This window comes from Chryseobacterium pennipullorum, from assembly GCF_003384725.1.
Taxonomy (GTDB): domain Bacteria; phylum Bacteroidota; class Bacteroidia; order Flavobacteriales; family Weeksellaceae; genus Chryseobacterium; species Chryseobacterium pennipullorum.
This window is the reverse complement of the sequence record NZ_QNVV01000028.1, coordinates 1-48208: the sequence shown is the minus strand read 5'-3', so window position 1 is coordinate 48208 and position 48208 is coordinate 1. Positions and strand designations below refer to the sequence as shown.

Here is a 48208-nt window from a genome sequence, read left to right as displayed (position 1 = left end):
ATGTCATAGCCGAGTAGTACTAATTACCCGTAGATTTATAGCCTGATATGGCGCACGAAAGTGCAGCAAGGTTAGCTCTTTGTGAAAGTTTTTATCGATAAACCAGATAAAAGAACCAAGAGTCAAGAACCAAGATACTAAAGTCTTGCATCTTGAATCTGAGCTCTCTTTATCTTATATACCTTCTTTAGGGTGGTTTTAGCGGTGGGGCTCACCTGTTCCCATTCCGAACACAGAAGTTAAGCCCACCAGCGCCGATGGTACTGCTAACGCGGGAGAGTAGGCCGCCGCCAGTTTTTATTTTATTTTTAAAAATCCTTTATCGTCAAGATAAAGGATTTTTTTTTTGGCTTTATACTTAAGGCAACTACCAATCCACCAACTACTCAACCAGCAACGAAACAACCAACCAGCAACCAATAAACCAGCAACGAAACAACCAGCAACAAAGATCATAAACCACAGATCTCACAGATTTACACAGATGAATTGTTTATAGCCAGAACAGCTGATATACTATACTGTTATTTTTGAATAAGGATCAATAAAATATTTACTTCAAGGTTGTTGTGTGGAATGCTTCAGAATAGCCGAATTGTTTTGGTTGGTCTATATAATTGGCAAAACTCTGGAATAGCTCCGACAGATTTTTATACGTTTAATCCTGCTTTTTAAGTTATAAAAATCTTATTTAATCTCAGAACTTATTGATTATTATTGCGATATGTTTTTGTTTTATTGTTTTTTATATAATTTTTTATGTTGAGTCATTGAATACTGTTAAAATATTATATTTGCAATAAATCACATTATATATATGAATAGAACACTACTTAAGATAGGACTTCTCCCATCTTTATTTTTTTGCTTCAATGAATTGTCTGCGCAGAATACGGATTCTACCAAGACAGCTAAGATTGATGAAATTGTTGTGACGGCGTATGGGGTGAAGAAAGAAAAAAAGACCCTGGGATATTCATTTCAGGATGTCAAAGGTCAGGCTCTTGTGGATGCTAAAGAAACAAATGTAACGAATGCTCTTGTTGGTAAGGTTGCCGGGCTCCAGGTTCTGAAAGGAGGATTTGGGCCTGCGTCTTCGTCGAGGATTAATTTGAGAGGTTTCAACTCCCTCAGAGGGGATAGCCAACCTCTTATCGTTGTAGATGGGGTTCCGTTAAGTAATGGTATGGGAGTTAAAGCGAAGCAGAACAATGGTAATTTTAATAATGATTTCTGGAATCCTGATTTGGATATGGGAAATGGGCTGAATGATATTAATGCTGATGATATCGAAAGTATGTCAGTCCTGAAGGGAGGGGCAGCTTCTGCATTATATGGTGCCAGAGGAGGAAATGGTGTGATTTTGATTACCACTAAAACCGGTAAGAGAAAAGGAGGCCTGGGAATCAATTATTCTACCAGCTTAGGTTTCGAAACTATTTTTATGAAGCCCGATCTGCAAAAGAGTTTTGGACTGGGACTTAATGGTATTGCCAATCCTTCGAATAGTGATAATACAAGTTCCTGGGGACCCTCGCTTTCAGAATCCGGTATGGAGCGATACGACAACCTGAACAATTTTTTCAGAACAGGAGTTAATTCTCAACATACTCTGAATTTCCAGACAAACTTAGGGGAAGGAACAAGCTTATATACATCGGGAACTTATCTAAATGATAACAGCCTCATCCCGAATTCCAGATTTGAAAGATTCAATTTTATGGCTAAAATGAATTCAACTTTTGGAGCCCAGAAAAGATGGACATCTGAAGTAAAGGTTCAGTATATCAGTAGTAAAGCGAAGAACCGGCCTTCAGGAGGAAGAGGAGATGGAAATTACTATTCTAATATTCTCTTGATGCCCCAGAATATAAACATCCGGGATTATCGTGAGGGGCAGACCCAGAATAATGTAAAATCAAACTGGATTTCCCCCAATGGAATCAATCCTTACTGGTCTGCTTATAATAGCCTTAATGCAGATAAAAAAGACAGGGTTCTGTTGAATGCCTATCTTAAATATCAGTTCAATGACTGGCTAAGTGCAGATGTTAGACTGGGAACTGATTTTTACGCCTTGAATGCAGATGCAAAAGTATGGACCGGGTCATCACGAAGAAATGCATATGCAACCAGCAATGAAAAATTTTATGAGAACAATTACATCGCAAGTCTTACAGCGAAGCGAGATAATTTATTTGGAAAATGGGGCGGCTCGGTTTCGGTGTATGGCCAAATGATGGAATCCAGAACCAATGCACTTTATTTCAGTACTCAGAATCTTATTGTTCCTAATGTTTTTAGTGTAAACAACACGAGTGATCTTGCGGGTATGGCCAATAACGAAGTAGACCTGCGGAAAAAAATTAATTCGGTTTTTGCTGCTGTGGAAATTAATTATGATGGATATTGGTTTATCAATGCCACTGCAAGAAACGATTGGTCTTCTACCTTAGACATTGTCAACAGGTCTTATTATTATCCTTCTGTAAGCACCTCTTTGGTGGTAACGGAAATGTTGAATAAACTAAATGGGTCAACTTCCAAAGTCCTCACTTTTGCAAAGCTCCGTGCGGCATATGCGGTAACGGGAGGTTCATTAGATCCTTACGAATTGTACAATACCTACAAACTTTCTGCAGATCCTACCGGACATGTTATTTTGGGACGGGAAAAAGTTCTATTTGATCAAAATTTGCAGGCAGAAATGTTGAAAACTTTTGAAGTAGGAGTCGATCTCAAGTTTTTTAACCGACTATCTTTAGATGTAAGCTACTTCAATAATAATGCAACAAAGCAATTGATTAGTTTGCCAATGAATCCACTTTCTGGTTATGAGTCAAGGAAAATTAATGCTGGGAAAATTCATAACAGTGGAATCGAAGTTGTTTTGAACAGCGATATTTTCAGAAAAGAAAACTTTAACTGGAATATTAATGCAAATTTTTCCAGGTTAAATAGTGAAGTTAAGGAGCTTGATGGTTCAATCTCAAAATATCCCCTGGGAGGCTATGATAATGTTGCATTTTTTGCAGAAGTAGGGAAGCCGTATGGTACGATCTACGGGACGAAATTCTTAAGAGTAGAGGATCCGAATAGTGCTGATTTTGGAAAACTAATTGTAGGAGAGAATGGATTGCCTCAGGCAACTCCGGATCAGTATTATTTAGGAGACCAGACACCAAGGGCATTATTTGGGCTTACCAATAGCTTCAGTTATAAAAATATCGGGCTTTCTTTTCAGATTGATGGACGTATAGGCGGGAAGTTTTACTCATCCACCCAGTCAGCTTTACAGAAAGTGGGGCTTGCTGCAGATACTGCGCCGGGAGGAAGACGTGATAATTTTGTGCTTGACGCTGTAGTGAGTCAGAGCGGGGGAGGATATATCGCCAATACCAAGGAAGTTACACAACAGGATTACTGGGCAGCGGTAACGGCAGGAAATCTTGGAATAACAGAGCAGAACGTATATGATGCCACCAATATCAGATTAAGAAATATTCAGTTATCTTATAGTTTTCCGAAGAGCCTGTTCCAAAAATTTGCGTTGCAGAGTGCTAAGGTCGCGTTCACGGCTAATAATGTATGGATGTTTTACAGTAAGGCAAAAGGTATTGATCCGGAATCTGTATTTGCGATCAATTCCAATGCTGTGGGATTTGAAAACCTTTCATTCCCTACTACCAGATCCTATTTATTCACTATTACGTTAGGTTTTTAAAATGTATAATAATAAAATCATGAAAAAATATATCATTTCTTTCCTGGCACTGGCCACAGTTCTTAGTTCTTGCAATGACTTCGAAGACATTAATAAAAATCCTTTCGCAGTAGATATCGATAAAGCTGAACCTGAATATTTTCTTAACAACTCTATCCTGGGAGCACAGCAGGATCCTAATATTGCTGAGCGTGTTTTTGTTCTGTATTGGAAAACCGCAGCAAGACAACATCTGACTACAGGAATTGCCGGAGGTACCTATGACGATTCCTGGACCGTGGAATACTGGAAGGGTATTTCAGAATGGCTGAACAATGCGAACGCGGCAATAGAAATAGCCAATGAAAAGAAAGCGATAGGGCAGGGCAAGCCCTACTACGATAATCTTATTCAGGTCTCCAGAATCTGGAGAGCCTACCTGATGAGTGAATTTTCTGATAACTTTGGACCGCAACCTCTACAGGCTTTTAAAGGGATGAATCCGGGGTTTAATTCTGAAAAAGAAGTGTATTATTTTATTTTGCACGAGCTGAAGGATGCCGTTGCCAAAATGAATGTCAATCAGGCGGTACCCGATAACCCTAATGCTTATGATATGGTGTATGGTTTTAACTGGGGTAAGTGGGTAAAATATGCCAATTCTATGAGAATGAGAGTGGCAATGAGAATCTCAGAAGTAGATCCCGTAAAAGCCAAGGCTGAATTTGAGGAGGCAGCCGGCTCTAATATGCTGATCAGTACCAGTGATGATAATTTTAAAGTAAAAGAAGATAAAGGCTGGAATCCCCTGTCAGGAGTAATGTCCAGAGAATGGAATTCCCAGATCTTGTCGGCAACCCTTAATAATATGTACATCGGTTTAGGCGGAGTCAAATCTACTGACCAGTTACCTGCTGCACAACATACCGCAGTGAAGCCATCCGACTATATTGGAATCAGGTATGATGAACAATTCTCCACAATGACCAATGATCCAAGTGCGGGGTACTGGCTGGACGGTCTGCCCAACAAAATAGATCCGAGAGCATACAAAACTTTTTATATTCCGGGGGATCTTACCAATCCGATTTATTCACTGTACCCAACCTATACCAATCAGGCTACAACCAATTATGGTGACCTTACCTTTGCCAACGGATCCAAAGTGACCATCAATACCGTAAATACGTGGAATACGACTACCATAGGAAACTGGGGAGTGAAAGGACAGAGAAACGGGTTAAGAGGGGTAATAGGGTGTATGCCTGCCCTGGGAAAGCAATACAGAGAAGGCAACAATTTTAGAATTTTCTTTGCCAGCTGGGAAACCTATTTCCTGATGGCAGAAGCAGCGCTGAAAGGCTGGGCTGTTCCTATGGGGGATGAAGCCGCCTATAACAAAGGAATACAGGATAGCTTTACCTATAACGGGGTGTCCCAGTTTTACGGTCAGTATATCATGTCAACAGATTATAACAGAGATGGAACCTCCGTATCCTATTCCCATACGGCAGAACCGGGAACGAGTCATAGCATGAATTATAAAGATCCGGTAAGCGGAAACGTAATGACAGTAGATATTAAATATCCCGTTAATACAATCTATAAAAACGGATCTTTTAAAAATGATAAATTAACGAAGATTATCACGCAGAAGTATATCGCCAATATGCCTTGGCTTCCGCTGGAATCATGGAGCGATCACAGAAGGTTGGGATTGCCGTTTTTTGAAAATCCTGCAATAGAAACACCATTGGTTAATCTCCCTAATCTGACTTCCGGAAATTATATGACCAATTCTATTCTGAACTTCCCTCAGAGATTAAGGTATCCAAGTACATTCCGAAATACAGATCAGGTCGGGTATGATAAAGCAGTCCAGTTGCTGGGCGGCTCCGATGCCGTACTGACGCCTCTTTGGTGGGCCAAACATTAATTTAGCCAAATTTTAAAAGAATCCTTTTCCTGCATTTGAAAAGGATTCTTTTTTGAATATAATGGCAAATTCACCGTCATCATCTTCAATGATTCGCTGCATCAATTGGCAACGATCGTGAAAACCACCCGGGCTCCATAGCTGTTGGCAGGGATTGTCACAGAAACACCTGATACCTGCAGCAGTAAAACAATATCTGCAAAAGTAACACTGTTACCAAGTCCTAAAAGCCCGCTAAAAGTGAATGTTACAAATGTTACATCGGATGTTTCCGGTATTGGAATGTAGTTAGCTCCTCCATTGATATTAGCTGTACAAAGAAGACATACACCGTTTATCGTTGTGGTTCCGCCAGTTCTTTTTGCAGACAGAATCATAGAACTGTTCCAGGGATTGGATGTGTAATGCATGGTCATTTTTGCTCCTGAGCTTGAAAGAAGATTGAGAAAAGATCCTGGTAATGTTCCGGATAGTTTTATTTGATTAGCACCAGTATTGGCTGTATTATCATAAGTCCCGGTATAATTATTTCCGGCTTCAGTAATAGAAGGGATGCTGGCTGCCCAGTTGCCGGAGACGTTTACTACCTGTGCTTCCATAAAGTTACTGATGAATAAAAGAATAATATACAGATATCTTTTTAGGCTCATTTCTTTGCGAGAGTGGTTATTCATGTTCATATTTCAGTTTTTACTCTGTGATGGTATAGACAATGGTAAGTGTTGTATTGGAGCGTGCAGATAGAGCTGTATAGGTGCTGGGAACGAGGGAAATAGTAAGACGATGTCCGTTATTCGACCCGTTACCGGTATAAGCCCCTCCGATACCACTAATAATGGTAACAGGTGTATTGGTAAGAGTAACCTGTGCTGAAGGTACTCCTAAAGTACCTCCTCCTGCCCCGGACGCCGCCGCCTGCAGTCTGATATTCACTCCCTGAATAAGTGTGCCACTAATCGCTGCTGTAATTTTCCTGGTAAGTCCTCCCGAAGCAATTGCAGAAGTATAGTTAATCCACTTTGAGGTATTAGGAGTTGGATTACCAATAGGATTTCCAGCTTCAGTAGGTGCTGTAAAGTTTAATGTAATATTTCCTGTAGGCTCTACATCCATTAAAGTCACAACAGGTAACGTAAAAGTAACATTCGCCTGAGAATACAAAAAGCCGGAAAAAATAAAAGATGCAAATATTAGGGAGCGTTTCAAAATCATTTCTTACTTTTTATTTGATTATATCCTACTTTTAGGGATTCTTGCTGATACTTAATTTCGATCTGTTGTTTAACGATCTGGATGTTAAGTTTTTTTGTTTCTGAAGGCTTTAAAGTAAACTGAAACTTGTCTGTTGAAATTTTATACCGTTTATTAAGTCCATTCCTATACAGCTTAATTGTCCAGTCTCCCGGTCGCAGATAAGTAAAATCAAAACCTTCTCCTACAAAGCAGATTTTACGAAAAGTCTGATCGTTACTAACCGCTTCTACAACGATACTTTCCCTTTTGTTTTTTCCTTTAGCTTGTAATATTTCAGGATCCGTCTGATTTTTTTCTTCTGTCTCAGAAAGTTGGATATATCCCTGTATATTCGCTGCGGTAGTGAGTCCGAAATTAAAAATGTTTTCTTTATTATTGAGAGGCAGCGCTGCTGGAAGAATAACAGTCGGAATATCATTGATCGCTATCGTAGAACGGTCTATTTCCAGGAAATAATTTCCAGGAATAACATTTTTAAATATATAATTTCCCTCTTTATCTGTCACGGATAAATAGCTTCCAAGCATCAATCTTACTCCCTCTGTTCTTTTTATCCCAAGATTACTAATATTCCCTGATAAAGAAATATACTCTGCAACTTTCTGCACCGGAATTTGAGGCCGCCAGGTATAGCGAAGTGAAAATATAAAATCTTTATTGCCTATCTCGCCCCTTTGTAACGAATATCTGCCTGAGAGATCTAGCTCATTTCCGGGAAAGAGCTGTTGGTGGAATAACAACTCAAACAGATTTCTGTCTTTGAAATATTCTTCAGGAATATAATTATTCTGATAAAAGATACTTAAGCTCGTCTTATCAGAAAACTTGCTGAAAACCCTTGCTCCGTAATAAAGCTGTTTTTGGTTTTGCATTTGATATCGGGAAGTAATGGCATAGCTTCCAAAGAGATTAAAAGAGGTTCTGAATTTTTCAAATGAGAGATTGGCCGAATAAAAGCTGGAATTGCCATTAAATCCGGTTAGATAATTGTCTGTTTTTCCAATTTGTCCCTCAAGATTGATTTGAAATTTTCCGATTTGCTGGTTCAGGCTTACCCTGAAAAAACGTTCATAATAATCAAATTGTCTGGGCATTAGACGATCCTGATATTTCTGATAGCCGTTATTAAGCATAATAAGGCCAGTAGGCAGATATTGATACTGTATTCCATAATGGAAGTATTGCCTGTAGGGGGCAGCCAGGAATAGAGTATCCCGTTCAAAATTTTTAGCATCCTGCGTATAAGTAGCCAATACACTGATTTTTTTTGATAACCGGTATTGAATATTCCCGTTAAAAGTATTGGTGTTGGTAAAATATCCTGCATATTCAGGACTCGCCTTCATGTACATTAAACTACCATTTAATCTTGCAAAACTGGCTTCGGCCTGGACTAAATAAGCTGTTCCTTCAGTTTTCTTGGTCGTACTGTAAGCAAATTCCCCGGAAAGGGTGATGTTTTTAGAAACCCTGAACTTTCCTTTAGCATAAGGAAGATGAGCTTCTGAGTCTAATCTTACATCCGTATAACGTATGGTTCCCTTTCGGGGAGTCTTATAAAGATATCCGCCGGAAATTTCAGACTCCTTGCCAATTCTGAAGGATGAATAGACATTAAACTCATCCTTGATATCCCGGAAAAACCTGGGATGATTATAAAATCCCCCTAGGCTTACCCTGCTAAAATCGTACCGTACCTCTGCTCCGCGGCCATAGCGCGCAAACTCTGTCAGATATGAGGATGAATAGGTTTTATCACCAAGATGAACAAATAAATTCTCCCGTTTATAATTGATGAAATACTCTTCATATTGGGTAAAAGTATTGAACTCTGCCGGATTTTTTGTAACGGCGTGAAATTCTACCTGGTTTTTATGGTCTTTATCAAGCGTACCCTTCCCATAAATCTCACCCTGGAACCCATCGTTATACACGCCCATATTCTGCATTCCGATAAATGATAACGAAAAGGCCACCGGAAGTCTGTGATAAATATCGTTTTCCGACGGCTTTATCGATATGACCTGTGTACTCACATACGCACTTTGATTTTCCGAAGGGTGATTTTGTGGGTATACCGAAAGATTTAGGTTCTGGAATTCATTTTGTGCCAGTTCAGAATTTGTCGGTTTATGGATATTGATTATTTTCGATTCATTTGGTGCCAGAGCCAATACGGCATCATGATCAACCACACCATTTTTACTTTCCAGAATGGTATTTTCGGTTACATTTCCATTATTTTTTAAAAGGAAGGAAGCCCGGATCGTTTCCCCTGCTCTTACGAATTCCGGAAATTCCAGAACCGTAAGGGAAAGTTTCCGGTTACCGGCAACTGTAATCTTTGAGGTTTTTGTTAAACCTGTCCCGCTATGCCGGTCGGTCATGTGAAGTGTTACCATATAGGACCCCTGTGATGTTTCTGTGGCTACCCGTAAAGGAACAAGATATACCGAAGTCTCATAGGGTGCAATCCGGAATTCTCCTTCCATTAGTATGGGCGTAATCAGAGGACTTGATGTGCTCACGGAGACCTCATATACTTTGTTTTCAGACGAATTATTTTCCAGGGTGAAAGGTATAGAAGTAGACATTCCCGGCATAAGGCTATCTCTTTTGCTGTTCAGCCGGTCTGACTGCTGCTGAGAAAAAGCCAATAGCGGGAATAATAATACAATTATAAATGTCCAGGTTCTAATCATTTTTTACTTCTAGTTCCACATTGAGCGCAAAAGCGTTCTCGTCTTCGTCCGTAGCTATTATTGTAGCCTTGTACTGAGCGGGTGGTACTTTACTGATATCAATGTAAAATGTCTTGGAGGTAGAAGGCAGTAATCCCATCGTTAAACTTGAAAAAGTACCTACTTTTGCTCCTGTTGTACGGTTATAAACCTCAAGAGATGCTGTCGGCTTGCAATAAAGATTTCCGTTGTTGGCTATCGCAATTCTTGCGGTGCGTTTCCCATCCTCCTTTTCTACTTTTACGCTTTCAAACTTAAGGTCTGGTTTAGCCTTTTCCGTATCATAATTTGTGATGATCTGAATCGCGTATCGTATGACAGAAGTAATATTTACTCCTGGCTTATTGTCGCTGGGTTTTATATCTTCTACCGGTTCCACAATAACCACACTCCAGTAGCTGCCTGGATCTTTGACGTGGTCCGGGATCGCGATTTCGTAAAATACCTCTGTTTTTTCCCTGCCTTTCAGGGTTACTAAATTCGTATTAAACTTTATCCAGTCACCATTACTTCTTTTATGGCTGTGCAGCGCCGTGTAATGCGTTGTCCCATCAGCAGTATACGAGAAGTCCTGCAAAAATAATTTGATACTTTGAGGCTGGCTGCCCGTATTTTCAATCGCAATTTTCCCTTTATATACTTTTCCGTTTTCTACTGTATAGGAATGCGTAAGTCCGTTGAGAATCACAATGCCGGCATGTAAAAAGCTAAACTGTAAAATCAGGGTGATTAAAAGAAGAATACGTTTTATCATCATGTAAAATTTGGATTTAATCAATATTCATACAAAAAGCAGGAAGAAACTGGGACGCAATTTCTTCTTGTTTTTTTGAATCAGAAAATAGTATATTATTTAAGTTCTAGTTGTCTGATATGGTGTAGGTAACGGTAGCTTGGGTAGTTGGTGTTGCTTGTAAATCTGCATAAGCTGCCACTCCCCCAGGACCACTTCCTGCAGCCAGAGCATACGTAAGATTATGTCCGTTATTAGCACCATTACCGGTGTAAGCACTTCCAATCCCTGATACAATCGTCTGACCGGCTGCACTTAAAGTCAATAAGCCTGCTGACAATCCCAAAGTACCTCCTCCTGAACCGGTAGCTGCAGCAGCTGTCACATTGATATCCACTCCCGGAATAGGGGCATTAAGACTTACAGTAACATTACGGGTTGGTTCTGTTTCTGACTTGATCGAGGAATAATTGAGCCATAGAGTACTGTTGGCAGTGGCTGGAATAACGGGATTTCCCGCTTCTGTAGGAGCTGTAAATCCAAGAGTAAGGTTTTTGGTGGCAGCAGGTTCTATATCAACCAGTGCAACTTCAGGAATAGAAATTGTGATGGTGTGACTGTCCGTTTTGGTATCCTGTGCACTCAGATTTCCGGATACGGCAACTGCAAATAACGACAATGCAAGAGTAAGGTTTAATTTTTTCATGATATTGATAATTAGTTAAGTGAATATAATAAAATTCAACATATCATGGAAAAAATATACGATATTTTTTATATTGTCATTTATTTGGAGGTCATATTTTATTATAGTTGATGAAAATACTATAAAGAATCAGGCATTTTGATCAAAAAATCCTGTAGTTTCTTCTACAGGATTTGATAGATGATTTTATGCCCAGTGTGGATCAGAAACCGAAACCTTTCCTGTTTCTATTCTCCCTGCGAAGTGCCATTCAAGGCCTTCTGTTAAGATTTTCAGATCGTACCATCCTTTATTTTTATGCAGATCAACAATTATCTTTTCATCAGCTTTTTGTAGAGTTATTCCCTTTTTAGATTTTTCATAGAGGTTTTCCAGGGCAAATGTAACATTCTCTGCCTTGTGTTTCCTGAAAATAAGCTCCACCTGATTTTTTGAATTATTATTGACCAAAATGACATCAAGATGAGGACTAACATTGCCTTTGAACTTCCGAAAAAAACCATTGGGACCAAAAATTTCATAATCGTAGGCTCCGGAATGAACAGAATGTGATAGTTCCTGTTTTGCGTAAAGCGCATACGAAAAATGATAATTGCTATTGCTGAATTGTGTTCTGTCATACATCAGCAACGGAACTCCATTCTCCTTCAGGTTGGTCATGATGATCTTCCCGTTTTCAAGATTCACATGAAAGTTATAAGGAAGCGGATGGGAAGGTTTTACCCCCCTTTCCTGAATTTCGAGAAGACCTGGATTCAGTTGATTTTCAGAATACCATTTCAATGCAGGGACAGGTTTGTTTTTTGCGGCATTAATGGTTTGCGTATAGTCTTTCTGATTCAGATACTTCATGTGGGGAGCCCCAGTGCCCGATGAACTGAATGCTGAAGTAAGGTCACCGCAAACAGCTCTCCGCCAGTCGCTGATAGCGTCTACATGTACATCCTTATTGAATTTTTTCATGATAAACTTCTCCAGAAACTGCAATACAGAGGTGTGATCTGAAACTTCAGAATTCACAAAGCCTCCTTTCGTCCAAGGGGAAGCAATAATCATAGGAACCCTGTATCCCAGTCCTACCGTTCCTTCTACTTTTTCATAATCCTTTAACACCGTTTTGGACATGTATTCCTGAGACCTGTCTACATATTCCACTCCTTCTTTGCCGTTCATATCAACCGGCTGGTTTGGGTTTACAGGCGGTGCAAAAGGAAGAACGTGATCGAAATATCCGTCATTCTCATCATAATTGATAATGAAGATTGTTTTTTTCCACATTTCAGGATCCTTGGTCAGAATATTTAAAACTTCAGAAATATACCAGGCTCCATACCACGGAGATCCGGGGTGGTCAGAAAAATGTTCGGGAGCTACCAACCAGGAGACCAGAGGCAGTTTTTTCTCTTCTACATCCTGGCGGAACCGGGACAATACATCGCCTTCAGGAACAACCAGCCGCTCGCCGTTTTCATCTTTCCCGATCTCAAGATTCCAGTAATCAGGGTCGTGAGAATTGGTGGTAAAAGCTTTCTCGTGGAGATTTTTCTCTGTCTGGGAAAGCTTTGAATAGTTGTCGGGATGATATTTTACCTGATCCTCCTGGAGCTCAGAAATGAGCGCGTTGAGCCTTTCTTTACGGTCGGGATTTTTTATAATTTCCTGTTTCAGGCGGTCAATAATCCGGGGGATATTTTCATAATACCCTTTTGAAAACTTTACATTAAAGCGGGAGAACCACTCGATAGGGTTATCGGTAAAATTGCTGAGCCATGCTTCCTGTTCACCAGACATTCCTTTGGGAAGACTGATCTCATTCTGATAGATGCGCCATGAAATCTGCTGCTCTTCCAAAATTTCGGGAAAGCTTTTCCATTTTGCCTGGCGGGCCGTATCGTAGTCAATGTTTTCATTCACCACATTAGCCTTCACCTTCCCACTTTGCTGTGCTCTTAACGTTCCGGACCAAAGGAAAAGCCTGTTTGGCGTAGTTCCCGTCAGTGAAGAGCAAAAATACTGGTCAAATATTGTAAATGCATCTGCCAGTTGATAGTAAAAGGGAAGGTCCTCACGGTTGTAATATCCCAATGTGAGAGGAATGTCTTTATATTCTTTGTTTCCCGAAGCTTTCGCCTGGAGCCACTGGTCGTATTTACCCTTGTTCAGTGCTTTTTGCTGGTCGGCCCATGAATGTGGGAGGGAACTCATCCACGTTGATTTCGTATTTCGTAAATCCAGGCGGGCGGGTGAAGCATATTTTCCGGTAGTTTCTTTTTGAAAAAAAACTGAGTGCCCATCCTCCTTGATAAACGCCCGCTGGTCCAGAAACCCTCTCACCCCTTTCAATGAGCCGAAAGCGTGATCAAACGAACGGTTTTCCTGCATCAGAATCACCACATGCTCGGCATCATAAAAAGTAGACCGGGCTGCCGGCTCTATCGCTAATGCCTTTAAGATAGAGGGATGAAGAACACTGGAAGTTCCCAGCCCAGCCAGTAAAATACTTGATTTTTCTAAAAATTCTCTTCTGTTCATATTCAATCGTGATAAGAAAGCAACTGCAAATTAACAGGATTTTCCTGCGCTTTTTTTGTTTCTATATAAAAATAGGCAGATTTTACTGTAACCACCAAGGTTTGGAATTGATATTGTCATTTCCTCCATACTGAGCGGTAAGAGCCGCTTTTAGATTATTGCTGTTATAGTTATATTCCGACTGAGGATATCTGAACCTGAACGGAGCCGTTACTCCTGCCTTTAAAGGATAGTTCGGATATCCGGTTCTTAAATAATCATAATAGGAAGTCCATTGTGCCTGATGGAACATGGTCATATACTTTTGAGTCATAATTTTTTCCAGCTGAGTCTGTAAAGAAGCCGAATTATTATAGACCACCATAGGTGATGCCAGATATTGGTTGACATCAAAACCTGAGAAATATTGTCCTGGATTCTTTACATAAGTCTGATAAAAACTGAAACTGGCTTTGATGGCATTGTCGTAGTGTGTTTTTGCTGATCCGGAAATCCATCCTCTCGCAGCCGCTTCAGCCAGAATAAACTCCAGTTCAGAATAGCTTAACACAGAAGCTGGCTCATTCGTTGGGTCTTTGTAGAAACGGTCATTTACTTTAGAGATGTTTTTTGCTGTAATCAAGGCCGCATTATCAGAATAGGAAGAGATAGGGTTTCCACCGTTATAACCGCTGAAATCGGTGATGGCTTTACCGGCTTCCTTGGCTCCTGTAGTCTGAGCCGCAAAAGTAAATAGACGTGGATCCTTTCTTTCTTTAAACAGATTGATGAAATAATCCGCCATATATAAACTTGATCCGTATCCGCTGTTGTTGAACATTGAATACCTGCTGTCGGCAGCATCAGCGAATTTAAGCTCACCATTGTCAGCAACACTGCTCATCAGGGGCTGGCTTCCTGCAACAGAGGCGAATTCTGAAGCAAGAGTATAGCTGCCTACCGTATTTTTTTTAGATAAGGTGATTAAAACCTTAAGACGGAAAGAATTGATCAGCTTTTTCCATTTTGAGGCATCACCATTGTAGATAATATCTCCTTCAATTTTATCATTGTTATTAATGAGATCATTAGCTTCTTTCAGTTCTGATAAAATTCCGGCCATTGCTGTTTCCTGGCTATCATACTTTGGTTGTGTAATGCCGGACTCGCCTTTCACTGCTTCAGAATAAGGGATGCTTCCTACTTTAAGGCTTACATTAAAGAAATGATACGCTCTGAAAAACTTACCGATAGCCACATAATTCTTATTACCGATTTTCTCAGCTTCCTGCATCATTTTTACCGTATTCAAAATCCCTTTACTATAAGGTTCAAAGGAAGCTTCATTCCATTTCATATACTGGTAGGTATTTTCGCCATCGGTACCGATCAGCATTCGCGAAGCATACATATTATCACCATTTACCTGGAAGGTATACTTTGAAACAAAAGTCAGAAGATATTTGGGATCAATACTGGCCTGATCATTGGGGTTTTCATTGATGGTGTCAAGATTGGATTCACACGAAGCTAATGTCAGTATTCCTGCAGCCATTACAGAATAGATAAGCTGTTTGGCTACTTTTCCTAGTAATCCTTTGCTTTGAAATATATTATTTTTCATTGTTTGAAATTGATGTACTTTTAGTTAAAACTTAAGATTAAATCCGATTCCGAACCATCTGCTGGATGGATCCTGGATATCATTCGTGATGTCTCCCTCTCTACCCGTTCTAATCTGGAAATCCGGATCCGAGTAAAGGTTCTTCGATTTTTTCCACATGGCCAGGTTATAAGCAGAAATGTTGGCGGTAAAGTTTTTGATCATCCCCTTTGGGTTAAGCAGATATGAGAAATCATATTCCAGAATAACAGATCTCAGCTTAATGAAAGTCCTGTCGAAAACATTGGCAAATTCTTCGCTTTCGCTTTGTGTTACCCGGGCCTGATATGGATAGTTCTGTGCCCAGTCCTGGAAGCTTATCGCTTTGGTATGAGGTGTATAGGTTCCTGTTGCCGGGTTATAGTTCACTCCATCCGGTACAAAATAATACGTTCCCGGATTGGCGTATTCCTGATCCCTGTAAGCAACGGAATTCGGATGTTTTCCGCCCCACCACATCTTTTCAACAACCTGCGACCTCATGACACCACCGATGCTTCCGTCTATTCCGATATTTAATGACAGTTTTTTGTATTTGAAAGTGTTATTAAAACCGAAAGTCCAGTCAGGATTAAAATGTCCGAGGTTACTTGGTGCATTGGCTTTAGTCGGCATTCCCGAATTGGCATCCAGGATTACTTTTCCATCCGGAGATTTTTGCCATTCATAATCATAATAGCTGTCCATTCTTTCTCCCAGCTTGATGTTATTATAATTGGGCATATTTTCATAAATGGAAGTCAGCTTTTGCTCATAAGTGCTCCAGTTGATCAGGGTTTTCCATGTAAAGTCGGAGGTTTTTACCGGAACAAGGCCAAGGGAAATTTCAAATCCTTTTGTTGTATACTCGTTACCATTGACGTATTGTAAAATGAATCCTGATGACTCAGCACTTGGAAACTGCAGGATGTTGTTATAATCCAGTGTTCTGAAGTAGGTGGCATCCAATGTAATTCTATTGTTCAAAAAGCCTGCACTTAGTCCCAGCTCATAGGATTTTGTCTGTTCAGGCTTTAAGGAATTTTCAACATTCAGAGTGGTCGGATAATAAAAAGTAGGGTTACCATTGAATGCAATTCCTTTATTATTGAGGTAATAGTTTCTGATAGAATAGGGCTGGAAGTCATATGCTACTTTTGCCCACGAAGCTGAAAGCTTCAGAATATTAATGGATTCGGGCATCTTAACAAGATTGGAAATGACGGCGCTTACCGATGCAGAAGGATAGAAGTAAGACCTGTTGGCTTTTGGTAAGGTGGAAGACCAGTCATTACGCCCGGAAATGTTGATGAAAAAAGCATTGTACAAGCCAATATCAATTGTTGAATAGGCACTGTAGATTAATTTTTCCTTCAGATAGGTATAATTTTTAAGAGCTCCGATGGAGTTCTCGAAAGAGTACAGTTCCGGGACTTTTAATCCATCGGTAGACCTTTCATTTTTATTGTTTTTATAGTAAAAGGCAGAACCACCGGCATTGATCGTAAAGTCAAAGTTTTCTGAAATCTTTTTCTTGTAAGTTGCCAATACATCATAGTTGAGGTTCCATGTTTTTTCATCTTTCAGAATATACCCTCCACTTCTTGGCGCATTGTAGTTGAAATAAGAATACGGACTCAGTACTTCCGTTTTACTGTGGTTTTCAACGAGAGAAATTTTCCCTTTTACGGAGAAATCCTTGGTCGCTTTGTATTCTAAGCCTGTTTGTGCATTGATGATATTGGTTGTATTCTGGTTTTTATAATATTCTGCACCAAACCATGGGTTGTTGTACCAGGCATAGTTCCAGTTGGCCTGTGCTCTTCCTTCTTTCCCGGGAATCCACATATGGTTTCTCAGTGCATTTCCGTCTACATCACCTCCCATCCAGATGAGTATGGTATACATATGGCCACTGGGGTTGTATTCATAATTGGGAACATTGGGGGTAAAAGTCTGGTTGAAATTGAACTTTGTATCAAAAACGAATTTATCGCTGATATGATTTTCAGAAGAAAAGTTGATCCCATATCGCTGTAGATACGAATTGGGAACCCGGTCATCATAATTCATGAAGTTCCCCGAAAACCGGTATACATCCTTATTATTCCTGTAGCTGATGGCAAAATTGTTATTATTGATAACCGCAGGCTTTAGAAAGATATTTAAATTATCATGATACTTCCAGTCGATCGGAACTCTTTCAAATCGTGACTTATCATCATACTGTGTACCCGTTACCGCTCCATACCATGGAATAACCTGCCCACTTACTTTATCCCTGATGGGACTGTTCCATTGTGCAAGCTTCAAACCCGGAACAAATTTTGGTCCCCAGATCATATCTCCGTCATTTACGCCTCCATCAGCCCCATCCCAAAATTCATACTTTCCATGCGAGCCGTTTCCATATTCTGTTTGTGTCTTCGGAAGGTTTGTAAACCCTCCTGTAATCATCGTGTTCTGTGAGAATTCTACAGAAAACCCTTTCTTCCGCGCATTTTTTGTGGTAATCAGAATGGCTCCGTATCGTCCTCTTGATCCATAGAGAGCAGAAGCAGTGGCTCCTTTCAGGACGTTGATATTTTCTATATTATTGGGATCCAGATTCTGGAATACTTCCTTTTCTACAATAACTCCGTCAATCACAAACACCAGATTCGAGTTGCCTCTTAAGGTAAACTGGGGAGCCTGCTGCATTCCTGTAGGGTTGGATACGTTCAGTCCCGCGACCTGTCCTGAGAAAAGATTTCCTATACTTGGTGTCGTAATGGTTTCAAACTGTTTGGTTCCCACCTCCTGGGTAGAATATCCGATTTTTTCTTTCTTTTTGGCAATTCCCAAAGCGGTAATCACTACGCCTTCAATCTGTTTTTCCTGATTCTTTTTTAAAACTACCGAATACTGTTTTTTTGAAGAAACCTCAACAGTGTAAATAGAAAAATCAGGGGCAAAGAATTCAAGAATATCCTTTGGGTTTGCAGAGATGATAAAATAGCCATTTTCATCGGTAGTTGCTGTTTTACCTGTGTTCTTATCAGTGATATTTACACCCGAAATACTCATGCCGTTTTCAGATTTTACAGTACCGGAGACATCAGTTTCCTGAGCTGTAAAATAAAGAGGAAGTAAAAGAACTGCAAAAGTTGCTAGAGTTTTCTTCATTTTTTTGAAGGCAAATTTAGCAGGGTAGTATTACCAGAATTTTAATGATGTATTAAAATAAAAATACGATTTAAAGATTTTTTAACAGAAATAATTAACACAATGGTAAAGTAAAAAATAAGTTCTGTATAGGTGTTTTTGGTTTATTTTATGGGCTGGAAGCTGCAAGTTTTTTAGGGCTGTAATTTACTTTTAATCTTCTGTGCTAGTCTTCATTAGAGCGGGTCGCACAATAGAAAACTTCCTGTTTCCAACTCCATGCCTTCCTGCTTTTTTTAAAACCTGCTCAGAATCCCCCAATGGATTTTTATATCATTGAACTTAAATGGATTTCCAAATTCATTACCATTGGAGAGCTGGAAACTCATCAGCCCGATCGGAATAAAGAAATTAAATCCGAGTCCCACGCTATAGAGTTTAGGTTTTACATTCAGGGACTTATTATTGAGCTGCCCGTATTGTCCGAAGACATCAAAAAAGGCCTGACTGCCTATCAGATACCGGTATTCTAAACTGCCATAATAATAAAAATCGGCAGCAAGGGAATTCTCATTGAATCCCCGCATAGAGTTCCAGCCGCCGAAGCGGTAGAGTTCATTGGCAGAAAATTCTACTTTAGAATCCATCATAGCACCTTCACCTTTGATATTCAGGAAGTGGTTTCCGGAAATATTGTAATTATGTTCGCCAAAGAAGTAAAACTGGTTCTGGGTTGCTTTTGTATTTCCTTTTGTATAGGTAGTGGTCAGAAAATCATATCCTGCATTGATCCTTGTTTTATAAAGGAACAGATCAATATCTGTGGGTTCGGTCATCTCAAACCAGATCCCGATCCCTTTTTTGTTATAATCTTTTCCCTGAACATATAAAGAATCAATGATGGTAGACGTTTCCAAAGTTGCCCGTAGCCCAATTTTATTCCGGTTATTGATATGATAATAAAAGGCAGGAAGGAATTTGACGTTGGCAAAAGTAGAGTCCTGGCGGTATATGTTCACTTTGGTATTCAGTCCCACATTCGACTTAAAAAGATAGGGAATATCAACCTGAAGGTCGAATGTCTGTCCTTTATCCGGGTTTCTCTGCCAATACAGATTGATTGCTTCGAAACCATTGAACATATTTCTGAAGTTCACATTCATTGTACCGTTTAAGGTAAACTTATCGGTTTTATCATTTCCAAACCCTATAACACCGTCAAAAGTATTTGTTTTTTTCTTCTCCAGAAAGAGGTAGATATTGGTGGAATCCTTGGTGAATAAAGTCTGGGGCTGGCGTTCTAGGGTTACAAATGGATGGCTCTGAAAATTCTTATTGATGGCAAGGAGATTCTTTTCATCGTAATTTTTTCCTTTAAATTCTTTTTCAAGATTTTTAATGAATCTTTTGGGAACCTTATCATAGCCTTTCACTACAAAACCGTCGATGGTTCTTTTATCATTTTTATTGATATCCAGTTCTACGACGGGAAATCCGTTTTTCTGTCCCTTAAATTTAGATTTGATCCTGCTGAAGGAATACCCTTCATCAATATAACTTTTGTTGATGCTTTTCTTCGTGGAATCCAGGTTTTTGGTAAAAAAAGCTTTTGATGTTTTTAATTTCTGAACAATGGCATCCGAAAGATCCACATAGGTTTCGTTGTAATTCTTTCCTTTATCATAGAATATTTCCGTACTGTCTCCCTTTACTTTTACCTCTTTCAGCTGTGTGAAAAAATAATTATTCTGGGCCAGAGAATCCAGAAATTTCACAGCAGAAACAGAATCCTTGACTTTTTTCTTCACTTTTGTTTCCGTATCAATAAGCCAATACTGCTTTTTCTGCGCTTGGGTAAAAACGCAGAACAGCACAAAAAATATTTTCAGAAACAGTTTCAATCCCAAATGTCTGTAAACCGCAGATGGATCATTGTTGTAATCAACCTTTTTAAGATTAAAGTTAAAGTATTGTTTAACCTCTCCTGTGGTTTAAAAATTAAAATAATTAATAACTTTTTATAAAACTGAAACTAGCTCAGTTTATTATATTTTTTCATTAAATTCTCGTAAGTCCCCTGCGGAAGAATCCATTTCAAAGGAACGCCGATCTTCTGTCCGAATTTACCAAAATAATAATGAGCTTTCCACTTATTTTTTGCTAAGAGCTGTTCAATATATTCTGCCACCTCAAAAGGCTCTGTTCCGTCGCCCACGTGGGAATTCATCAAAGCATATACTTTATCGAAGACACTTTTGTAAGGCTGGGAAACCTGAGTCATCACCCTGTTTTCAGCAATATTGGTTTTGATATCTCCCAAATGAAGAGAGCATACATCAATATTCCAAGGATAAACCTCATATCTCATCGCTTCAGTTACTTTATCCAGCGCTGATTTTGAGGCTGAGTAAAATCCACGAAAAGGCAATCCCATTTCACTTCCAATGCTTGAAACATTAATGATTTTTCCAAATTTATGTTCACGCATAGTAGGCATTACAGCGCTCATCATCTGAACGGAGCCAACCAGATTCAGGTTAAATAATTTTAGAATATCCTCTTTTGTAGAATCTTCCACAGCACCTACCATTCCCATTCCGGCATTGTTGACAAGAACATCAATTCTGGTCTCTGTCCGTAATACTTCCGTGATGGAGTTTTGAACCGCAGCATTGTCGGTGATATCCGTAGGGATTGATTTGAAATACTGGCTCTCCGTATGCTTTCTGCTTAAACCATATACTTTGTGTCCTTTTTTACCAAAATATTCGGCCAGCACAAATCCGATTCCTGATGAGGTTCCTGTGATGATAATGGTCATGTAATCTGTATAATTTTAATTTCAGCAAATGTAAAAAAAGAATAATGAACTCTGTTATTTATTATATCTGAAAATAATTCAATCCGATTCTGCTTAATTGAAGCGTTTTCGGTAGGGAATCATTCTAAACTTAAAAGAAAATTAACATGAAATAAAAGGACGGATAAAGAAGGAATGATTACTTTATTGTTTATCACATTGAATCACAGTTTGTTGTATTCTTGTGGTGAATTATTTTGTTCGAACATAATGGAGGTTTCTTAATAAAAACATAAGAAAATCTTAATGAAGTCCAGGGAGGAGCTGTTCTAATTTTGCATCTAATTAAAAAGGATGTCATGAATGTATTTAAAGTCCCGGTTTCAGTAACTTATCTCACGGGCCGGGTATTACTTATTGGTGCAATATCAGCATCGCCATTGTTCCTCTCTCAAAAAAAAGACAGTATAAAAGAAAAATCCATCGATGAGGTTATCGTCGTGGGTTATGGAACACAGAAAAAAAGTAAGGTGTCCGGTGCTGTAGCAGAAGCTTCATTGGACAAGCTGAGTTCAAGATCTTTGTCCGGAATAGGAGAAGTGCTTCAGGGAAAAGCTCCCGGGGTTACGGTGGTGAACGAAGGCGGAGATCCCAACGGTTCTCCTAAAGTGAATATCCGCGGTCTGGGAGGGGTAAATGGAGAAACTCCTCTTTACGTTGTAGATGGAGTGGTTTTTAACGGAACGCCTAATATTAATCCTAATGATATTCAGGATATTTCTGTTCTTAAAGATGCTTCGGCAGCAATTTACGGAGCTAGATCTTCCGGAGGGGTGATTCTGATCACCACAAAGAGAGGTAAAAAAGGAACTTTAACGGTAGATTTTGATGTTAAATATGGTATTAACCAGGCATGGCGCTTAAAAGAATCTTTAAATGCTGCAGAATTTCAGGATGTCATGCGCCAGGCCTATGACAATGCCGGAAAGCTGAACAGCCTTCCACTAGCCTTCAATGCGGATAAATATTCTGACGGAAGAATTACCAGAACCAACTGGATGGATGAGATTTTCCGTACAGGAACTATTCAGGAATATAATGTGAACCTTGGGGGTGGAAATGAAAAATCAAGATTCTTTGTCGGTATGAACCACAGAAATCTCGAAGGGATTCTACTAAATACCCAGGCAAAGCGATATAATTTCAGAGTGAATTCTGAGCATAAGGTGAAAGACTGGCTGACGATTGGAGAGAATATGTACTACAATTACTCTGACGGAAATACTGCGAATACAAAAAATGGCTATACAGGAGCCCTGGTAGCTGCGATGTATTATCCGCCGAACGTTTCTGTCTATACCCCGACAGGAGCTTATTCCGGATTGCCCACTGACGTGGCGGGAGGATATGGAGATATGATCAATCCGGTTGCTTATCTTAAAAGAATCAGTATTCAGAACCCTACCCATGAGATTTTAATCAATCCTTACATAGAAGTGGCTTTGGCCAAAGATCTGAAATTCCGTTCCAACTTTTCCCAGACCTTTAAGTTGGGGAATATTAAGGAATTTACGTCACGAGTGCTGGAAGTGGGAAAGATATTTGATACGAATAATCTGGAATACCAGTCTAATACGGTTGCAACTTCTCTTGCCGAGCAGCTCCTTACCTACAAATTTACATGGGGTAAACATCATTTTGACGCTCTTGCCGGATTTACTTTTCAGAAAACAACCGAGGAAGGTTTCAGAGCAAAAGCTTTTGACTTCAGAAGTGAAGCAGAAGCCTTCAGATATCTTCAAAATGCCGCAGATACCAATAAAGAAGTATACAGCTATAAATACAAACAAGCCCTGATATCTTATCTCGCAAGGGTCAACTATGACTATGCCGGAAAATACATGATCAGTTTACTGGGAAGAAGAGATGGGACGTCTTTGGTTTCTAAACAAAATCAATTTGCCAATTATTATTCTGTGTCGGGGGCATGGGTGGTTTCCAAAGAGAATTTTCTAAACGAAATTTCCTGGCTTTCAAATCTGAAACTGAGAGGGAGCTACGGAATTTTAGGAAACCTCGGTGGAATTTCCTATCAGGCAGTGAATCCATTGATGGTACGGGACAATAATATTATTTTCGGCCAGGATCCTTCACAGAATATTGCGTATTATGCGACAACAAAGCCCAATTCGGATCTGAAATGGGGTAAATCTGAGCAAACCAATTTTGGGGTAGACGCTTCCTTTCTGCATAACAGCCTTTCCTTACAATTTGATTATTTCGTCAAAAATTCAACAGATCAGATCTTCAATGTCAATCTTTCAAGTACCGAAACTTATATCGACCGTTATGTAAATGCCGGGTTGTTTCAGGATAAAGGATTTGAGGTAGGAATCAATTATAACAGTAAAAAGACAGGTGATTTTACCTATTCAGTGGGGGCTACTTTTAGTCAACTGAAAAATACGGTTAAGCAATTAGCCGGTGTGGATGAGATCTTTGTCAACAGTAATAATGTACGAGGTGTATTGAAGCCTACCCGTATCAAAGTGGGTGAATCCCTGTACTCATATTATGGGTACAAAACCGACGGAATTTTCCAGAATCAGGCGGAAATTGATAATTATAAAGATGCCAATGGTAATCTTATTCAGCCCAATGCCAAACCGGGAGATATTAAGTTCCTGAAGAAGGATGGAAATACTGGAACCTTAAATAATAATGATTTCGTAAATCTGGGAAATCCATATCCTAAATTCTCTTATGGATTATCCTACAACATGACATGGAAGAATTTTGATCTTAATCTCTTTTTCCAGGGAGTATATGGAAACAAAATATTCAACGGATTGAAATTTATTTCATTAAATCCGGGAGGAACCGGACAGAACTATAATATGGACCGGGATATCCTGAATGCCTGGACGCCTCAGAATACGAATACCAATATTCCGAAACTGATGCAGGGAGACCCTGGCGGTAATTATTCAAAAGTATCGGATTTCTATGTAGAAGACGGTTCTTACCTGAGACTGAAAAATTTAACAGTAGGATATTCATTGCCACAGGAACTTTACAAGAAACTTGATGTGAATAAAATCAGAGTGTATGTGACAACCAATAACCTGTTTACGATGACCAAATATACCGGCTTTGATCCTGAAGTGGGAATGGAAACGTATGGTGTGGATACCGGCAGATATCCTCAGGCCCGTTCATTTATTTTCGGACTGGAAGTCGGGTTTTAATCTAACATAAATTTAAAAGTAAAAAGATGAAAATTTTCAATAGAATACTATTAATAACAGGGCTGTCTGCATTATTGCTGTCCTGTACCAATGAGCTGGATATCCAACCGGAAGGAACACCAACGGAAGCCAGTTTCTGGAAAACCGAAAATGACCTGATTACGGGAGCTAATGCAATGTATAAGCCGCTTTCAGACAGTGAATTTTATGGGCGGGGATTTTTCTGGTTTATTAATGCCAGTGATGATATGGTAACAGGAAGATCAAAAAGTGAAGCGGATAATGCGAAGAATTTTAGCAGCAATTATATCGCTGCCGGAGATTTGGAAACCCAATGGAATAAGAGATATACGGTGATTGGGGTAGCCAATCGTGTGATCCGTAATGTTGATAATATCCAGGCTGCGCAGGCTGTTAAAAACAAATACTTAGGGGAAGCCCTGTTTATGAGCAGCAGGATGTATTTTGAACTGGCATACAGTTATGGAAATGAAAAAGCCGGTGTTCCAATTATAGACCGGACTAAAGAACCGGACGGCCCGGCTCCCAGAGCAGCCAATGTCATGGAAAATTACAAGTATATTGTTAATGATCTGAAAAAAGCGGCTGACTTATTACCAAGCCAGGCTGAACTTCCGGCTAAAGACTATGGCAGACCTCATAAGGCCGCAGCATGGGCGCTTCTGGCAAAAGTATATCTATTCATGAAAGACTGGCAAAATGCTTCTTTTTGGGCGAATGAGGTAATGACTAAGGGAAACAGAAATCTGCTGAACAATTATGCAGATGTCTTCAAAGCTGAAAACAATTACAGCTCAGAGTATATTTGGTCAGTCCCGAGCACTCCTAAATTTAATTCGGTGGGAAGTATTCTTCCAGGTGTAATGCTGGAAAACAAAGGCTGGGGAGAATATAACGGATGGGGATACTTCCAGCCTACAAAAGAATTATATGATGAGTACGAAACCGGAGATCTTAGAAGGGCCACAACAATTCTGAAGTTAGGAGATAAATTCACTTTTAACGGGACGGAAAGAACGTATGCATCTTCCAACTCGTTAACAGGATACCAGTTCAATAAATATATGGATGCTTTCAGATATCCATTGAGCAGTGGTCATGTGAGTGCCAACGGAGATTATCCCTGTACAGATCTTGCTGTTCCTATTATGCGTTATGCTGAGGTGATTCTTATCAAAGCTGAAGCCCTGCTAATGTCAGGAGGAAACGCTGATCAGGAACTCAATATGATCAGAACCCGTGCAGGTCTTGCTCCCAAAACCGGATGTACAATGGCTGACCTGAAGCATGAAAGACGTTGTGAGCTGGCTGGTGAATGGGCAGACCGTCACAGAGACCTTGTACGATGGGGCGATGCTCAGGCTGCTTATGCAAAACCTTTACATGGCATTAACGGACAGGTAGTATGGGCGGCAAGAAACTTCAACCCTTCTGTACATAATGTTTGGGCAGTGCCACAAGCAGAGATTGTAAACAGCTATGGAATCATTAAACAAAATGAAGGTTGGTAAATAGTCAACCGGATATATAATCCTCTATATCATCGCAGAATCTATGTGATGATATAGTTTTTTACAGGGGTATGAATCATTTGCCACAAATTATCAAACCTTTAAAGACAATAAAAAAGAGTAGAATGAAATTATCAAAAATATTGGCGGTACTGGCCTTAGCTATTTGTACTGAAAATAAGGCACAGAATTATTTAAACTACAATGTGGGGAATGCACACTCCCACAATGATTATATGCAGGAAATTCCTTTCTGGCAGGCATATTATGCTAATTTTGGATCTATTGAAGCGGATGTTTTCCTCGTACAGGGTAAACTTTGGGTAGCCCATACGGAAAAGGAACTTTCACCGGAGAGAACATTAGAAAGTCTTTATCTTGATAATATTTCAAAGCAGATTAAACAGAACAAGGGAAGCATATACCCTGATACGGGTAAGAAGCTCCAACTCCTGATCGATATTAAGCAGGATTATAAAACATCTTTAGCTGCACTGATCACTGCTTTAAAGAAGTATCCTGAGATTACTGGAAATCCAGGAATTAAAATCGTGATAACAGGAGGAAGGCCTCAGCCGGATGACTTTAAAAATTATCCCAGCTATTTGTATTTTGATGGAGATCTTGATAAAATATATACAGCTGACCAGCTGAAAAGGATCGGAATGTTCAGTGCAGATTTGCCGGGATTGGTACAATGGAACGGAAAAGGAATTCCAAGAGACGAAGAAACCGGGAAAATAAAAGCGGCTGTTGAGAAGGCACATACTCAGCAGAAGCCCATGCGTTTTTACGGAGCACCGGATTTTCCCAATGCCTGGGTGAATCTGATGGATATGGGAGTAGATTATATCAATACAGATCATATTCCGGATCTTAAAAAATTCATGAATACAATACCAAGGAATTTCTATAAGAACCCGAAGGAATATACGACTTACAGGCCAACCTATAAGACCGATGGGATGAGCAAAAAAGTGAAAAATGTGATTCTGTTGATTCCGGATGGTACCTCTCTACCACAATATTATGCAGCTTTTACAGCCAATAAAGGAAAGCTTAATGTTTTTAACATGAAAGCAACCGGCCTGTCAAAGACGAATTCTTCCAATGCTTATATTACAGACTCAGCACCGGGATCCACGGCCTTTGCAACGGGAGTAAAAACCAAAAATACATTTGTAGGAGTCGATGATTCCGGAAAAGCTTTAGCACAGATTCCTGATATTATTGCTGCTAAAGGGATGGCTTCAGGATTAATTTCTACAGGAGATGTTACAGATGCCACGCCTGCGGACTTCTATGCACACTCAGACAATAGGAACAGTTCGGAACGTATTTTGAAAGACTTTGCCACTTCTAAAACAAAAATTCTAATCGGAGGTCCCACAAGCGGGTTGACTCCGGAAACTGAACAAAAATTGAAAGAAGCCAAAATAGAGATTTTCCACGATCTGAAATCGGCAGCAAAAATAAACAATCGTACCCTGATCATTGATCCCTTAGCTTCACAAAGAATAAGCAGCGGAAGAGGAAACTGGCTGGGCGATGCTTTTGACCTCACACTGAATGATCTTAAATCTAATAAAAAGGGATTTTTTATGATGGTAGAAGCTTCGCAAACCGATGGAGGGGGACACAGTAATAATATTGAACAACTGGTTACTGAATTGCTGGATTTCGATCAAGTGGTAGGAAAAGCAATGAAGTTTGCAGATGAAAACAAAGAAACGCTGGTTGTGGTTGTCGGAGATCATGAAACAGGAGGATTAACCCTTCTTGACGGAAGCCTTAAAGAAGGCTGGGTATTTGGACACTTTAGTACGAATGACCATACTTCAATCCCTTCAAGTGTTTTCGCATATGGCCCAAACTCTAAAGAATTTACCGGATTGTTTGAGAACACAGAAATATTTAACAAAATACTTGCTGCTTACGGCATAAAGAGGTAATCTTTGTGTACCTTAATATCATTGATAAAAAATGCAGCGCTCAATCTGAGGGCTGCATTTTTATTTGTTTGAACCATAAAAGGAAGAAGAAAATTTTAAACTGATAATAATGTGATCAGGATCTCATATAAAGTTTACAAAACTGAAAATCTCTAGATTCAACACAGAATTTAAATGTTTAAAAATTGTGACTTAGATGGTGCTTCTTATCATGCATAATCATCAGAGAGAATATCAGATGAGTTGATCAGCCGAATCTCCAATAAAAAAACGGTCTCCATATGAAGACCGTTTTTTTAATATCCAGTAAGTGATTAACTTAGAAATTAGTCTTCACAATCAGTTCAGATAATTCTGCGTTCACAAAATCAACAGGCATTACCCCAAAAGTCCCTTTGGTGTTATTTTGGAAGAACGTTTTAAGCCTTGGGTTAATATTGTTGGAAACTGTAGGAATGCTTGGAATTCCAAATATTCCTGGTTTATAACCGCTGGTGAAATTGATAAAGAGTCTGTTGCTGCTGTCGTTTCTGGCTTCATTCAGCAAGCCGGAAATTCCGTTCCACTTATCGTCATTATTGGTTACTTTATAATAATCCTGAACTTTTAATGCTGCCCCCGCATTGTTAATTTCAAACGTCGTATTATCTGCCCATGAAGTTGCGTTGATTCCTTTTGCGGTTTCCGCTGAAAATCTCCTCAATAGTTTGATTTTTCCTCTCAGCTCTCCAAGTGTGGGAACATTTGTCCCAAGGTTCCACTTTAATGGATTCTTCTGAACATAAGAATCGAAGGTCTTTTCAAAAGTTCTGCTGTTATTCGACGGATCATGTTCTTCCTTTACAGACATGATAATCGTTTCCGACGGATGACTTTCCAAAAAAGCATAACAGGCAGTAAGCACATCATCAAAATTCAGATTTTGGTAGATCGCTCCGTGATGAATCGTAAAAGAATTATCAATGTGTCTGCAGCGGATGTCCAGAAAGCGGACACCGGCATTCAGCTGTTCAGCTATACTAAGATCCTGTGTTTTTGCTGTACCACTTACTACAGGGGCATCTTTTCGTGCTCCGGAATCGTGCGTTCCCGGAATTGAGATTTTTGAGATAGAGATATTATCCTGAAGGCCGGACATCCAGCTGTTCATTTCAATCGGAAGTAAGGATGCCTTGGCATTCGATTGTAAAGAGTAGGGCAGTCTTGCCTCATCAGAATCCCGTTCCATACTATTGTCATTTGAGCAGGAAAAGAATACAGCAGATGTCACGACACCAAGTGTAATGGACGTAAAACGCCTCATGTTTAATTTGAACATAGTTTATATTTTTAATGTAGCCTAAAAATAAGAATATATCAAATAATGAGGAGTTAATTTAATTTTAAGAGATGATTAAGTTGTTGAGAATAGGGGGTGGAGGTTAGAAGGTGGAAGAGGAGAATTTCTGTCATAAAAAACTCATGCTTTCAATAAATCTCCAATAAAAGAGGCTAATAGCGATATTCGGTTGAACAGTGCTTCCATCCTCTCTCTTCCAGCTTCCATCCTAAATTAATTCGTCACTACGCTGGCAAGATCTTTCCAGAACATTGGGTAAGACTTTTCAACAACATTTTCCTCTTCGATATTAAGTTCTTTTATCAGGCAGAAGGGAGCAAAACTCATTGCCATTCTGTGGTCCTGGTATGTTTTGATAGAAATATTTTCTTCAGGTTCGCCAAAGCTGAGCGACCTGATCGTTACATCTGTGATTTCAGTTTCAGTACCCAGTTTTTTCAGTTCATTAAATAAAGCCAGAAGCCTGTCCGTTTCCTTTACTCTTAAGGTTCCCAATCCTGAGATTTCAAAAGGAATTTGCAAAGCAGCAGCCGTCACGCATAACGTTTGGGCAATGTCCGGGCAATTGTTCATGTCCAGGACGATTTTTTCAGGATAAGTAAAATCCTTTTGGGGCTCCAATGTGATCTTATGTTCAGCTTCTGAGAATGTGGTCTTAACTCCAAAGAAATCCTCATAAATTTTTGCGATTGCAGAATCTCCCTGAGTAGATTCTTTATAAAAGCTTTTCAGGTGAATAGTTTCTCTTCCTAAGGCACAGATCGAATAGAAATAGGAGGCTGAGCTCCAGTCACTTTCCACTTCATAAGCTGCTGTTGAAGATTGTTCGCCAGGGTTGAAAGGTTCTACCTGAATTGTATTTCCTTCAAAACTGTTTTTGATTCCAAATTTTGTTAAAATATCAAGTGTCATTTCAATGTAGGATCTGGAAGTAACCTCACCCACAAGATGAATGTGCAGCCCATTTTCAAGCTTCCCAGCTATCAGTAGAAGAGAAGTAATAAACTGGCTGGATATATTGGCTGGGACATTTACCGAAGTCTGAGTGATCTTTTTCCCCGTAATTTTTAAAGGAGGAAATCCTTCATTTTCCAGGTACTCGATGTCTACTCCAAGATCTTTCAGCGCATTGACCAAGTTTTTAATTGGTCTTTCCTTCATTCTTTTTGATCCGGTAAGAACGGTTGTTTTTCCTGGCTCGATAGAATAATAGGAAGTAAGAAAACGCATGGCAGTTCCTGCATGATGAATATCTACACTCTCTGTATTTTCGGATAATGCTTTTTTCAGTAATTGTGTATCCTGAGAATTAGACAAATTCCCTATTTTTATATTGCTAAACAGGCTTTCCAGAATCAATAAACGATTCGAAATACTCTTCGAACCGCTGATCTGAACTGTTTTGTTTCCTTCTAATTTTGATTTTTCTAACTTCATTGTTTCTTAAAATATCAGATACTGGATATCAGATTTCAGACTATCATTGTCTGCTATCATCAACTTACTCTCTGTTTCAATTTTTATTGTTCATATGAGATCTGGGATTTTAGAGCTTAGGCAACGGATTAAGAAAAGTCTGATGCCTGATGTCTGAAATCTCTACTTCAATTTTTCATTATTCTGATGGCGTTCCCTGTCGCGGTCAGTTTTGATCTTCATCTTTTTATCAAAGGCTTCCTGTAGATTCACGCCGGTTTGATTGGCCAAACATAAGGTTACAAAAAGTACATCTGCCAGTTCCTCTCCCAGGTCTTTGTTTTTATCACTTTCTTTTTCGCTTTGCTCGCCATATCTGCGGGCAATGATCCTCGCGACTTCACCTACTTCCTCTGTGAGCATTGCCATATTGGTCAGTTCATTAAAATATCGGACACCAATGGTTTTGATCCACTCATCAACCTGCTGCTGTAGTTGTGTAATTTCCATTATTGATAAGCTCCGATAGTTGGGTTGGTTGTTCGGGATACGTTCACAATATCAAAAGGTACACTTCCAGCGACAGAAACATTTCCTTTTCCTTTTGCCGGAGAGGTGTCTTTTACCCTTAGATTCATTTTAGCCATAAAATAATTGACAAAAAGTGGCTCTTCATTCTTAAAACTCTGTAATACATTGGTATTGTTGTCAAAAGTAAAGCCCGCTTCTGAAGTTCCCGAATACTTCAGCAGACAGTTTTGAATAAGGTACTCGAACTGCTGCCCCGGAGTTGCTTCAAAATGAACAGCATTATCCCGGTCAGAATACACGATGCTGTTTCTAAGACTGAACAGCTGTAAAGCTCCCTGCTCCGTCTGCCCCGCTTCATTTTTCCATTCATTCGTCACAAAAATTCCTTTTCTGTCCATGGCACTCATTGTCCTGGAGTAGTTGGCAATGGTAGCATGGGTATATGTGTGTTTTCCTCCTCTGAAGATACCTATACAGGACAATCCGGAATTGTTCATCACCAGATTGCTGGCATCAACAGTAGAGCCTACTGCGTGGATACCATATTCAAAAAACGTATGGATGAATGAATTATTGATTGTTGCTTTGGCCTGTTTCATATCCAAGCCTCTTGTTCCTCCGAATAATCTTGCGTGGTTCATATTCAGGGTAGAGCTGGCTTCCATCCTGATAGAATTCCAGTTTTTAGGAATTGTATCATAATAAGGGTCGTTTCTGTCACCGCGGAGGATCACCTGTTCATTCTGGGTTCCGTTGATGTTCAAAACGGCTCCTGAGGAAACTTTCATTCCACTGTTTTTGTGGAAGTATACTTTTGTTCCCGGATCAATATCCAGTGTTACACTTGGATTGATGGTAAGGTCGCCGTAAATGATCTTAGCTTTATTATTACTCCAATTGGTGGAACTGGAAATGATATTCGGGTTGGTAGGAGTCTGAATATAGAATTCTGCATCCTGAACCACAGAAAATAAATTCACATGCTGCTGTCCGGCAGGACTGGTAAAGATGACTCTGTCCTCAGCAATGGCTTCAGGTCCTGTTGCTTCAGGTGCTATCTCAACAAAAATATAAAGACTGTCTTTTTTTCTCAACGCAACATTCTGAAAATCATAGCCCGGTTTTCCGTCTACATTGATCCTGTATAAGGAAGATGCTCCCTTTTCAAGATTGACCCTCGGGATCAGAATGTCCTTATCCTCATTATTATATACTTTCACTACATAGGTTTCTGAACGTACCTGATGATAGACCGTATCACAGAATACAGTGTCCCTTGAAAAGCTCAACTGCTGCGAAGGAGTATCAAAAGTTATATCATCTTTATTACATGATACTGCTACCAGTAACATCCAGAATGAAAAAGCCAGTAATAATTTGAATTTCATCGAAATTAAAGTTTAAGTAGGTTCCAAATTTAACGAAAATACTTTGAATTTCTTATCATTAAAAAAATATTGGATCTGGTATTTGGAAATTAGAAAAAATGTTGTACTTTTGCAACCTAAAATTAGCAGAGAAATATCCATTACTATTTCGAAAGCAAACTTTAATTTTTTTAAAAATTGTATTATGAAAAACGGAATTCACCCAGAAAATTATAGACTTGTTGTTTTCAAAGATATGAGTAACGACGAGGTGTTTCTTTGCAAGTCTACTGCAGAAACGAAAGACACTATCGAGTACGAAGGACAAGAGTATCCACTAATCAAAATGGAAATCTCTTCAACTTCTCACCCTTTCTACACTGGTAAAGTGAAATTAGTTGACACTGCAGGTAGAGTTGATAAGTTCATGAACAAATACAAAAAATTCGCTAAGTAATTTTTGTATTATAAAAATAATAAAGTCTTCCGATTCGGAAGACTTTTTTTGTGCTGCAGCATTGGATTCAAAGAGCAGAAATCAAAGGTTCTTTTGGCCACCTTTTTTAATTATTAAAAAAAAGGATTCAGCATCTTCAATTATTCAATACGAACGGGCTTGAGTCCGTTTTATAAAAACTTTATCCAAAACTTATCAATAAATAAGATAAAAATAAAAGGACAAATAAGGAGATTAATCATATCGGAAATAAGTCTGGGATCTTTAAATCTCTCATCTCTATTTAACTTCTCCCATCTTTTTGTATTTTTGTTTGGAATAGAATGTAGAAACGGTAAATTGGCTTCGGAGATTACCATCTCCAATTTCAAGCATCCGTTATCTGGGTTCTTATTTCTAATCTCTAATTTCCAAAAAATGCAATTAGTATTTTCAGACGCACAATATTGGGAAGATTTTCTTCCGCTTACTTTTACCCGTCCTGTGGCAGCAATGCGATGCGGGATTCTTACCTTTTCCGAAAGATGGCAGAAAATTCTGGAGAATCCGGAGGTTTCTTTTTTTACAGAAATATATCTTCAGGATAAATTTCCGGCACCGGAAGATAAGGAAAGCCTTTTTCTGGTTCCGAATTTCCTGCCGACAGAAGCTGTTATTCAACAGCTCAAAGAGCTAAAACAGGGAGAAGCTCTGGTGTACGAAGACGAACTGGTAGCAGCCAGAATCAACATGAAAGGATTTTCTTTGAATCAGATTGAAAAAATGACAGACATAAAAGAAAACCTCATTTTCTTCAAAAAACCGGCCGACCTTTTTACGTATAATCATCATGCGATCGACTTTGATTTTGACCTGCTGACAAAAGGGAGAACATCGCAGGAGCTGTCTTCAACCAATGGTTTTTTGGGTGATAAAAAAGATCTGTTCATTGAAGAAGGCGCCAGCGTAGAGTTTTCCACCATCAATACGAAAACCGGAAAGATCTACATTGGGAAAAATGCTGAAATAATGGAAGGTTGTCATCTTCGCGGGCCTATTAGCCTGGGAGAAGACTCCAAATTTAATCTTGGATCTAAAATATACGGAGCTACTACCATAGGTCCGCACTGCAAGGTAGGTGGCGAAGTGAATAATATTATTATTTTTGGATATACCAGTAAAGGACATGAAGGTTTCGTAGGAAATTCAGTCATTGGCGAATGGTGCAACTTTGGTGCAGATACCAATTCCTCGAACCTGAAAAACAATTATAGCCACGTCAAACTCTGGAACTACCGGACCAAAGCTTTTGAGGATACCGGACTTCAGTTTGCCGGACTGATTATGGGGGATCACTCCAAGACTGCGATCAATACCCAGCTGAATACAGGTACCGTTATTGGAGTTGCTTCTAATATTTTTAAACCGGGCTTTCCGCCGAACCTTGTAGAGAACTTCTCCTGGGGTGGAGCAAAGGATGACGAAAGATTCAGGCTTGACAAAGTCTATGAGGTCGCAGAGAGGGCAATGGCCAGAAGAAAAGTCGCTCTGGCAGACCAGGATAAGGCTATTCTGAAACATATTTTTGAGACCTACTAGCCTCGATTATAAAAAAACTTCAAAAAAATTTGAAGTTTTTTTATTTTTGATGTAATAGATTTGAAACAGCAATTGTCTTACCTATAAGAAACAAAACTCATGACCCAAGAAACTTTCAAGAATACGGTGTTTATTCTCAAAGACGAGATGTATCGTTTTGCGAAAAGATTTGTCATGAGCAGTGATGAAGCAGAAGATGTAGTGCAGGATCTGATGATGAAATTCTGGCAGAAAAGGGATGAACTCGGGCAGTTCGGTAACTTTAAATCCTATGCTCTGAAGTCTGTCCGGAACGAATGCCTGAACCGTCTGAAGCATCATGATGTGAAGATCGGTTTTGCAGATATGCAGCTTCATCGGTCGGAGCTTTACAGTATGGAAGTTGATAATCTTAAAGAACATATTCTCGGATTTATCAATCAGCTTCCCGAAAAGCAGAAAATGGTCATCCATTTGAAAGATGTAGAAGAGTACGACGTGTCCGAAATTTCTGAAATGCTGGAAATGGAGGAAAATGCAGTAAGGGTCAACCTTATGCGGGCAAGACAAAAAGTAAAAGAACAAATCTCACAACTGATGAGCTATGAAAAAAGATCAATTACAAGATAAATATAATGACATCTTCCGGGAAATGAAGGAAGAAAAAATGGACTGGAACTTTGAAGACTTTCTTCAATCAGCAGAAAGTAAAGACGCTGAGAAAGATGATGCTCCTGTTATTCCATTAGAAAAAAATAAGCCGTCGTTTCCAAAATGGTTCTGGATGGCAGCCGGTATAACGCTGCTTTTCAGCCTGGGACTTTTCTTTTACAACAACGATTCTCCAGGCGCAAATGCACACGATAGAGAAAAACTGGTAAAAGATGAGGTATTAAGACAAAAATCAGACTTTATCGAAGAAAATAATGAACATCATGCCCAGGTGGCGGTCAATCATACCGATTCGATCTCAGGCGCTAAAAAAGATTCTATTTTCCAGGAAAATACCGTTGCAGAGAAGGATGTTCTGGATGAGATTCTGCCAAAAAGAGGAAGGCTTAAAAAAGAGAGAAAGCCCCGCTATGTAGATAATTCCTCTTTTAAAAATAAAACTAAAGATTCTACAGGATATGAAAACTCTTATGTCATTGTTAATGGAAAAAGAATCGACAATGTAGAAGAAGCTATCAATGTAACTAAGTATTCATTCCAGATATTTGCAAATAACGTTAGTGAAAAATTGGTACAACCTAAAGTGGTAGACGATGATTATTAGCCCGAATAGTAATATCCCCAGCTGTAATCATTACCTTAAAAATAAAAATTGACTCATGAAAAAACTATTTATAATATTCGCACTTGCCTTTTCCCATTTCTTTAATGTCTATGGACAAAAAGATAAATTTGACAAACTTTTTGAGAAATATCAGGAAGTAGAAGGGGTAACCTCTATTAAAATTGCCAAACCTATGTTTGGAATGCTCGGAAGCCTGAATATTGATGATTCCCAGCTGGATCAGATCAAGCCATTATTGTCAAAAATCAATGGTTTGAAAATCCTGATTACAGAAAATCCTGAAAAAACAAATACCGCAGACGGACGCCGGGTTCAGAGCAATCTGTCTCAACTGAGCAATGATATGGCTTCTTATGTAAAAAACTTGAACTACAGTGAGATCATGTCTGTGAATAACTCCGGAGCTAAGATAAAATTTCTTTCTGCGGAAGCAAAAGACGGTGTTTTGGATGACCTCCTGCTGAGTATTAATGGGGGAAGCGGCGAAAGTATTTTTGTAATGCTGGACGGGAAGCTTTCTTTGGATGATGTAAGTAAAATCATTAACTCCAGTGAGACTAAAAAGAATCCGATTACCAACACTAGAAATACGATAACATCTGACGGTAATTCGTCTTATCTGAATGGAGAAGCTAGGAATGTAGGAGAATTTTCAGGACTGCAGGTAAGTACCGGGGTGAATGTCATCTTCAAACAGGAAAAACCTTCCAGTGTAAAAGTGATTGCAGATTCTGATAAGCTGCAGTATATCATAACGAAGGTGGAAAACGGAGTACTGAAAATATATATTGATAATAAAGGGGTAAGAAATCTTAGGTTTAAAAATATCAGCGTCAACGTTTCTTCACCAAGAATGGATGATATTGATGTTTCTTCGGGTTCCAACGTGACTGTCGTGAACTCTATTCATGAAAAAAATATGAAAATTGATGTTTCATCAGGCGCTAATCTGACCGGCGATTTTAAAATCGCAAATGCTGCAGATATTTCCGCGTCGTCAGGGGCTAACCTCAGGGCAGGAGTTACGGCCGGAAATATTGGAATTAAAAGCTCAAGCGGCTCCAATATGAGTCTGAGTGGAAAAGCTGATTCTGCCACCATCGACATCAGTAGCGGAGCTTTATGTAAGGCAGATGGCTTGAAATTAAATTACCTTGAAACAGAAGCTACATCCGGAGGAAACCTGACGATAAGTGTATCCGGAAAGCTAAAGGTGAAAGCCTCCTCGGGGGGATCGGTGCGATATAAAGGACAGCCTGAAATAGATGCCAATATCAGCAAAACATCAGGCGGATTATTAAAATCGATAGACTAAAAAACCATTACCATGAAAACTCTTAAAAGCATCCTGTTTGTTATACTAGCCATAAGCTTGTTCCAGTCGTGTATCGTTTCAGGCAGACCCAATATTGATTTCTTTTCAGAATCCAGACATCATTATAAAGAAGCCCGGTTTACAAGCTTCAATGTGCCGATGTTTCTGGCTAAACCTTATCTTGTAAAATCTTTAAAAGAGAAAGGGAAAAGTGATGAAGTGGTAAGCCTGATGAAGAAGGTGTCCAAAATAAAAATAATGATGGTAGAAAATGGAAATAAGGAGATGCTGAACGATTATGCCCGCTATTTAAATGATAACCGCTATGAGGACTGGGCCACTATCAAACATAACGGGGATAATGTAAATGTACGGGTGAATCAGAATGGAGACGCCATTAAGAATATGCTGATTACCGTAAACTCCAGCAAGGATATGGTATTTGTTGCCGTAAAAGGGAATTTTACTCCCAACGATATTTCAAAAATGATCAGCTCTGTTTCAGATCAGTAATCCTATTTTTACTTTAATTGCTTTATTATGGAAAAACTAATAAGAGAGGTGCGTACTCTCAAAATATATGCGGGAGTACTGACTGTAATGTGTTTTTTATTTTTCTTCCTTGCTTTTAAGAACGGCTCTAATGAACATTTCAAAGAAATAGATGTAGAACGTATCAATATCGTTGAGAAGGACGGGACCCTAAAGATGGTCATCAGCAATAAGGAACGGCAGCATCCGGGGCTGGTTAATCATAAAGCATTGAAACCAAGAGAAAGAGAAGCTGGGCTTATCTTTTTTAATTCGATAGGAGATGAATGTGGAGGTCTTGTGTATGATGGTAATGAAAAGGAGTCCGGTATGGTGTATTCTGTGGATCAGCGAAATACAGATCAGGTGATGCAGCTTCAGTATTTTGAAGCCGCGGGAAAAGATAAAAACCGCGTATATGGTCTGAAGCTATGGGACCGTCCTGATGATTTTCCGCTGGAAAAGATTATAAAATTTGAGGATTCATTAAAGAAGCTTAATGATCCGGCAGCAAGCAAAAAAGCTTATGCAAAACTCCGCGAAGAAGGAAAGCTCACTAACGAGCGTTTTTTTGCCGGAAAAACAGCTGATGGCGATGTAGGAATCTTTATCCGGGATACCAAAGGGAAAGTGAGACTTAAACTTTACGTTGATAAAAATAACCAAACCCATATTGAAAGTCTGGATGACAATGGGAAGCCGATAAAATAGATAGGGCTTAAACCTAGATAGTAACAAGTAGTTTCGATATACTCAATTTTATTTTGTGATAAAAACCGTTTCTGTAAAAAGAACGGTTTTTTGATTTAAGTTATTGATTATTAATTTTTATTTAAACTATTAAAAATGATTTTCATATCTCGTCAAAATAACCTAATTTTGCAAAGAAAGTAAAGATGTCTATTCATAACAAAATTGTAGAGACAGCCATCACTTTCGATGACGTTCTTCTAGTCCCTTCTTATTCAGAAGTTTTACCTAACCAGGTTTCATTAAAATCAAGACTTACCGACAAAATCACGCTGAATGTTCCGATAGTATCTGCTGCGATGGACACAGTTACTGAAGGAGATCTTGCTATTGCTCTTGCAAGAGTAGGTGGTTTAGGTTTCATTCACAAAAACATGACAATCGCTGAACAGGCAGCACAGGTAAACCGTGTAAAGCGTTCAGAGAACGGAATGATTTCAGATCCTGTTACCCTTTCCAAAGACCATACATTAGGACAGGCCAAAGAAATGATGTCTAAATACAAAATTTCAGGGTTGCCGGTTGTAGATACGGATAATGTATTGATAGGAATCATTACCAACAGAGATGTAAAGTATCAGGAAAATCTTGATATGAAGGTGGAGGAGATCATGACGAAAGAGAAGCTGATCACCTCAGATAAAGATACCAACCTTGAAAAAGCTAAAGAAATCCTCCTGAAAAACCGAGTTGAAAAACTTCCAATTGTAGATAAGGACAATAAGCTGGTAGGATTAATTACCATTAAGGATATCGACAATCAATTAGAGTACCCGAATGCCAACAAAGATGACAACGGACGCCTTATCGTAGGGGCCGGAGTTGGAGTTGGAGAAGATACGCTCGATAGAATTGAAGCTTTGGTGAAAGCCGGAGTAGATATCGTTGCTATTGATTCTGCACATGGACATTCTAAAGGAGTTCTTGATAAAATTTCAGAAATCCGAAAGTCATATCCGAATCTTGATATTGTAGGTGGAAATATTGTCACTGCTGAAGCGGCAAAAGATCTTATCGAAGCGGGAGCCAATGTCCTTAAAGTGGGAGTTGGTCCGGGTTCTATCTGTACAACCAGGGTAGTAGCCGGGGTAGGTGTACCTCAGTTATCAGCTATTTATAATGTATATGAATATGCTAAATCTAAAAATGTTACCGTCATTGCTGATGGAGGGATCAAGCTTTCAGGAGATATCGTAAAAGCCATTGCAAGTGGTGCCGGAGCAGTAATGCTTGGATCACTGTTAGCAGGAACTGATGAAGCACCGGGAGATGAGATTATTTTCCAGGGAAGGAAATTCAAATCTTACCAGGGAATGGGAAGTTTGTCCGCAATGAAGAGAGGTGGTAAAGAGAGATACTTCCAGAGTGAGGCTAAAAAATTCGTTCCGGAAGGAATCGAAGGAAGAGTGCCACATAAAGGCAAGTTGGAAGATGTTATTTTCCAGTTAACCGGAGGATTAAGAGCCGGTATGGGATATTGTGGAGCAAAAGATATTGAAGCACTGCAAACAGAGACAAAAATGGTAATGATTACAGGGAGCGGATTAAAAGAATCGCATCCACATGATGTCATCATCACTCAGGAAGCCCCGAACTATTCTTTGTAGAATAAAAAAAAATAAGATATAAAAGCCACACAATTTTGTGTGGCTTTTTTGTGTTTTTAACACCTGAAATTATAATTGATTAAATTATTTTATGATTGGGGTCTGTCATCTTGCAAAGTTGTAATTGTTTTTAATATTTATCTGATTATGAGTGATTTTTAAGGATTGAAATTTTCTATTTTTAATTAAAAATGACTATTGTATTAAAAATTTTTATAAAAAAAATTAAATTTTCATCGAAAGTATATTTCTTATTCTGTAACAAAAAAGTGATTAATCCGACTAATTGATTGAATTTTTAAAATTGTTTTATTGTTTTGATGTAAAAAATAAATAAAACACTTGTATTAATCTAATAAGATTGTAAATTTGAAAACTTTTAAAAAATTAATGAAATGAAGAAAACTTTCCTTTATGGCGCAATGCTATTTTCGCTTTCAGTGACTGCACAGCAGCACCAGCACCAGTCAAAGATCTGCGGATTTGATGAAATGGTACAAGAACAGGATAGAGCAAATCCTGGAATGAGACAAATGTTTGATAAGCTGATTAGAAAGGTTCAGGCTGAGAGAAACGCCAATCCTTCATCAGCAACTGCAAAAGTGGTAAACGGTATTTATGAAATCCCGGTAGTTGTTCACGTCATTGAAGGTAATAATGCTTCTTATACCAGAACAGATGCCCAGATCCAGACATGGTTGGATAACGCAAACAAAATGTATGCAGGTACTTACCCTTGGCCTGCTGCAGGAACACCTGCAGATTTTGGAACATCAGCGGTATTTCCCATCAAATTGGTGTTAGCTAAAAGAGATCCTAACTGTAATGCAACGAATGGTATTGTAAGATATAACGGAAGTACATTAACAGGCTATAACACATATGGAATGGCTTACCAGCAAACCACAAACGGAGCTTCAAGAGCTGCTATCAAAAACTTAGCACCACACTGGCCGGAAGCTTCCTACTTCAATATCTATGTGATTACTACATTTGACGGTAGTACTACTCCAAATGCGGGATTGATGGGATTTGCAGCATTCCCGAATAACTATGATGCTAATTATGAGTCTTTCATGAAAACGGGAGTTGTTACAAATCTTCATGATACAACATTTGCTCACGAATTCGGACACGCAATGGGGTTATATCACACTTTCGATGGTGGTAGATATGATGCTGTTCCGGGTGATGCAGACTATTGTCCACCTACAACAGGAGACTGTACCAAAGATGATGACGAAGTATGTGATACGGAAAGAGCAGGAAGTGCTTACACTTTCTGGCCGGTAATTCCTTCCAACTCTACAATTAACCCTTGTACAGGTGCCAACTATCAGGGCGTACAGTATAATATGATGAATTATACCAATACTGTGGCTCAGAAGTTTACGGCAGGACAAGGTGAAAGAATAAATGATTTATTCATGCTATTTAGAAGCAGTTTAACCACTTCAAAAGCAGGGACTGCTTTACCAACTACTCCAGAACCATCTGTAGTACCGGTTGCTGCATGTGCTCCTTCGGGGTTAGCTAATCCAGGAGATTACCTTGCAGGTCCTGTTTCTGTTAAATTGGGACAGATCAATAATGAATCGCCGGGATATTGGACAGCACATCCTTCTTATTATTTGGATTATACAACAAAAGCATGTTCTATGAATATTCATACTGCATTGCAGGTTGGTCAGCAGCAAACAATTGAAATAGGGATTTTCCAAAATCCTCAGAATGCAAGAGTATGGATCGATTATAACAATAACGGTACTTTCGAAGCCAATGAATTGGTAGCAACAGGAAATAACATCGCGCTTGGGGCAGACTTACATGGTACATTTACCGGTACATTTACGCCGCCTGCTACAGCAACTTTGAATACTCCATTAAGAATGAGGGTTATTGTTGATGATGGAGCTCCTACACCATGTGGACAATTATTGTACGGACAGGCAGAAGATTATTCAGTAACTTTAGTAACCAATCTTGGAACATCTGAAGTGAAAACGGATAAGGATGATTTGGTGATTTATCCTAACCCGGTAGCTACGGGTGATAAAGTATTCATCAAAGCTAAAAACGCTAAAAACCTAAAAGTTTCAATTTCTGATATGTCAGGAAGATTGGTGGCAAGCCCGTCTGTAACTGAGGAAGGAAATGGAATTTTCAAAGTAAATCAACAACTTGAAAAAGGAGTGTATATGGTTCAGGTTTCTAACGGAAAAGACAGCAAAACGTCTAAACTGATCATTAAATAATTGTAAAGATCTTAGAAATATCAATGCCTCCAGCTATGGAGGCATTTTTTTTATTCAATTTTTTTATATCTGAACTTTGGTTTGATGACTGCATTAAGAAATCTGCCTTTTGACGTTGCTTTTCCAAATTTATCAACGATAGCAGCCGGTACTTTGAAATAGTCGTATATCGCTCCCGACTGATATATGATTCTTAATATTTCAGTATCCGGGAAATAGATATAATTATTGACAACACTTGATGGCATACTGAGGATTCAGCAAAAAATGTTCCTACCTTTCACACCAAAAGCTGCCGGAATCTTCGGAAGCTTCTATTGGTTAGTCTTAAGGGGCTAAGGTAATAAGTGGCTACATATGCTGTTATCTGTTAAGAATGTCGTGATAAGGAGCAATATGAAGATGCCCTTCCTCTTTGATGCTTACCTTTAGCTGATGCTTTAACGCAATGTCATGTATTTCTTTTGGAAGCATACTTCCTTTTTCGCTAAGGAGTTTACTCATATTTTTCAACAGGTCTAAGTGAAGGATCAGGTCTTCTCTGGTTTTTCGAGCAAGCTCCTGCATTAGTTTTTCTATCCTTTCATCAGTTATATGCTGCTGCATCCGGTGAGGATAATCTTCAAGATTGTAGGTTGCCTGATAGTCTTCTTCAAAACCATATTTTCTGACATAATCTATTGCCAGACTGGATGCCTGTTCCCGGTCGTGGCTTCTTCCAATGCTGGCATTTTTTTCGCCGAATATAATTTCTTCTGCAATCCCGCCGGCCAGATATATTTTGATTCTGTCCAGCATACTTTCTCTGGTATCATGAATCTGATGAGGAAAAGTGAAACCTGCTGCATAACTGCTTGCCACCTTGCTTTTAAGCTGTAAGGGAGCGAAGCCTGTATAGAGCATATAGGAAACCGCATGACCGCACTCATGTACGCTGATGTTGGCCACGGCATCCCGTTGATTAGACTGGCGGATGCTGTCGATTCTCCCGAGATAAGGAATCTCAATCACTTTGCTGCCGATCTTTCCGGTGATAATTTTCCTGTCTTCAAGATAGTCAACTTCTATTGTCTTGTCATCATGGATGATAGCCTCAAAAATAAATGTACTGAGGTTGGTGTCCAGAATATCCACCACACTGCTGAATACTGGCCTTACCCCCTGCACAGGGAATACACCGTTTCTGTAGATCAGGGCATTGATCTTTTTATCGATTTTTAAAGCAATGCCAAACCGGGTTTTTGTTTTGTGTCTGAGATTATTGATCTCTCTTTGAATCAGCTTTTCGAAATCTTCAGTTTTTAATGAAAAATAGATCAAATGTATATTTCCAAACCGGGCCACCTGTTCAGGGCGGAATTTTCTGGCCAATGCATTTTTAATGTCAACAACTGTTATTTTTTTGGTAAAAGCATGATAAATATTGGCGTCCACATCAGCTTCACTTGTTTCTTTGGACATCTGGAAAGCCTCATCCAGATTGCCGCTGATGATTATCAGCATCTTGCTGTAATCTACCGGTTCATAGATTTTCTTTTCCTTTTGTTTTTTTCGGATCAGCCTGATCATATCCTCCTCTTTCATATCAATGATGCTCATGACATCATCTTCCATGCTGAGGTACTTTTTGAGTTCTTTAGCATCCCATAAGTTAAGGTACGGATTTTCCTCCACTTCGGTTTCGCCACTGCTCTTGCGCCTGTCATTTTCCTTTTTGCGGAAAAGATATGAGAACAGATAATGTTCAAGATCTTCGCGCTCTCTTTTGCTGAGGCGACCGTCACTTAAAAGCTCCCAGAAATCGGTAAACTTGGTCTGTGGAACAGGGGTTCCGTCAGGATCAATGGTATTGAAACGCTGGATCTCATCAAAAAGGACGATACTGGGTTTCTCATCGCTAAGCGCGTTGCTTTGAAAAATATCAGATACACTTTTGCTCCAGGATGTTTCATCCGTATTGCTCAGTTCGATTTCTACGAAACGGTTCTGGAACTCAAGAAAACGGACTGTCTTTCTTACCAGGTCCGTTTTCCCTACTCCTGTCATTCCCCATAGATTGATGACCACAGGACGTGTCAGGATTTCCGGCATAAGGTACCAGATCTGAATATATTCCATCAAATCATCGATGATCTGATCGATCCCGATGAATTCTTTTTTTAGAAAAGCTTTGCAGTCATCCAGTTTTTTCTTTTTTTTCCGGATCTCTTCTTTATCAATAATCATAACGAAAAGTACACTATTTTTTTAAATTATCCTTAAAGTCTTCAATCCGGAAATCAGTTAAAGCCTTTCCCTTTTCAATTTTTTCTTTAGAATAGAGCTTGAAGTCGTGTTCGGTTTTTTCTAAAAGATAATCATAAGGACCTACATGGGAAATCAGTTTGACGAGAACAGGAGATATTTCAAGACATATAAATAAACCCATAATAAAGGCTGCTGCCAGTCCTATGATCGCTGAGTTTTTTCCCAGTTCGTCCAAAGCCTGCAGCCTTGCCGCAAATCCGTTGAACTTATCTTCAAACGTTTCTGTAGATTTTCGTTCTGTTTCCAGGTTGGTATATACTTTGGAAATTTCCTTGTCCAGATACTCCAGTCTTGGTGCTGTCTGTTTCTGGTAATTCTCCAGATCCTGTCTGCGTTGCTCTTTCAGTTGCTGCTTCCGTTTGGCGTTGGGGCCAAAACCTTCTTTTCCACTGGTGAGAACGGACTGTTTTCCTAAAATTTCTTTCTCAAGCTCCACAGAAGCAGAATCATATGCCATCTGATACTGTGCTGTTTTTCCTGCAATCTGTTGCTTCTCCGTTTCAAAAGGTCCGCTTTGCTGGAGAATTCTTCCGTTCATTTCGCCCTGAAGCTGCTTTTTATTTCTTTGAATAATCGTATTCAGCTGTTTGTTTACTTCTTTTTCAAATATTTTAAGCTCTAAAGGTTTTGAAATAATAATTCCTAAAAATGTAGCGAGAATCAAACGGGGAATGGCCATCAGGATTTGGTTCCACCACGTTCCTGTTTTTTTGATTGATGAAACAATATACCGGTCCAGGTTAAAGATCATTAAACCCCACAGAATTCCGAATCCTGTTGCAGTCCAGATATTGTCGAATACCGTATACATAGCATAGCCGGCCGATAGGGTAGCGAATACAGCTGTGAATAGTACAATGCCTCCAATGCCTGAAAATTTATTCCATTCGCTTGGAGTTTTCCTTAAAATATGGATGTTTCCGCCGGAACATACCATGAGGAACTTTTGGAACCAGTTTATTTTATGATTCGTCTGATTTATAGTTTGTTGGTTTGTTTTCATAACTGAAAATTTATACAAATGTACTATTAAAAATCATACCAATGTAAAAGATAGTATTATGTTTTGCCAAGTAATTGAAAATTGTATCAAAAGATTTCTGTAAAATTTATTAATTAATCATCTTATTATTTTGCTATTTTTTACTAAATAATTACATTTGGCGTGAATTAATTAATAAAAATATAATAAATGAAAGGAATAAGTATTATTTCGATGCTTTTGTTGTTTGTAAAAGTATTTTCTCAAAGCCATGGCAGCTATTGCGGCTTTGATGACCACATGAGAAAACTGGATGCAAAATATCCGGATCTGAAGAAAAACAGAGAAATGGTGGAGGAGAAGTTGTTGAAAATGGATCAGCAGTCATTTCTCAAAAAGGTAGGCGGTACCACTTCGTGGAACGGTTTGTATACCGGACAGGTGTATGAAATTCCTGTTGTTGTTCACGTTATTGAGTCCAGCGCTTCAGCGAACGCTAACCTGAGCTTAACGGATCAGGAAATTAAAAACTGGATCGACAGGGCTAATAGTATGTATGCCACTACATACGGAAATGGCTTTTACGCAGAAGGCCCCGGTGCTGATGGTGGAAATGTGATCCCTTTCAAGCTGGTATTGGCGAAAAGGTCACCACAATGTACAGCTACCTCGGGAATTGTGAGGTATAACGGAAGTTCTATTCCTTTATATGATACCAGAGGTGTAGATTCTAATGGAGCAGGTAACGGAGCAAGTGACAGCCAGATAAAAGCTATGGCCCCTCACTGGCCAGAAACTTCTTACTTTAATATTTATGTCGTAATCGGTTTTGATGGAGAGCAGCAATTATCATATGGATTAATGGGCTATGCAGCGTTTCCTGACACCTATGACTATTCATACGAGAGCTTTATGAAGGTAGCAACGATTAAAAATAACAATGATACGACGCTTACTCATGAACTTGGTCATGCCTTCGGACTGTATCATACATTTCAGGGGGTGAGTTATTCCAATCAGACTTCATGTCCTGTAAATACAAACTGTGCTGTAAACGGAGACAGGGTTTGTGACACCTCTCCGTCCAGAAGTATGTATGGAGTATCAGTTCCTAACAATACAGCGATAGATCCTTGTACATCACAAAACTATGATGGTACTCAATACAATGTAATGAATTATACCAACTCCAACCGTAAATTCACTGCAGGACAGAGAGATCGTGCAATTATGCTGATGATGGAATACAGAAAAAATCTGCTTAATTCAACTGCCGCCCAGGATCCTGCTGTAGTAATCCCTTCACCGGTTTCTATTATAGCGGCACAATGTAACCCGGCAGGTATTGTTCACCCTACCAATAATAATTTTGCGGTCGGCCCTTTCAAAGTTCAGCTGGGGACGATCAACAGCATGACAAACGGTTATGATTCTGATGAACCTGCACCTGTTTATTATGCAGATTATTCTACGGCAACTTGCATAAGACCTGCTTATTATACCGATATACCTTCCAATGCGGCATCTGAGCTGAAAGTGAATTACTTAAATGGTTTTGGACAGGCTGAGAAGTTCAATGCAAAAGTATGGATAGATTATAACAACAACGGATCGTTTGAAGAATCGGAACTGGTTGTAAACAACACCTCAGCTAACGCTGTTGCTTCAGGAGCCACCATTACGGTTACGGGCTCTGTTGCTCCACCTCAAGGTGCTGTACTTAATACCTATCTGAGGATGAGAGTGGCTGTAGATGCTGCTACTTATAATGGGTCAGCTTTACCAGAAATGTCTCCTTGCTCACAGCTTCAATATGGGCAAATGGAAGATTACGCGGTAAGGCTTGTAGGAACACTTGGAACTTCTGAAGTTAAAAACAATGCAGAGTCTCGGTTTGTATATATAAAATCTGAAAATAAATTGAGATTAAGTGGAAACGAGATTTTTGGTGATTATCAGATTTATGATATTAGCGGTAAACTGATTCAAAAAGGTCATGCTAACACAAATGAGATACAGATTGTACGAGAGCTTCCAAAAGGAGCCTTCATTATTAATTATTCCAATAAGAATAAAAAAGAATCTAAAAAGTTTTTAAACAACTAAGCACATAAAATCCTAATCATAAGCCCTTAGAAGTTATCTTTTAGGGGCTTTTTTTGTAAGTTCTGGAGGAACCCGCTTTTTATTTTTGTTGCGACACATTCTGTCGTATCAAGAGATTATTTTTGGATGACTTAAAAAAATCAAATCCTATTAACATGTATTAGTTATGGAGCTGGGGGTGAAGGAAACAATAGATTGGTAAAAAATTATCATAACCACTTAATAAGACGAACTAAATAAGCATGGAACAAAAAACATCCCGCGATATCTGTCCTTATATCCAGTAGTCTTCACTTTAAGGTAAAAAAACACTATTATTTAAGAAAAATTCTATAATAATTTACAGATCATCGATCGCTGTTTTGAATTAAAATCATCCTAATAAGATTGATTGTTTAAAAATTTCCTGTAAAATGAATTTTATTTTGTTTAATATATAGTGAATATGGATGGCATATTGACTTGTATTTTTAAAAAGAATTAATTTCC

General features: G+C 39.1%; 32 protein-coding genes and 1 rRNA gene. 16 read left to right on the top strand and 17 right to left on the bottom strand.

Going from position 1 to position 48208, the window contains the following annotated elements:
- Positions 1–188: 188 nt before the first annotated feature.
- From rrf to DRF67_RS20550, 3 genes are all read left to right on the top strand, one after another.
- Positions 189–296 (top strand): 5S ribosomal RNA (gene rrf, locus DRF67_RS20560).
- Positions 297–817: 521 nt separating this feature from the next.
- On the top strand, positions 818–3724 hold the full coding sequence (locus DRF67_RS20555) for a SusC/RagA family TonB-linked outer membrane protein (protein ID WP_115930170.1): 2907 nt from the start codon (positions 818–820) through the stop codon (positions 3722–3724).
- Between the two features lie 19 nt (positions 3725–3743).
- Positions 3744–5639, top strand: coding sequence for a SusD/RagB family nutrient-binding outer membrane lipoprotein (locus DRF67_RS20550; protein ID WP_185142138.1), 1896 nt, complete (start codon positions 3744–3746; stop codon positions 5637–5639).
- Between the two features lie 101 nt (positions 5640–5740).
- On the opposite strand, the gene DRF67_RS20545 is transcribed toward DRF67_RS20550, so the two are convergent.
- The 10 genes from DRF67_RS20545 to DRF67_RS20500 all read right to left on the bottom strand — a co-directional run bounded on the left by DRF67_RS20545 (position 5741) and on the right by DRF67_RS20500 (position 21191).
- Positions 5741–6319, bottom strand: a complete 579-nt coding sequence (locus DRF67_RS20545) for a hypothetical protein (RefSeq protein WP_115930168.1) — start codon at positions 6317–6319, stop codon at positions 5741–5743.
- A 10-nt stretch (positions 6320–6329) separates the two neighbouring features.
- On the bottom strand, positions 6330–6851 hold the full coding sequence (locus DRF67_RS20540) for a hypothetical protein (RefSeq protein WP_115930167.1): 522 nt from the start codon (positions 6849–6851) through the stop codon (positions 6330–6332).
- The gene (locus tag DRF67_RS20535) at positions 6848–9595 is read right to left on the bottom strand and encodes a COG1470 family protein (protein WP_115930166.1); all 2748 of its coding nucleotides are present in this window, start codon (positions 9593–9595) and stop codon (positions 6848–6850) included. Before DRF67_RS20535 ends, DRF67_RS20540 begins: the two co-directional genes overlap by 4 nt.
- Positions 9588–10391 carry a WxL protein host-binding domain-containing protein gene (locus DRF67_RS20530; protein WP_228435876.1) on the bottom strand — a complete coding sequence of 268 codons (804 nt, stop codon included), beginning with the start codon at positions 10389–10391 and terminating at the stop codon, positions 9588–9590. Before DRF67_RS20530 ends, DRF67_RS20535 begins: the two co-directional genes overlap by 8 nt.
- Before the next feature lie 103 nt (positions 10392–10494).
- Positions 10495–11073: a hypothetical protein gene (locus DRF67_RS20525; RefSeq protein WP_115930165.1), complete on the bottom strand. Its 579-nt coding sequence runs from the start codon at positions 11071–11073 to the stop codon at positions 10495–10497.
- 186 nt (positions 11074–11259) lie between these two features.
- Entirely contained in the window at positions 11260–13605 is a 2346-nt protein-coding gene (locus DRF67_RS20520; RefSeq protein WP_115930164.1) for a phosphocholine-specific phospholipase C, read from the bottom strand.
- Positions 13606–13687: 82 nt separating this feature from the next.
- Entirely contained in the window at positions 13688–15208 is a 1521-nt protein-coding gene (locus DRF67_RS20515) for a SusD/RagB family nutrient-binding outer membrane lipoprotein (protein ID WP_115930163.1), read from the bottom strand.
- Positions 15209–15232: 24 nt separating this feature from the next.
- On the bottom strand, positions 15233–18391 hold the full coding sequence (locus DRF67_RS20510) for a SusC/RagA family TonB-linked outer membrane protein (RefSeq protein ID WP_115930162.1): 3159 nt from the start codon (positions 18389–18391) through the stop codon (positions 15233–15235).
- A 275-nt stretch (positions 18392–18666) separates the two neighbouring features.
- The gene (locus DRF67_RS20505) at positions 18667–20178 is read right to left on the bottom strand and encodes an autotransporter assembly complex protein TamA (RefSeq protein WP_228435875.1); all 1512 of its coding nucleotides are present in this window, start codon (positions 20176–20178) and stop codon (positions 18667–18669) included.
- A 224-nt stretch (positions 20179–20402) separates the two neighbouring features.
- Positions 20403–21191 (bottom strand): SDR family oxidoreductase, encoded by a 789-nt coding sequence (locus tag DRF67_RS20500; RefSeq protein WP_115930160.1) that lies wholly within the window; start codon positions 21189–21191, stop codon positions 20403–20405.
- Between the two features lie 338 nt (positions 21192–21529).
- Between DRF67_RS20500 and DRF67_RS20495 the strand changes: the two genes are divergently transcribed.
- The 3 genes from DRF67_RS20495 (at position 21530) to DRF67_RS20485 (ending at position 27902) form a co-directional block, all read left to right on the top strand.
- Complete coding sequence (locus DRF67_RS20495) at positions 21530–24418, top strand: SusC/RagA family TonB-linked outer membrane protein (protein WP_115930159.1); 2889 nt, start codon at positions 21530–21532, stop codon at positions 24416–24418.
- 26 nt (positions 24419–24444) lie between these two features.
- Positions 24445–25950 (top strand): RagB/SusD family nutrient uptake outer membrane protein, encoded by a 1506-nt coding sequence (locus DRF67_RS20490; RefSeq protein ID WP_115930158.1) that lies wholly within the window; start codon positions 24445–24447, stop codon positions 25948–25950.
- Between the two features lie 125 nt (positions 25951–26075).
- On the top strand, positions 26076–27902 hold the full coding sequence (locus DRF67_RS20485; RefSeq protein WP_115930157.1) for an alkaline phosphatase: 1827 nt from the start codon (positions 26076–26078) through the stop codon (positions 27900–27902).
- 319 nt (positions 27903–28221) lie between these two features.
- On the opposite strand, the gene DRF67_RS20480 is transcribed toward DRF67_RS20485, so the two are convergent.
- From DRF67_RS20480 to DRF67_RS20465, 4 genes are all read right to left on the bottom strand, one after another.
- A complete protein-coding gene (locus DRF67_RS20480; protein ID WP_228435874.1) occupies positions 28222–29220 on the bottom strand; it encodes a phosphatidylinositol-specific phospholipase C in 999 nt (332 codons plus the stop codon).
- A 234-nt stretch (positions 29221–29454) separates the two neighbouring features.
- The gene (locus DRF67_RS20475) at positions 29455–30678 is read right to left on the bottom strand and encodes a 3-phosphoshikimate 1-carboxyvinyltransferase (RefSeq protein WP_115930156.1); all 1224 of its coding nucleotides are present in this window, start codon (positions 30676–30678) and stop codon (positions 29455–29457) included.
- A gap of 162 nt (positions 30679–30840) precedes the next feature.
- Positions 30841–31167, bottom strand: a complete 327-nt coding sequence (locus DRF67_RS20470; RefSeq protein ID WP_115930155.1) for a nucleotide pyrophosphohydrolase — start codon at positions 31165–31167, stop codon at positions 30841–30843.
- On the bottom strand, positions 31167–32576 hold the full coding sequence (locus tag DRF67_RS20465) for a hypothetical protein (RefSeq protein ID WP_115930154.1): 1410 nt from the start codon (positions 32574–32576) through the stop codon (positions 31167–31169). Before DRF67_RS20465 ends, DRF67_RS20470 begins: the two co-directional genes overlap by 1 nt.
- A 184-nt stretch (positions 32577–32760) precedes the next feature.
- Here DRF67_RS20465 and DRF67_RS20460 point away from each other — a divergent pair, with 184 nt between their 5' ends.
- From DRF67_RS20460 to DRF67_RS20420, 9 genes are all read left to right on the top strand, one after another.
- On the top strand, positions 32761–33012 hold the full coding sequence (locus tag DRF67_RS20460) for a type B 50S ribosomal protein L31 (RefSeq protein WP_002976190.1): 252 nt from the start codon (positions 32761–32763) through the stop codon (positions 33010–33012).
- Between the two features lie 417 nt (positions 33013–33429).
- Positions 33430–34590 (top strand): GlmU family protein, encoded by a 1161-nt coding sequence (locus DRF67_RS20455; protein WP_115930171.1) that lies wholly within the window; start codon positions 33430–33432, stop codon positions 34588–34590.
- 99 nt (positions 34591–34689) lie between these two features.
- Positions 34690–35199 carry an RNA polymerase sigma factor gene (locus DRF67_RS20450; RefSeq protein ID WP_115930153.1) on the top strand — a complete coding sequence of 170 codons (510 nt, stop codon included), beginning with the start codon at positions 34690–34692 and terminating at the stop codon, positions 35197–35199.
- A complete protein-coding gene (locus tag DRF67_RS20445) occupies positions 35174–35845 on the top strand; it encodes a hypothetical protein (RefSeq protein ID WP_185142136.1) in 672 nt (223 codons plus the stop codon). The genes DRF67_RS20450 and DRF67_RS20445 overlap by 26 nt, the downstream gene beginning before the upstream one ends.
- Positions 35846–35900: 55 nt before the next feature.
- Positions 35901–37181 carry a DUF4252 domain-containing protein gene (locus DRF67_RS20440; RefSeq protein WP_115930152.1) on the top strand — a complete coding sequence of 427 codons (1281 nt, stop codon included), beginning with the start codon at positions 35901–35903 and terminating at the stop codon, positions 37179–37181.
- A gap of 12 nt (positions 37182–37193) precedes the next feature.
- Entirely contained in the window at positions 37194–37694 is a 501-nt protein-coding gene (locus DRF67_RS20435; protein WP_115930151.1) for a DUF4252 domain-containing protein, read from the top strand.
- A gap of 27 nt (positions 37695–37721) precedes the next feature.
- Entirely contained in the window at positions 37722–38423 is a 702-nt protein-coding gene (locus DRF67_RS20430; protein ID WP_115930150.1) for a hypothetical protein, read from the top strand.
- 185 nt (positions 38424–38608) lie between these two features.
- Positions 38609–40069 carry an IMP dehydrogenase gene (gene guaB / locus DRF67_RS20425; protein ID WP_115930149.1) on the top strand — a complete coding sequence of 487 codons (1461 nt, stop codon included), beginning with the start codon at positions 38609–38611 and terminating at the stop codon, positions 40067–40069.
- A gap of 395 nt (positions 40070–40464) precedes the next feature.
- On the top strand, positions 40465–42324 hold the full coding sequence (locus tag DRF67_RS20420) for a zinc-dependent metalloprotease (protein WP_115930148.1): 1860 nt from the start codon (positions 40465–40467) through the stop codon (positions 42322–42324).
- A 50-nt stretch (positions 42325–42374) separates the two neighbouring features.
- Here DRF67_RS20420 and DRF67_RS20415 read toward each other — a convergent pair whose 3' ends face one another.
- The 3 genes from DRF67_RS20415 to DRF67_RS20405 all read right to left on the bottom strand — a co-directional run bounded on the left by DRF67_RS20415 (position 42375) and on the right by DRF67_RS20405 (position 45634).
- Positions 42375–42572 (bottom strand): KTSC domain-containing protein, encoded by a 198-nt coding sequence (locus tag DRF67_RS20415; protein WP_115930147.1) that lies wholly within the window; start codon positions 42570–42572, stop codon positions 42375–42377.
- Between the two features lie 115 nt (positions 42573–42687).
- Entirely contained in the window at positions 42688–44550 is a 1863-nt protein-coding gene (locus DRF67_RS20410; protein WP_115930146.1) for an AAA family ATPase, read from the bottom strand.
- A 13-nt stretch (positions 44551–44563) separates the two neighbouring features.
- Positions 44564–45634 (bottom strand): DUF4407 domain-containing protein, encoded by a 1071-nt coding sequence (locus tag DRF67_RS20405; protein WP_115930145.1) that lies wholly within the window; start codon positions 45632–45634, stop codon positions 44564–44566.
- A 189-nt stretch (positions 45635–45823) separates the two neighbouring features.
- Here DRF67_RS20405 and DRF67_RS20400 point away from each other — a divergent pair, with 189 nt between their 5' ends.
- A complete protein-coding gene (locus tag DRF67_RS20400; RefSeq protein ID WP_115930144.1) occupies positions 45824–47719 on the top strand; it encodes a zinc-dependent metalloprotease in 1896 nt (631 codons plus the stop codon).
- The last annotated feature ends 489 nt before the right edge of the window (positions 47720–48208 follow it).

Coding starts and splice junctions, on each gene's coding strand:
- DRF67_RS20520 (WP_115930164.1), bottom strand. CDS start 13,605: ATGAACAGAAGAGAATTTTTAGAAAAATCAAGTATTTTACTGGCTGGG.
- DRF67_RS20530 (WP_228435876.1), bottom strand. CDS start 10,391: ATGATGATAAAACGTATTCTTCTTTTAATCACCCTGATTTTACAGTTT.
- DRF67_RS20445 (WP_185142136.1), top strand. CDS start 35,174: ATGAAAAAAGATCAATTACAAGATAAATATAATGACATCTTCCGGGAA.
- DRF67_RS20435 (WP_115930151.1), top strand. CDS start 37,194: ATGAAAACTCTTAAAAGCATCCTGTTTGTTATACTAGCCATAAGCTTG.
- DRF67_RS20405 (WP_115930145.1), bottom strand. CDS start 45,634: ATGAAAACAAACCAACAAACTATAAATCAGACGAATCATAAAATAAAC.
- DRF67_RS20400 (WP_115930144.1), top strand. CDS start 45,824: ATGAAAGGAATAAGTATTATTTCGATGCTTTTGTTGTTTGTAAAAGTA.
- DRF67_RS20545 (WP_115930168.1), bottom strand. CDS start 6,319: ATGAACATGAATAACCACTCTCGCAAAGAAATGAGCCTAAAAAGATAT.
- DRF67_RS20475 (WP_115930156.1), bottom strand. CDS start 30,678: ATGAAGTTAGAAAAATCAAAATTAGAAGGAAACAAAACAGTTCAGATC.
- DRF67_RS20525 (WP_115930165.1), bottom strand. CDS start 11,073: ATGAAAAAATTAAACCTTACTCTTGCATTGTCGTTATTTGCAGTTGCC.
- DRF67_RS20420 (WP_115930148.1), top strand. CDS start 40,465: ATGAAGAAAACTTTCCTTTATGGCGCAATGCTATTTTCGCTTTCAGTG.
- DRF67_RS20430 (WP_115930150.1), top strand. CDS start 37,722: ATGGAAAAACTAATAAGAGAGGTGCGTACTCTCAAAATATATGCGGGA.
- DRF67_RS20555 (WP_115930170.1), top strand. CDS start 818: ATGAATAGAACACTACTTAAGATAGGACTTCTCCCATCTTTATTTTTT.
- DRF67_RS20515 (WP_115930163.1), bottom strand. CDS start 15,208: ATGAAAAATAATATATTTCAAAGCAAAGGATTACTAGGAAAAGTAGCC.
- DRF67_RS20490 (WP_115930158.1), top strand. CDS start 24,445: ATGAAAATTTTCAATAGAATACTATTAATAACAGGGCTGTCTGCATTA.
- DRF67_RS20460 (WP_002976190.1), top strand. CDS start 32,761: ATGAAAAACGGAATTCACCCAGAAAATTATAGACTTGTTGTTTTCAAA.
- DRF67_RS20485 (WP_115930157.1), top strand. CDS start 26,076: ATGAAATTATCAAAAATATTGGCGGTACTGGCCTTAGCTATTTGTACT.
- DRF67_RS20410 (WP_115930146.1), bottom strand. CDS start 44,550: ATGATTATTGATAAAGAAGAGATCCGGAAAAAAAAGAAAAAACTGGAT.
- DRF67_RS20450 (WP_115930153.1), top strand. CDS start 34,690: ATGACCCAAGAAACTTTCAAGAATACGGTGTTTATTCTCAAAGACGAG.
- DRF67_RS20495 (WP_115930159.1), top strand. CDS start 21,530: ATGAATGTATTTAAAGTCCCGGTTTCAGTAACTTATCTCACGGGCCGG.
- DRF67_RS20500 (WP_115930160.1), bottom strand. CDS start 21,191: ATGACCATTATCATCACAGGAACCTCATCAGGAATCGGATTTGTGCTG.
- DRF67_RS20465 (WP_115930154.1), bottom strand. CDS start 32,576: ATGAAATTCAAATTATTACTGGCTTTTTCATTCTGGATGTTACTGGTA.
- guaB (WP_115930149.1), top strand. CDS start 38,609: ATGTCTATTCATAACAAAATTGTAGAGACAGCCATCACTTTCGATGAC.
- DRF67_RS20480 (WP_228435874.1), bottom strand. CDS start 29,220: ATGTTCAAATTAAACATGAGGCGTTTTACGTCCATTACACTTGGTGTC.
- DRF67_RS20510 (WP_115930162.1), bottom strand. CDS start 18,391: ATGAAGAAAACTCTAGCAACTTTTGCAGTTCTTTTACTTCCTCTTTAT.
- DRF67_RS20550 (WP_185142138.1), top strand. CDS start 3,744: ATGAAAAAATATATCATTTCTTTCCTGGCACTGGCCACAGTTCTTAGT.
- DRF67_RS20470 (WP_115930155.1), bottom strand. CDS start 31,167: ATGGAAATTACACAACTACAGCAGCAGGTTGATGAGTGGATCAAAACC.
- DRF67_RS20540 (WP_115930167.1), bottom strand. CDS start 6,851: ATGATTTTGAAACGCTCCCTAATATTTGCATCTTTTATTTTTTCCGGC.
- DRF67_RS20455 (WP_115930171.1), top strand. CDS start 33,430: ATGCAATTAGTATTTTCAGACGCACAATATTGGGAAGATTTTCTTCCG.
- DRF67_RS20415 (WP_115930147.1), bottom strand. CDS start 42,572: ATGCCATCAAGTGTTGTCAATAATTATATCTATTTCCCGGATACTGAA.
- DRF67_RS20440 (WP_115930152.1), top strand. CDS start 35,901: ATGAAAAAACTATTTATAATATTCGCACTTGCCTTTTCCCATTTCTTT.
- DRF67_RS20535 (WP_115930166.1), bottom strand. CDS start 9,595: ATGATTAGAACCTGGACATTTATAATTGTATTATTATTCCCGCTATTG.